Genomic DNA, 56,267 nt, shown 5'->3' with positions numbered 1-56,267 from the left:
GCTTACGACGATGACCGCCACGCCCTGTTTGGCAAGATTGACGATGATGTCGTAGATGCCCGCTCGGGCGCCGACGTCGATGCCCCTCGTCGGCTCGTCGAGCACAACGACCTTGGGATCGCGCATGAGCCACTTCGCGATCACGACCTTCTGCTGGTTGCCGCCGGACAGGTCCGAGGCGTGCTGTTCAGCACGGCCCTTTACGCCGAACTTGGCAACTGCCTTTTCTGCAAAGGAGCGCTTGACGCGCGGCGTGATCCAACCGCCGCCGAGTTTGTCGAGATTGGCATAGACAATGTTCTCGCTGATCCGGTGCCCGACGATCAGGCCCTGCTCCTTGCGGTCTTCCGGAACCATCACGATACCCTTGGCGATCGCGTCCGCTGGATCGCGCAGCCTGAGTTCCTCGCCTTCCAGCTTGATCGAACCAGCACTGATTGGATCTGCTCCCGAAATCGCACGCACCAGTTCGGTGCGGCCGGCACCGACCAATCCGGCGATGCCCAGAATTTCCCCGGCCCGGACCTCGAAGGTAACGTCACGGAACGAGTTGTCCGGCGAGCTCAGCCCGGACACCTGGAGTACCGGGCGATTTGTCGGAACCGGAAGGGTAGGGAACAAGCGGTCAAGCGGGCGCCCGACCATGCTCTCGACAATCGTTCGCACCGGGGTGGCGCTGTCGGAGAATTCCTGCACCCGCTCGCCGTCACGAAGAACGACGATCCGGTCGGTTATCTGCTTGATCTCTTCCATGCGGTGGGAAATATAGACGATGCCGACGCCTTCTGAGCGAAGCTTCCGAACCTGTTCGAAGAGAGCTTCCGTCTCCGCTCCGCCAAGGGCGGCTGTCGGCTCATCGAGGATCAGGAGTTTTGCGTTGAGAGCCAGCGCCTTGGCGATCTCGATGAGTTGCTGATTCGCCGTGGAAAGGCCGGCGACCGTCCGCGTTGCAGGAATGCGAAGGTTCAAGCGAGCGAGCTGGTCCTGGGCCCGGCGAACCATCTGGGCGCGGTCGACGACGCCGTTCTTCATCGGCCAGCGTCCGATGAAGACGTTTTCCGCGATCGACAGCTGCGGCAGTAGCTGCAGTTCCTGATGTATCAGGACAACGCCCTTGTCGATGGCTTCCCTTGGAGTGGCCGGGGCATAAGGCTGCCCCAGCCATGTCATTGATCCTTCGGAGGGCGAGCGTGACCCGGCAATAATGCCCGACAACGTCGACTTGCCCGCTCCGTTTTCACCGAGAAGTGCAACCACTTCGCCGGGGTAAACGTCCAAGCTGACATCCTTCAGAACCTGGAGTGGCCCATACCATTTGGATATGCCCCTCAGGGAAAGAACGGGATCAGTCATTGGCACACCTCCTCAAGACCTCGACTTCATTACGGATGGCTGGCGATGAAGCCTGCGACGTTTTCCTTGGTTGTCAGCGTGGCGTCCATAAGCTGCACCGGCGGTACTTTTTCTCCGGCGACAAGCTTGGCGGCATTTTCGACCGCATCGCGGCCCATCTTCTGCGTCTGCTGTGTCGCCGTTACGTTGAAGACGCCCTTGCTCAGCGCTTCGAGAGCCGCGGTGTCGCCATCGAAGCCGCCGACCACGATCTTCTGCGACGGATTGGCGACCTTGATCGCCTGCGCGGCGCCGAGGGCGAGGCCGTCGGCCTGTGCGAACACGATGGAAACGTCCGGATTTGCCTGCAGCATATTCTGCATGATCTGGAAGCCTTCGTCCTGGCTCCAGATGTTGGAGAACTGTTCGGCGACAACCTTGACGTCCGGATATGCCTTGAGAGATTCAGCGCAGCCCTTCGAACGATCGACTTCCGGCGTCGTGCCCTTCTGGCCGTGGATGATGACCATCTTCCCCTTGCCGCCGGCTTCCTTCAGGATGTAGTCGCAGACGGCCTTGGCAGACGCGACGGAATCCGTTGCAAGGAAGGTATCGCCGGGTGCTCCCTCGGCGTTCCGGTCGACGTTCACGACCGGGATGCCGGCGCTCTTCGCAAGCTTGACCGGAACGGTCGCAGCCGCCGCACCTGCCGGAATATAGATCAGCGCGTCGATTTTCTGGGTCAGAAGATCCTGGATCTGGTTGACCTGCGTCGGTCCGTCGCCCTTCGCGTCGACCGTGATGACTTCGATGCCGCGCTTCTTGGCCTCGGCTTCGACCGATTGCTTGATCTGGTTGAAGAAGTTTGCCTGAAGGTTGGCAACGGCCAAGCCGAGCTTCTTCAGTTCCGCCGCATGTACGGGGCCGAGCATGAGGCCGAGCAGTGCAGCGGACGCGAGCATGGTGCGCGCTATTTTCATTGTATTTTCCTCCGTTGTTTGATGGAACCCTCGGGTATGTCCTCCCCCTCGGGGTATTGATCCGCCCCAAATTTTGGGGCGGAATTCCGGGTCCGCCGACGCGGCGGACCCCGCTCGTCAGGCGCGACGCCGACGAATAGTCTCTGCGCCGACCGCGAGCACGATGACGATGCCGATGATCACCTGCTGCAGGAACGGCGAGACGTTGAGAAGGTTGAGACCGTTGCGAAGCACACCGATGATAAGAACGCCGATCAGCGTTCCACCGATGCCGCCCGCGCCGCCGGAGAGCGAAGTCCCGCCGATGACGACCGCAGCGATGGTGTCCAGTTCATAGCCCAGACCACTGGACGGCTGGACGGAATCCAGCCGTGCGGCGAGCACGATGCCTGCGAGCCCCGCAAGGACGGCACTGACGACATAGACGGCTATCGTCACGAGCGGGACGTTGATACCAGCCAGCCGCGCGACTTCGGCGTTTCCGCCCACCGCATAGAGCATGCGGCCTTCGGACCGGAAGTGCAGGAAAAGCCACGCGGCAAGAACAACCGCAAGCATGAGGAATACCGTGGCAGTCATGATGCCGAAATGGCGATCGATGGCCAGCATCATGAACCAGTCGGGGAATCCGACGATCTGCTGACCGTCCGTGATCATGTTTGCAACGCCGCGAGCGGCGGACATCATCGCAAGGGTGGCAATAAAGGCTGGAACCCGGAACTGCGTCACCAGAAGTCCGACGATCAGGCCTGATACCGCTGAGGCGATGAGCGCAAAAGCGATCCCGACGGGCAGCGGTAGGCCGGCGACGTTGGCGGTCCAGCCCATGACCATCATCGCCAGCGCGAGTGCCGAGCCGACGGAAAGATCGATGCCGCCGATCAGGATGACGAAGGTCATTCCTACCGCCATGATGCCGAGAACAGTGATCTGGTCGAGGATGTTGAGGCCGTTTCGAACTGAAAGAAACGTATCTGTGCTGAGGCTCAGAAAGACGCACAGTGCGAGCAGTCCGACGAGGGGGCCGGTAGCTCCCTTGAGCTTGCTCAGCCAGGCTCCGGACGAAAGCCTCTGTTCATTGATATCGAGCGCCACCATTGCTCCTCCCTATGCGTAGGCCTGTATCCGATATTCGTGCATGGTAGAATAATTATTCATGCCTGCTGGAAAATTCATTAACAACTTGCTATTCGGCTGTCAATAAGGTTTCTTCTGATAGGTGCCCTCGCGGGCCGTTTAGGGGGCTTGACTAATCGGCCTGTTATGCAAAAATATTGATGATTGAATATTTATGCACGGAGGAATTCATGGATCCGATAGACCTTGAGCGCATCGCCCGCCAGATCCGATTGCGCGATCTCCAGGCGGTCTTTGAAGCGGGCGCCGGCCATATTGGCGGCGAGATGTCGGTCATCGACATTTTGACGGCTCTCTATTTTCGTGTGCTGAATGTCTGGCCGGATCAGCCCAAACATCCCGACCGCGACCGGTTCGTTCTTTCAAAGGGGCATACGGCATGCGCGCTGTATGTAACGCTCGCAAAACGCGGCTTTATCCCGGAGGATGAGATTTCCACCTTCTTGAAGCCGCATTCGAGGCTGAACGGGCATCCAAATTGCAACAAGGTTCCTGGCGTCGAAACGAATACCGGGCCGCTCGGCCACGGTCTTCCGGTCGCAGTAGGAATGGCGATAGCAGCCAAGCTCTCAGGCGCCAAATATCGCACCTATGTCGTCACCGGCGACGGTGAGATGCAGGAGGGCTCAAACTGGGAAGCGATCATGGCGGCAGCTCAGTTCAAGCTCGATAACTTGACGTTGATCATCGATCACAACAGGTTTCAGCAGGGCGCTGCCCTCGCCGAAACCAATGATCTCGCCCCGCTTCGTCCGAAGCTTGAAGCGTTCGATTGGGAAGTCAGCGAAATCAACGGGAACAAGATGAGCGAAATCGTTCCGGCTCTCGAACACCGCGGGTCAAGACCACATTGCATCGTCGCCCATACCAACAAGGGCCATGGAATATCGTTCATGCAGGACCGGGTCGACTGGCACCACAAGGTACCGAGTAAGGAACAATACGAAATTGCATTGGCAGAATTGTCGGAGGCACTGTAATGAACGCGCCAATAAACCCACCCAAGCTCTACGATTGCCGCGACGCATTCGCTGCTACGCTTGAGCGGCTGGCAACCGAAAACGAGACGATCGTTGCCGTCTGCAACGACTCCGTCGGTTCGTCCAAGCTCGGCGGCTTCAAGGCGAAGTATGCAGAGCGCCTCGTCAATGTCGGCATCGCAGAGCAGAACATGGTGGGGGTTGGAGCAGGCCTCGCCAATGGCGGACGCCTTCCGTTCGTGTGCGCCGCCGCTCCGTTTCTCACGGGACGGTCGCTGGAGCAGATCAAGGCCGATATTTCGTATTCGAATGCCAACGTCAAGCTGGTCGGCATTTCTTCCGGAATGGCGTATGGCGAACTCGGCCCGACCCATCACTCGATCGAAGACTTCGCCTGGCTGCGGGTTCTGCCTAATCTTCCGGTCATTGCGCCTTGTGATCGCATCGAAACAGCTGCTGCGGTTGAGTGGGCCGCGGCCTACAACGGCCCCTGTTTTCTGCGTCTGTCTCGTGTGGGTGTGCCGGATCTCCTTCCGGAGGGTCACAAGTTCGAACTCGGCAAGGCAAATCTCCTTCGCCAGGGTTCCGACGTCACCCTTATCGCCAATGGCACTTTGACTCATCGCATCTTGAAGGCTGCCGAGATCCTCGCAGACCGCGGCATCAACGCCAGGGTGCTCAATCTTGCAACCGTTCGTCCGATCGACGAGGAGGCTATCATAGCAGCGGCGAAGGAAACCGGAGCGATCGTCACAGCCGAAGAGCATTCGATCTTTGGCGGGCTCGGTTCCGCGGTAGCCGAAGTGGTGGTCGACAATGCCCCGGTCCCGATGAAACGTCTCGGAGTTCCCGGGGTCTATGCCCCGACCGGTTCGGCAGAGTTTCTGCTCGACGAATTCGGAATGGCGCCGTCCGCAATCGCCGACGCCGCGCAGTCGTTGATCAGGCGCAAGTAAAATCGCGCGACTTTTGTTCTTATGCAATTCCGGACGGAAAACCGCTTGGCACTTTTCCTGGAATTGCTCTAGCCGGGACGCTTTTTGTCGCCTCGGCCGCCACCTGATCTGGGGAGGATAGAATGCGGGCAATTCTGGCAATCGACCAGGGTACGACCAATTCAAAGGCAGTTCTGGTTTCCGAAAACGGAGAAATCGTCGGCAGAGGTTCGGCTGCTGTCGGCATTTCCTATCCGAAGCCTGGTTGGGTCGAACAAGACCCACGCAGGCTCTACGCATCGGTCCGCGAAGCGATCGACGCCTGCCTGAAGGCCAGTCCCGATGTGGCTATCGAGGCGGTGGCCATTTCCAACCAGCGCGAATCTGTCACTGCCTGGGACGCCAAAACGGGAGACGCGCTTGGACCGGTGGTAAGCTGGCAGTGCCGTCGTACGGCACAGGATTGCGAGCGTCTCATTGCCGAAGGCCACCTTGACCGTGTGCAGGCGCTCACAGGCCTGCCATTGGATCCGATGTTTCCGGGTTCGAAATTCCGATGGCTGCTCGACCGTATTCCGGCCGGGCGATCGGTGCGGCTGGGAACGGTCGACAGTTGGCTCGTCCACTGCCTGACCGGCGGGCGTCGGCATGTTTGCGATGCTTCCAATGCCGCCAGGAGCCAGTTGTTCGATCTCCAGGAGCAGAGATGGAGCGATGAACTTGGCGAGATCTTCGGCGTCGATATCGCGCTCTTGCCCAAGGTGCTCGACAGTTCTGCCGATTTCGGCCGAACGCAAGGATTGCCTGGGGTGCCGGATGGCACTCCGATCATGGCGGCGATCGGAGACAGCCACGCAGCCCTGTTCGGTCATGGAGCATTCAAGCCGGGCGACGGAAAGGTGACCTTTGGAACCGGCTCTTCGGTCATGACGACGCTGCCGCGATTCATTCCCCCACGCAACGGCGTCACAACCACCGTCGCATGGCGTATCGAGGGAAGGCCGACTTTCGCTTTCGAAGGCAATATTCTCGTCTGCGCCGCCAGTCTTCCCTGGATGGCGGAGATTCTCGGCTTGGCGGATGTGGCGGCCCTTGTCGAACTTGCGGCGAGCGCTGAGCCGGGCGGACCTGGCTTCGTGCCGGCATTCGTGGGACTGGGCGCACCCTATTGGAAGTCCGACGCCCGTGCTCTGTTCTCCCAGATCAACTTCAATACGACACGTGCGCAAATGGCTCGGTCGGTCACAGACTCCATCGCTTTTCAGGTGCATGACGTGATCGCGGCCATGCGGGCACAGAGCGGCGGCGCGCTTGGCGCGCTCTATGTGGATGGCGGACCGAGCCAGAACCGCTTTCTGATGCAGTGTGTCTCGGACCTCATCGAACATCCGGTGATCCAATGCGAAGCACCCGAGGCGTCAGCTTTGGGCGCTGCTTACCTGGCGGGGCTTTCGCTCGGCTTGTGGAGCAATCTCCAGACCGTCGCGGAGTTGCCGCGAAACACTCAAATCATTGAGCCGCAACCCGTGGATCGCGCGGTGCTTCTCGATACCTGGAATGATGCGCTTGCCCGCTCGACGGTCCGCGAAACAAAGGCTAAAGGTGAATAAAAATTCACTCTGGGAATAGCGATGACTCGCCTTAACGAACTCCGTCTGATTTCAAGGGTCGCCCAGATGTACCATATGGAGGGACGGCGACAGGCGGAGATCGCACAGCACCTTCGCCTGTCGCAGGCGACGGTGTCGCGGATGCTCAAGCGTGCAGAGGCTGAAGATATCGTGCGAACCAGCGTGATCCCTCCCGCCGGCACCTACAGCGAGCTCGAGGGCGCGCTTCGCGAGAAATACGATCTGCCGGAGGCGATCGTCGTAGAGTGCACGGAAGATCGGGACGGAGCGATCATGGCCCGTATCGGCGAGGCAGCGGCTCATCTCTTGGAGGTGACACTTGCGCCGGGGGAGATCATCGGCGTTTCGAGTTGGAGCCAGACCATTTTCAAGATGGTCGAGAACATTCACCCTCAGAAGAGCGCTCAGGCGAAATACGTCGTCCAGACCCTTGGAGGCATGGGTGATCCTTCGGTGCAGACGCATGCGACGCAGCTTACCACGCGGCTTGCACGGCTGACCGGCGCCGAGCCGAAACTGCTCCCCGTGCAGGGCGTTACGTCATCCAGAGAGGCAAAGCTTTTGATGCAGGCCGACCCGTTCGTCCGCGAGACGATAGACCTGTTCGGCAGCATAACGCTTGCGATCGTCGGAATCGGAGCCGTCGAACCGTCGGAACTGCTCGCACGGTCCGGCAACATCTTTTCGTCTCGCGAACTGTCTGATCTCGCGGAAGCGGGAGCCGTCGGCGATATCTCTCTTCGCTTCTTCGATAAAAACGGCAAGCCGGTCAAGACGCCGCTGGACGACCGGGTCATAGGCCTTCCACTTGAAGATCTCGAACGAGTGGACCGGGTCATTGCTCTTGCCGGCGGGTCCAAAAAGACCGACGCTATCGCAGGGGCGCTCCGCGTGGGGGTGATCGACATGCTTGTTACGGACAAGTTTACCGCACAGCGATTGACCAACTGATAAGGCAGACGGTTACCAGCCTCAATGCGCCGTCCCATCCACGATCACATGATCGTATTCCATCGAGCATTTCTCGACCCGGGCCTCGACCCTGTAGATCTCGCGCAGCATCTCGGCGGTGACGACATCCCTTGGGGTGCCGCAGGCGTGCATGCGACCGTTGGCGATGACGAGGACCTTGTCGGCAAAGCGCAGCGCCTGGTTAAGATCGTGAATTGCGATAAGCACGATCATGCCCTTGGCGCGGGCCTGTCGGCGCATGAAGTCGAGGACCTCGACCTGGCGGTGGAGGTCGAGCGCGCTTGTGGGTTCGTCCATCAGCATGATCTCGGGTTCGCGGACCAGCGCCTGGGCGATCGAGACGAGCTGGCGCTGACCGCCGGAGAGCGCGCCGAGATCGCGGAAGGCGATGGCTGACATATCGAGCGCCTTCATGACCTCGTCGATGAAACACAGGTCGCTGTCGCTGACGGCCCAGGACTGACCCTGCTTGCGGGCGAGCAGGATGGATTCATAGACCGTCAGCACCGCGTTGGCCGAAGTATCCTGCGGCATGTAGCTGATGGCGTTTTTCGTTTTCGAGCCTTCGACGACGACATGGCCCGGCCCTTTGAGCAGACCGGTGATGCGCTTGAAGAGCGTCGATTTGCCGGCAGCGTTCGGGCCGATCACCGCGACGACCTCGCCCGATGTCATCATTGGCGTCGTCACGTCTTCGACGAAGAGCTTGCGGCCGTGATAGGCGCCGACCGATTGCAACTGAAGCGCTACCATGACCGGCTCCTGTTCGAGAGGATGAGCGAGAAGAAAAAGGGCACGCCGACCAGTGCGGTGATGATGCCGATCGGGAAGACGACACCGGGGATGATCGACTTGGAGACGATCGAGGTCAGCGACAGAAGCAGGGCGCCCGACAGCATCGAGCCCGGCAGGAAAAAGCGCTGATCCTCGCCGAGGATCATGCGTGATATATGCGGCCCGACCAGGCCGACGAAACCGATGGTGCCGACGAAGCTGACGGGGACTGCGGCAAGCAGCGAGACCACCAGCATGGTCTGCAGCCGGATGCGGCGGACATTGACGCCGAAGCTTGCGGCCTTGTCCTCGCCAAGCCGGATCGCCGTCAGCGCCCAGGCATTGCGAGCAAAGAGCGGCAGGGCGATCAACAGAACGGCGAGCGTCACCCAGATCTTCGGCCACGTGGCCTTGGTGAGGCTGCCCATCGTCCAGAAGACGACGGCCGACAGCGCCTGTTCGGAGGCGAGATATTGCAGGAAGGCGAGGGCCGCATTGAAGGTGAAAACGAGGGCAATGCCGAGCAGCACCACCGTCTGCACCGAGACGCCGCGGGCCTGCGAGACGAAATGGATGAAGAGCGTGGCGATCAGCGCCATGATGAAGGCATTGACCGGCACGAGCAGGCCGGCGGCCACCGGCAGAAGCGGAACGCTGGTGACGATCGCCAGAGCCGCGCCAAAGCTTGCCGCCGCCGAAATGCCAAGCGTGAAGGGGCTGGCGAGCGGATTGGCGAGGATCGTCTGCATCTGCGCGCCGGCGACGGAGAGCGACGCGCCCACCACGATCGCCATCACCGCAACCGGCATGCGGATGCCCCAGACGACAGCCCGCACCTGATCCGAAACGGAGGAGGGGTCGAGAAGAGCGGAGACGACCTCGGCAAGACTATAGCGGGCCGGGCCCCAGGCGAGATCGACGGCAACGGACAGGCAGAGTGCTGTCGTCATGGTGGCGAGGATCAGCAGCTTGCGCCGGGCGAGGGCGCGGTAGCGCTTCCTCCCAGCTTCGGCTTCGATCGATAGTGCGGCGATCTCTGCCATTTCGGATTACTGACCCGCCTTGGCGTCGACCCAGTAACCCGGCTGGTAGGCGACCGGCAGGAATTTTTCGTGGAATTCCTTGAAGGTGGCATCCGGATCGAGATCAGCAAAGAGGTTCGGATGGAACCACTTGGCCAGTTGCTGGACGGCGACGAACTGGTAGGGGCTGGTATAGAACTGGTGCCAGATCGCATGGACATTGCCGCCAGCAACCGCCCTGGAGTCGGTGAAAGCAGGGTTTTCCATCAGCGTGTTCAGCGACTTGCGGCTGTCGTCAAAGGTGGCGACGGCATTCGGGCCGACATTCACAAAGTCCTTGGCATTCTTGGTCTGGCTCCAGTTGGAGCCGGTGACGACGATGACATCAGGATTAGAGGCGACAACCTGCTCGGCATTGATCGAGCCGGTATAGCCCGGCAGGAAATCGGAGCCGAGATTGCGGCCGCCAGCCCAATCGACCATCAGGCCGAAATTGTCGGGACCGAAGGTGCCGCAGCATTCGACGAGGCCTGCGGCGCGATACATAAACACATTTGGCTTCGGCGGATTGGCCGCCTTCAGTCTGTCGGTGACGCGGGCCATCTGCTCTTTCCAGAAGCTGGCGACGGCTTCGGCGCGGCCCTCATGGCCGAAGATCTGGCCGAGGATCTTCAGGCTCGGCTCGGTGTTGGCGAGAATGTGCTCGCGGAAATCGATATAGACGATCTTCACGCCGATGCCGCTGAGCATCTCCTCGAGCTTCACCTCGTCGGCCGCCGTCTTGTTGCCGATCGGCAGCAGCAGCACATCGGGATGCAGCTTGACGACCGTCTCGGTCTGCAGCGTGCCGTCCGTCAGATTGCCGAGGAAGGGCAGGTCCTTGCCCTTGGGGAACTTCTCGACATAGGCGTTGAAACCGTCCTTGTCGGTGGTCCAGAGATCGTTGCGCCAGCCGACGATCTTGGCGAAGGGATCTTCCTTCTCGATGGGTGCTACGGCATAGAGCATGCGACCTTCCCCTAGGATCACACGCTCGACCGGCTTGTCGAAGGTCACTTCGCGGCCCGCGACATCCTTGACCGTGAAGGATTGCGCCCAGGCCGAAAGCGGCATCAAGCCGGCAATCGCAGCTGCGGAAACTGCGAGCATTTTCACGAAATTCATCTGGAAATTCCCCTGACGTCTGAATAATGTCCGCAGGCATAAGAAATATGACTTTGTGAATCAAGTTATATGTTTTAGAGCATTTCCAAACTGATCCGATGCCGGGGTGCCTCAGATGAAATCGATGAACACGAACTACTCCATCCGCGACGAAATCCGCGACTTTTGGTCGGAACGGGCGGCAACCTTCGACCAGAGCGTCGGCCATGAAATCTTTTCGGAAGCGGAGCGGAAGGGTTGGCAGCGGCTGATCCGAAAACATCTGGGCGAGGGCCAAGGGCGCGCTGCCCTCGATCTCGCTTGCGGCACCGCCGTCATCTCACATCTGATGCATGGTGCCGGCTTTGCGGTCACCGGCCTTGACTGGTCGGATGCGATGCTGGCGCAGGCACGCGCCAAGGCGAAGAAGCGCGGCACCGATATCCGCTTCGTCGCCGGCGACGCCGAAAACACCATGGAGCCCAAGGACAGCTACGACGTGATCACCAACCGCCATCTCGTGTGGACGCTGGTGGACCCGGCTTCGGCGTTTAAGGAATGGTTCTCGGTATTGAAGCCGGGCGGCAAGGTGCTGATCCTCGACGGCAATATGGGTAAGGAAACCTGGGTCAAGGGCCTGCAGAAGCTCTGGACGAAGGTGACCGGCAAGCCGCCGGCGAGCCACATGTCGTCGGAGATGATGGCGCGGCACCAGAAGATCCGCTCACGCGTGCATTTCTCCAGCCAGATGCCGGCCGAAGCAGTCGTCGATCTTTTGCGCCAAGCCGGTTTTACGGATATCGTCATCGACCGCAAACTCGTCGACATCCATTGGGCGCAGGCGCGCAAGATGCCGTTCCTGCGCGGACTGGAGCGCATGGTGCAGGACCGGTTTGCGATTTGTGCGCGTAAGCCTTGGTGATGGGGATGCGGGTTGGCTCCCTCTTCTCCCCAGCGGGGAGAAGATGCCCGTCAGGGCAGATGAGGGGGTGAGCGACGATAGGAGCGAATGCGCTGAGCGTAAGCGAAGGGCAATGAATGGCGTGCCGTGTGGCCCCCTCATCCGACCCTTCGGGCCACCTTCTCCCCGCAGGGGAGAAGAGGGAGCGAGTATCACCCCCCGGTGACACTCATATGCCTGGCCACTGCCGGGCGATTGTGTGTCCGGTCGATGATGAAGTCGTGGCCTTTGGGTTTGCGGGTGATGGCCTCGTCGATGGCGGCGTGGAGGAGGGCGTCGTCTTCGGTGGCGCGGAGTGCGGCGCGGAGATCGGCGGCGTCGTTCTGGCCGAGGCACATATAGAGCGTGCCGGTGCAGGTGAGGCGGACGCGGTTGCAGCTTTCGCAGAAATTATGGGTCATCGGGGTGATGAAGCCGAGGCGGCCGCCGGTTTCTTCGACCCTGACGTAACGCGCCGGGCCGCCGGTCTGGTAATTGATGTCCGTAAGGGTGAACTGCTCTTCGAGATCGGCGCGCAGCTTTGATAGCGGTAGATACTGGTCGGTGCGGTCTTCTTCGATCTCGCCCATCGGCATGGTTTCGATGACGGTCAGATCCATGCCGCGGCCATGGGCGAAGCGCAGCAGCTCCGGCATCTCGGCATCGTTGAAATCCTTCAGTGCCACGGCGTTGAGCTTGATCTTCAACCCTGCCTTTTGAGCCGCGTCGACGCCTTCCATGACCTTGGCGAAATCACCCCAGCGGGTGATCTTGCGGAACTTGTCGGGGTCGAGCGTATCCAGCGAGACGTTGATCCGGCGCACGCCGCAATCATAGAGCTCCTCGGCATGGCGCGAAAGCTGTGAGCCGTTGGTGGTCAGCGTCAATTCGTCGAGGCCGGCACCGATCTTCTGGCCGAGCTGGCGAACCAGATACATGATGTTCTTGCGCACCAGCGGCTCGCCGCCGGTCAGCCTGATCTTGCTGACACCTTTGGCGATGAAGGCGGAACAGAGCCGGTCGAGTTCTTCCAGCGTCAATAGATCCTTCTTTGGCAGGAAGGTCATATTCTCCGCCATGCAATAGGTGCAGCGGAAATCGCAGCGGTCGGTGACGGAGACACGGAGATAGGTGACCGCCCGCCCGAAGGGGTCGATCATCGGGTGCGCACCTGCCACCAGCGGCGATGCATTACCTACCGTTCCAACTCTGGTGTTCACCTGTATCTCCGTACTCTCATCAATGTGGGCATATGCTATTGTCGCGTCAAGGGAAACAGCCCGAGCGAGCATGCCAATTTCAGCTTGCGCCGAAAAAGATCAGCGCCTACTCCTCGCATGAGAAGAGGACAAAATGATGAGCGATATCTGGCCGACCGAACTTCGCGTCTCGAAAGACCGGCAGCGGCTGGTGGTAACCTTCGATGACGGTCAGAGCTTCGACCTGTCGGCGGAGCTCTTGCGCGTTCTGTCGCCCTCGGCCGAGGTGCAGGGCCATGGGCCAGGACAGAAGGTGACGGTGCCGGGCAAACGCAATGTCGCGATCATCTCGATGATGCCGACCGGCAATTACGCGGTCCGCATCGGCTTCGACGACATGCACGATACCGGCATCTACACCTGGACCTATCTGCGCGAACTCGGCGAGCGGGGCGATGAGCTGTTTTCCGCTTACGAGGACGAACTCCGCGAAAAAGGCATGAACCGCGACACGGCGGAAAAGCCGCGCTGATGCTCACCTGAGCGCCGCTACACTTTCAATCCACGCATAATCCAGCCATCGGGGGCCATATGGCGAAGACGAACGGAAAGAACTGGCTCCGCGCCAAGGGCAGCGCCAGCGGCAGCAAGGTGACCTTCCTCGAACTGTTCTTCGACCTGGTCTTCGTCTTTTCGATCTCGCAGCTCTCGCATGCGCTCGCCGCCCACTACACGCCGCTCGGTGCCGCCGAAGCGGCGCTGATGACCTTTGCCGTCTGGTGGGTGTGGATCTTCACGGCCTGGGTGACGAACTGGCTCGATCCGGACAAAATGCCGGTACGCGGCATGCTGGTGGCGCTGATGATGCTCGGGCTGCTGCTGTCTGCCTCCATCCCCGAGGCCTTCGGCGACAAGGGGCTGTTGTTTGCCGGCGCCTATGTGGCGATGCAGGTCGGGCGCTCGCTGTTTACCACCTACGCGATGACACGCGTCGACCGCCCCAACACGCTGAATTTTGTCCGTATCAGTACTTGGCTCGTGGTTGCCGGGGTCTTCTGGATTGCCGGCGGGCTGCTCGAGCATGAAGCCCGGCTGATCGCCTGGGTGATTGCGCTGGCGATCGAATATGCCGGGCCGGCCGCGGGCTTTGCCGTGCCGGGGCTCGGGCGCTCGACGGCGCGGGACTGGGATGTTTCCGGCGCGCATATGGCCGAACGCTGCGCGCTCTTCGTCATCATCTGCCTCGGCGAGGCGATCCTCGTTTCCGGCCGCACCTTTTCGGAGCTGCCGTTTTCGGGGCTGACCAACGTCGTCTTCGTCACCGGCTTCGTCGGCACGGTCGCCATGTGGTGGCTCTATTTCCGCTTCGGTCACGGGCGCGCCGCCCATCGCATCGAGCATGAAGAGACGCCGGGCAGCTTGGCGCGGCTGGCCTTTACCTATGGGCATATCCCGATTCTGGCCGGCATCATCGTCCATGCAGTGGCGGTCGAGTTCATGTTCTCGCATCCGCATGAAACCGGCAATCTCGGTATCGCCGCGGCCGTGCTCGGCGGCTCCGGCCTGTTCCTGATCGGCAATCTCTGGTTCAAGGGCGCGACCAGCGGCCAGCTGCCGCTATCGCATCTTGCCGGCCTGGTCCTTCTGATCCTGCTCGCCTTCGCCGCACCCTTCATCGAGGTCTATCTGATGGGCATCCTGGCGACGCTGGTGCTGATTATCGTCGCCGCTTGGGAATATCGCTCGCTGACCGGTACGGCGGCGGCGCCGACGCTGCATTGAACATCAGTCCTCGTCACGCAGATCTTTCAGCAGCAGGGTGATGATGCGCTCCATCGAATCGGCGGTCGCCATGCATTGTTCTATCGGTTCGTCCGATAGCACGCGGTCGATGAGGCCGGTCTGGATGGCCATGGCTTCCTCACTCAGCTTTCGACCGTCCGGCGTCAAATAGAGGCGCAGCACGCGCTTGTCGCGCTCGTCATCGCGGCGGAGGATCAGGCCACGCTTCTCCATCTGCGGCAGCAGCATGCTCATATTGGAGCGGCCGACCAGCAGCTTGCGCGCCAGCTCCTGCTGGGAGATGCCCTCGAAACGATAGAGATTGACCAGGATATCGAGGTGCGGCGGCTTGATGTCGAGATCGGCAAGCGAGCGGGCAAGAGATTGTTGCATCAGCTGGCAGGCGCGAGCCACCGCGATCCAGCTGCGAAAACGCGGATGATCCCAGGGAAGGGATTGATTTTTGTTCATCGTTGTACTTTATTGTTCAGTGTTGAACAGTCTTTTGGAATCCCACTATGGCAAACTTTGCGCTTGACGTCACCCGCCTCGGGTTTTCGGCTCTGCAGGCGATTTCGCCCGATCTGGCAGGCAGAGCGGCGTTCCGGCTGTTCTGCCGGACGCCATCGGCAAAGCCGAAGGGAGCAAAGGCGAAGGCAGCGCATGCGGCGGGTGCTGCCCGGCTTTCCGGCGCCGAACGCTTCACCCTCAGGCTTGTCGGCGGGCGCCAAGCGCATGCCTACCGGCTGAACGGCGGAGCGAGAGGCAAGCGCAAGCGCTATCTGGTGACCCATGGCTGGGGATCGAGCGCGGCATATATGGCCGAACTCGTCTCGATGCTTGCGGCAACGGGCGCGGAGGTCGTGGCACTCGATTTTCCCGGCCACGGCCGTTCCGGCGGGCGCTTCCTGCATATGGGGCTCGCGGTCGAGACGATCGCGGCGGCCGAGGAGCGCTTCGGCGCCTTCGATGCGACGATCGGTCATTCCTTCGGCGGCGCGGCGCTCATGGTCTCGGCAGCGGAGCTGCTGCCTCGCGTGGCGCCTGTCAGCGGTGAGCGCCTGGTGCTGATCGGTGCGCCGAGCGAGATGGGTTGGCTGTTTACCGACTTCGGCCGGATGGTCGGTCTTCGCTCTGCGGCGCAAGCGGCACTGGAGAACGAGGTCCATCGCGCCACCGGACGGAGGCTTGAAGACTTCGACGCCGGCGAAGCGGCGGGCGAGATCGGCCGCCCAGTGCTCGTCATCCATGCCGAGGACGACAAGGAGGTGTCGCCTCTCCATGCCAGGCGCTATGGCGCGGCGGGAAGGGGCGTTCGGCTGTTCTGGGCGAACGGCTTCGGCCACCGGCGCATCGTCGGCGCCGCGCCGGTTCTTGCCGCGATCGCGGCGTTTCTCGACGGCGATCGGGAAGCTGGTGAAGCGCCTGATGAAAACATCAAAAATGATGCGGAGATCATTCCGTTTTTTGAGCTTCCGGCAAGGCGCGCGGCATTGTAGCGTCCGTCGCGAAGATCAAGCCGCGGCGGGACGCCTCATGAAAATCATCAGCAGCATCGAAGAGCTCAATACGATCTATGGCGCCGGACTTTCGCCGGCCTCCGTCACCAAGGTGACGAAGCAATTGACCCCGCTCTATCGGGAGATGATCGCAATCTCGCCGTTCGCGGCGCTTGCGACCGTCGGGCCGGAAGGGCTCGATTGTTCGCCGCGCGGCGATCTTGGCGGCGTTGTGCGCGTCGCCGACGACGAGACGCTGCATTTGCCGGATTGGCGCGGCAACAACCGGGTCGATTCGCTCTCCAACATTGTGCGCGATCCGAGACTGGCGCTGATGTTCCTGATCCCCGGCTCGAACACGACGATGCGCATCAACGGCCGCGGCGTCGTCTCCGATGATGATGCGCTGCTTTCAAGTTTCGAGATGGACGGCAAACATCCGCGCACCGTCGTCGTGATTTCGATCGACGAGGTCTATTTCCAATGCGCGCGCGCCGTGATGCGGGCCGAGCTCTGGAATACCGAGCACTTCGCCGATCCGGCGAAGCTGCCGACGCCCGGGCAGATGCTGAAGGCTGCGACCGGCGATTTCGACCAGGAAACCTACGACCGGGAATGGCCGGGGCGGGCGGCAAAGACGATGTGGTAGAAAGCGTGCCGGTGGCTGCCGGCTTTTTACTCGGCGTCGCGGTGAACTCGTCCGTTTTCTCCCTCACGGATGAGCGAGGAATACGGCGCCGCCGCCCCAGCGGGGAGAAGTGCCGAGCGATAGCGAGGCGATGAGGGGGTGAGCGGCAAAGCCGCGAATGCGCTGAGCGCAAGCGAAGGCAACAATGAAGGGCATGCCGTGTGGCCCCCTCATCCGACCCTGCGGGCCACCTTCTCCCCGAGGGGAGAAGAGGGAGCAAGCCGCGCGAACTGGACAGCATCCCGCCGCCATTACCTTGCGGTGACAGTGTGCGTGCGGCGCTGGATCGCCGTCAGGTCTTGTAGATCAGCCAGCTCTTGGTGAAATCTTTCTGCATGCCATCCTGATAGAGGATGGTGCAGTTGCGGCCGGCATTCTTGGCGCCGTAAAGGGCGATGTCGGTCTTGCTGTAGAGTTCGCCGGCATCCTCGGCATTGGAGGCCATGCAGATGCCGATCGAGACGGTGACCGGACCGTAATTCACCCGCGTGCGGGAATTCTTGAAGGGCGTCGTCTCCAGTGTGCGACGAATGCGCTCGGCGATCGCGGTGACTTCCTCGGGCGTATTGCCATCGACAATGAGGGCGAATTCCTCGCCGCCGGTGCGGGCGACGAAGACGTCGCGGCGGACATTGCTGCGGATCACGGAGGCGACGGTGGCGAGCACCTTGTCGCCGACGGGATGCCCGTAGGTGTCGTTGATCTTCTTGAAATTGTCGATGTCGCAGAGCAGCAGCGCCGTCACCGGTCGCATGCTCGAATTGTCGAAGATGGCGGCGAGGCGGTCGTCGAAGGCGCGGCGGTTGGAAAGCCGCGTCAGCGAGTCGGTGTTGGCGATGCGCTTGTATTCGTCGAGTTCCTTGCGGACTTGATCCATCTCGTGCGAGCGCTGGACGACGTCCTCAACGGTACGTTCGCCATGCGCCATGGTGTCACCGGTCGCCTGGCTCAGGAGATCGATGGCGTTTTCGATCAGTTCGACGCTGGCATTGCTCTTGGAGGTGATGCGCTTGTGGGTTTCGCCGAGCAGCCTGGTATAGCTTTCGAGCGAGCTCTGCTCCTGCCTCAGGATCCGCAGCAGGCCGTCGAGTTCGCCTGATATGCGCGTATGGGCATCGTCGAAGACGCGGGCCGGGCTGTGGGTGAAGTACTGCGCGCCGAGAGCATCGAGTTCGGCCTGGCTCACCTGGCCGCCGAGGGCCGCGAGTTCGCGGGTGAGAGCTGGATTGGAGCCGATATAGGCCTCGTAGAAGAGTTCGTAATTGCGCGGTATCGGCGCAACGCCCATGGAGCGCATGGCATAGGTGATCTGACCCGCAACGTCGGGAATTTGCACCTTGGGCGCGACAGCCGTATTCATCCGGCGAACTCCTCATATATTCAAAGGCAATATTCTATTTGTTAGCTTAAATTTCTTGGGAAAAGATTAAAGCGATATATACCAAAGATTACATGCGATAAATGCCGCATGGGGAAATACTTCGATCAGGCCTATGATTCTCCACGGAAAAACGTCTCTTTATCGAGACAGTGCATACTCGTTGAGCGGGAGCGGTGTCTGAAAAACTTACAGTTCTTCTGTGCCGGAGAGCGTATTCATCTTGTCGACAGTTGGTTTTGGTCGCTTCGTATTGCAGCGGCGCAGAACATAAGCGCGTCGGATAAGGCGTCGGCTCGGTAAAGCAGGCGGCAACGCAGCCCGCCATTTACCCCAAATTCAGGTCCTGGAAAAAATCATTGCCCTTGTCGTCGATGACGATAAAGGCAGGGAAGTCTTCGACGTCGATCTTCCAGACGGCTTCCATGCCGAGCTCGGGATATTCGAACACTTCGACCTTGCGGATACAGTCCTGGGCAAGACGGGCGGCGGGGCCGCCGATCGAGCCGAGATAGAAGCCGCCATGTTTCTTGCAGGCCTCGCGCACGGCGCGCGAACGGTTGCCCTTGGCGAGCATTACCATCGAGCCGCCGAAGGACTGGAACTGGTCGACGTAGCTGTCCATGCGCCCGGCCGTCGTCGGGCCGAAGGAGCCGGAGGCGTAACCGGCCGGCGTCTTGGCGGGACCGGCATAATAGACCGGGTGGTTCTTCAGGTAATCCGGCATGCCTTCGCCCTTTTCCAGCCGCTCGCGGATCTTGGCATGAGCGAGGTCGCGGGCAACGATGATGGTGCCCGATAGCGACAGGCGCGTCTTGACGGGATGCCTGGAGAGCTCGGCGAGCACCTCGGCCATCGGCCGGTTGAGATCAATGCGCACCGTCGATTCCGACAGTTTGGCCTCATCGATCTCGGGCATGTATTTCGACGGGTCGGTTTCGAGCTGCTCGACGAAGATGCCGTCGCGGGTGATGCGGCCCTTGGCCTGACGGTCGGCGGAACAGGAGACTCCGAGGCCGATCGGCAGCGAGGCGCCGTGGCGGGGCAGGCGGATGACGCGCACGTCATGGCAGAAATACTTGCCGCCGAACTGGGCACCGACGCCCATCTGCTGCGTCAGCTTGTGGATTTCCTTCTCCATCTCGATGTCACGGAAGGCGTGGCCGCTCTCGGACCCTTCGGTCGGCAGCTCGTCGAGATAGCGGGTGGAGGCGAGCTTGACCGTTTTCAGGTTCATCTCGGCCGAGGTGCCGCCGATGACGATCGCGAGATGATAGGGCGGACAGGCCGCCGTCCCTAACGTCAGGATCTTCTCCTTGAGGAAGTCGATCATCCGGTCGTGCGTCAAGAGCGAGGGCGTGCCCTGGTAGAGAAAGGTCTTGTTGGCCGAGCCACCGCCTTTGGCGACGAAGAGGAATTCATAGGCGTCGGTGCCTTCCTCGTAGATGTCGATCTGGGCAGGCAGGTTGTTCCTGGTATTCTTCTCCTCGAACATTTTGACCGGCGCGAGCTGCGAGTAACGCAGGTTCTTCTTCTCATAGGCATCCATGACGCCGCGGGCGAGCGCTGCCGTATCCTCGCCTTCGGTCCACACCCTGCGGCCCTTCTTGCCCATGATGATCGCGGTGCCGGTGTCCTGGCACATGGGCAGCACGCCGCCAGCTGATATATTGGCGTTCTTCAGCAGGTCGTAGGCGACGAAACGGTCATTGTCCGTGGCCTCGGGGTCGTCAAGGATCGAGGCAAGCTGCTTCAGATGGCCGGGGCGCAGCAGGTGGTTGATATCGGCAAAGGCGGTTTCGGCAAGCAGGCGGATGCCTTCCGGCTCGACGGTCAGGATCTCCTGGCCTTTGAACGTATCGACCGAGACATGGTCGCCACTGATCTTGCGATAGGGGGTGGCATCCTTGCCGAGGGGGAAGAGATCGTCAGCCATCGAAGTGACCTTTCTGGTGGGGCGTCGCTAGATTGGAACCGGTCTAAATCCGCTGCGGAGCAAAAGCAATCGGGATGCGGGCTCGGGCGATTTCGGCGTCGCGGTAAGGGACGTGCCCTGCTGACCCTCGGACGCACTATATCGCGTCCTCGCAAGACCGGTTTGCGCGACAAGGATCAACTCTACGCCGTGTCCGGATATACCTCATGGTCGGCAGCAAAGCCTTGCCGCCTTTGATAGCGCACAGGGTTTTTCTTAAAAACTTAATTGAATTTGCAAATCCCTCGTGCAATGTTGCGGTGCACACAAGCGAGGTGGTTATGGTTTATTCCATACAGTATCTGCGAGCCATCGCAGCAATCGCCGTGACATTCTTTCATGTTGCGTTCATTTTTGGTTGGGATTTCGTTCCCATGGCGGCCGGAGTTGATCTGTTTTTTACAATCAGCGGCTTCATCATGTGGACCATATCGGATGCAAGGCCCACGACGTCCCTGCGATTCATCAAAAACCGTGTTCAGCGCGTTCTGCCCATTTACTGGATCTGCACGATTCTATTTTTGGTTGCGGCCACTGCCTCACCCAAGAACTACGACCATCTCACTTTCAATACCGTAGATATTATCCGGTCGTTGCTGTTTATTCCCTATTACGACAGCACCGGAATTGTTCAGCCAGTTCTCGTTCCGGGTTGGACACTGAATTTCGAGATGTTCTTTTATACGGCGTTTTGTCTTGCGCTGTTTTTGAAAGGACAGACTGCGCGTCTCCTGGCGATAGCGGGCTTTCTGATCGCTTGTGTTACGATCGGACTATTCACGCCAATGACTCCTTACTCCATCGTGTACGCCTCTCCGCTTCTGTTGGAGTTTCTAGCCGGCATTCTAATCGCGTTCGTTATGTGTAAGGCAGATATCAAATCGCCGACGCTGGCGGCAGCGTTGATTGTGGTGGGGCTCGCGGGTCTTGTCGCGTCTTCTGTCCTCGACAAGCCAACCGGCTTCATTCGGCTTCTTGCCTGGGGTGTGCCTTCGGCGTTTATTGTTTCAGGCGCCTTGATTGCAGAACGCGCGGCACTTGTCCCGAAGATCAAACGGTTGAAGATATTAGGTGACGCCTCTTATTCCCTCTATCTCACTCATATGATTACGATTGGCATCGCGAAGCTTGCAATCTATCTCATCGGCGCCGAGCGCTGGGCCGCGCCGCTTTCCGTGCGTATCTCATTGCTTATCGCGACGACAATATTCTGCGTCCTTGTTGGATTGGCTTTCTACTTCGCCGTTGAGAAGAAAATCGCGCAGTTCCTAAAAGCGCCGAGGAGAAGAAAGGTTGCGGCATATACGCCCGCCGAATAGGGTTTGAGGTGCGCATCGTGATAACGGCGAGATCTCAGGTTCCGGGCGATGCCGGCATTATTGGTTGGAATTGGAACCGATTGGCCATTCGTCCAGAGATTGACGCGGAGCGCGAAGGGAAATGAATGGTGTGCCGTGCGCGCCCACATCCGACCCTTCGGGCCACCTTCTCCCCGATGGGGAGAAGGTGGGAGCAAGATGAGGGGCATACGGCCCCATGGCCTTCTTATTTCGGCCCGATCATCGTCTCAGGCCGGACGATCGCGTCATATTCTTCCGACGTCACCAGGCCGCTGGCGAGGGCTTCTTCCTTCAGCGTCGTGCCGTTCTTGTGCGCTGTCTTGGCGATCTTGGCGGCTGCGTCGTAGCCGATCTTCGGGGCAAGTGCGGTCACCAGCATCAGCGAGCGTTCGAGGCCGGCCTTGATATTCTCTTCGCGTGCCTCGATGCCGACCACGCAATTGTCGGTGAAGGAGACGGCGGCGTCGGCGAGCAACTGCACCGACTGCAGGAAATTATAGGCCATCATCGGATTGTAGACGTTGAGCTCGAAATGGCCCTGGCTGTCAGCGAAGGTCAGCGCCGCGTTGTTGCCGAAGATATGGATGCAGACCTGCGTCAGCGCCTCACACTGGGTCGGATTGACCTTGCCGGGCATGATCGAGGAGCCGGGCTCGTTTTCCGGCAAGGCCAACTCGCCGAGGCCGGCGCGCGGGCCGGAACCGAGCAGGCGGATATCGTTGGCGATCTTGAAGAGGGCGGCAGCAGCCGCATTGATGGCGCCATGGGAAAAGACCATGCTGTCATGCGAGGCGAGCGCCTCGAACTTGTTCGGCGCGGTGACAAAGGGCATGCCTGTGATGGCAGCGATCTCTTCGGCGACCTTTTCGGCAAAACCGACCGGCGCGTTGAGGCCGGTGCCAACGGCAGTGCCGCCTTGGGCGAGTTCGCAGAGGTCGGGCAGGGTCATTTCGATGCGCTTGATGGCGGAGCCGACCTGAGCGGCATATCCCGAAAATTCCTGGCCGAGCGTCAACGGCGTCGCATCCTGGGTGTGGGTGCGGCCGATCTTGATGATGTGGCTGAACTCGGTGACCTTCATGTCGAGGGCGGCATGCAGGTGCTTCAGGGCTGGCAGCAGGTGATGGGCGATCTGCTCGGCGCAGGCGATGTGCATGGCCGTCGGATAGGTGTCGTTCGACGACTGGCTCATATTGACGTGGTCGTTCGGATGCACCGGCTTCTTGGAACCCATGACGCCGCCAAGCATTTCTATTGCACGATTGGAGATTACTTCGTTGGCATTCATATTGGACTGTGTGCCCGAACCGGTCTGCCAGACGACCAGCGGAAAGTGGTCGTTCAGCTTGCCGTCGATCACCTCCTGGGCGGCGTCGCCGATCGCTTTGCCGAGGGCAGGATCGAGTTGGCCGAGCGACATGTTGGCGCGGGCGGCTGCCTGTTTGACGATGCCGAGCGCACGCACGATCGACAGCGGCTGCTTTTCCCAGCCAATCTTGAAATTGCCGAGCGAACGCTCGGCCTGGGCGCCCCAATATCGGTCGGCCGCGACGTCAATCGGGCCAAAAGTATCGGTTTCAGTGCGGGTTGCGGTCATCGGCCTTGCCTTCCCTTTGGCTGCTGTTTTCGGGCATTTCCGAAAGATGAGGTCTTATAGGTTGGAAAGCCCGGTAAGAAAACTGCACGTCGTGCAAAATATTGAAAGCGGAAGTCATGTTTGCCCTGGCCTCGCGGCGTGCTTTTTCGGCCACTTTGGATATTTTATGCGCCGCGGCGTTTTTGCTGCACTGGTCTGCCGGGATAAATTCGGTAAAAAATTAACTAATAATTTCATAATTTTGTGTGAACTGCTGCGCGGCGCCGTGCAGGATCTCCGTCACATAGAATTGAGTCCGCCGGCGCTGGCGGCGCAGGCCGGTTTCTGATCAATGAGCCGGACGTTGCTTGAGTTTCGCGGGATTTGAGCTGAGAACAGCATGACACCGGGACTGGAATATATATATGACCTTCGTTTTTAAAAGCGCGGTATCCGCGTTGACAATTTCCTGCGGCGTGGCTGTGATGAGCGCCGCTCCCGCGCATGCTTACACACTGATGGATATGCTGCGCGGCGACAGGCAGCGGACCCAGAGCACCATCTTCATGGACCAAATGCCGCCCGGCCGTGTAGGCCAGCGCGGCGGCATCGGCGGATCGCTCGGCGGGCTCGACCCTGAGGCGCCGCTGCCGAAGGTGAGCGGTCCGCGTTATTATACCTACAAAACCGAGACGCTGCAGTTCGTCGATACGGGCAAGTTCGCCGATCCCGTCGTCACCGGCGCAGTCGCCGATGTTTCGGGCAGCGGCGATTCCAGCGCCGAACCCGCCGTACAGCGCCGCTTCCTGGCGCAGGCCAAGGTGCGCGCCAATGCCGACGTCGCAAAGGCCCTCGAAGCCTATTACGGCGACAGCCGCAATCCGCTCGTCTGGGTCGAGGGCAACCGGATCAACGACCGCGCCAAGTCGGCGATGTCAGTTCTTGCCGATGCGGCCGTCGTCGGCCTCGACCCAGAAGATTACGCCGTCCAGGCTCCTGATATCGACCCGGCCAATCCCGATCCCGCCTTCCGCGACCGGGCGCTGACACAGTTCGAACTCGAACTCTCCGCCAAAGTGCTTGCCTTTGTGCAGGATACGGTGCGCGGGCGGATCGATCCGAACAAGATCTCCGGCTATCACGACTTCCAGCGCAAGGTGGTCAATCTGGCCCCGGTGCTGAAGCTTGCCCGCATGAGCCCCGATGTCGGTGCCTACATCGCCAGTCGCTCTCCTGATAGCCCGCAGTTCCTGGCGCTCAAGGCGGAGCTTGCAAAGCTTCGCGCCATCGATGGCGGCAATGAGGAGCGAATCGTCGTTTCGCTGGACAATTTGCTGAGGCCTGGCGACAGCTCGCCCGAGATTGCCAATATCGTCAAGGCGATCGGCAAGCACGGCTCCGAAACGTTGAGGACCGATCATGCGGCAACGCTTGCTGCTTACGCAGGCAGCAGCGACTATTCGCCTGATATCGTTTCGCTGGTCGAGGACTTCCAGAAGGAGCGCGGGCTGAAGCCCGATGGCGTTATCGGCCAGGCGACCGTGCGCGCCATGACCGGCGGCGACAGCAATGCCTCGAAGATCGACAAGCTCGTCGTCGCCATGGAGCAGGCGCGCTGGCTGCCGGAAGATCTTGGTTCCCGCTACGTCATGATCAACCAGCCCGCCTACATGGTCTACTACCACAATGACGGCAAGGAACAGCTGTCGATGCGCGTGGTGGTCGGCGGCAAGAACAACCAGACCTATTTCTTCGACGACGAGATCGAGACGGTGGAATTCAACCCTTTCTGGGGCGTGCCGCAGTCGATCATCATCAACGAGATGCTGCCGAAGCTGCGCTCGGATCCGAATTATCTCGACCAACTCGGTTATGAAGTCGAGGTGAACGGCCATGCCGTCGCCTCTTCAAGCGTCGACTGGTACGGCTCGACCGATAACGTCTCGGTGCGCCAGCCGCCGAGCAGCGACAATGCGCTCGGCGAACTCAAGATCCTGTTCCCGAACAGCCACGCGATCTACATGCACGACACGCCGTCGAAGAGCTTCTTCAAGCGCGACATGCGGGCGCTGAGCCACGGTTGCGTGCGCCTTGCCGATCCGCGTGCGATGGCGGCTGCCGTGCTCAGCACGACGGTCGACGATGTCGCCAAGCAGATCGCCAGCGGGCAGAACCATGCGGTGCGCGTGCCGCAGAAGATCCCGGTCTACGTCTCCTACTTCACGGCTTGGCCGAATAAGGACGGCGTGGTGGAATATTTCGACGACGTCTACGGCCGCGACGCTTATGTCGACAAGGCCTTTGACGCGACGACGAAGGCGCGTGGGGCGCAGATCTGAAATCAGCTCTGATGATTGATGCTGGCGGGCGGCCTTGGGGCCGCTCGTTTTGTTTTGGGGTATCGGCGTGTAAGAAATAAGAGGAGAGGACGTGCCGTGTGGCCCGCTCATCTGCCTGCCGGCATCTTCTCCCCGCCGGGGAGAAGCGAAATCTTAGCGGCGTCTCGCCCTTCCTGAAAGCGCCATTTGTGGAAACGAGCGAAAGCAGCTTGTTCTCCCTCTTCTCCCCAGTGGGGAGAAGGTGGCCCAAAGGGTCAGATGAGGGGCCGCGATCGCAAAGACATATGGTTGATCGCCAAGCCTCAGACGGCAACCTTCTCGGCGTATTCCCGTAACAGCCTTTCCACCAGTTCCGATGTCAGCTCATCGAAATGGGTGATGATAACATCCGGATCGAGGCTCGAAACCGGCACGTCGGAATAACCGAACGGCACGGCAATCGAGGGCACGCCGGCATTCTTGGCCACGGCGATGTCGTTGATGCTGTCGCCAATCATCACCGTGCGCGCGATGTCGCCACCGGCGCGTTCGATGGTGCCAGTGAGGTGGCGGGCGTCGGGCTTGCGCACGGGAAAGGTGTCGCCGCCTGATATCGCGTCGAAATATTGGGTGAGGTCGAGCTTTTCGAGCAGGCCGAGCGCCAGGCTCTCCATCTTGTTGGTGCAGACGGCGAGGCGGTAACCCTTTGATTTCAGCCGGTCCATCGCGGCGACCAGGCCCGGATAGGGCTCGGTGCGGCCGGGCATGTTGCCGGCATAATGGGCGATGAAGCGCTCCATCAGTGCCGGCAGGGCGTCGCCTTCAAGCGGATGGCCGCGCAGCCGGCAGGCGCGCTCTATCATCACGCGCGCGCCCTGGCCGACGAGATGGGTGAGGTCGTCGTAGCTGACCGGTTCGAGGTCAAGGGCCGAGATCGTATGGTTCAGGCTCTCGACCAGGTCCACATGGGTATCGAGGAGGGTGCCGTCGAGATCGAAGACGACAAGCGCTGGGGGAGCGGGGGCAGGGGTCAAGGGCATGTCTCTTTGAGCGATGGTCGGCTTGAGGAGCGATGGATCGTCCTGGGGAACAATGGATCGTCCCTGGGAACGATGGATCGTCCCTGGGTAGGCGATCGCGCGGCGGAAAGCAACGTCCGGCGATGGCTGGGAAGGCCGCAGGCCTCTGTTTCGGCTTTTCATTTTCCGTGATGATTTTGACTTTCGTTTGCCAGGCGAGCCGTGTAAACAGCACATCCAACGCAATATCAGGAGCTGGCGGCGCATGGATGCCCGCGAAATGAAGATCAAGGCCGCCGAGGCCGCACTCGCCCATGTCGAAAGCGGGATGCGTCTCGGAATCGGCACCGGCAGCACGGCGGAAGAATTCGTTCGCCTGCTGGCGGAGAAGGTCGCGGGCGGCTTCAGGGTCGAAGGCGTCCCGACGTCCGAACGAACCGCGCGACTCTGCGTCGAACTCGGCGTGCCGCTGAAGTCGCTCGACGAACTGCCGGCGCTCGACCTGACGATCGATGGCGCCGACGAGGTCGATACGGGGCTCAGGCTGATCAAGGGCGGCGGCGGTGCGCTGCTGCGCGAAAAGATCGTCGCGGCCGCCTCCGAGCGAATGATCGTCATTGCCGACGAGAGCAAGCTTGTGGAAATGCTCGGCGCCTTCGCGCTGCCGATTGAGGTCAATCCGTTCGGGCTCGTCTCGACGCGCATCGCGATCGAAAAGGTCGCGGCCCGGCTCGGCCTCTCGGGTGAACTTAATCTGCGCCAGTCGGGTGACGGAGAGTTTACCACGGATGGCGGCCATCACATCATCGATGCATCTTTTGGCCGCATTCCTGATGCAGAGGCGCTTTCGAGCGAGCTGAATTCCATACCCGGCGTCGTCGAACACGGGCTCTTTATCAATATGGCGGCACTTGCGATCATTGCCGGTCCTGCGGGTGTGCGTACACTGCAGGCAAACAGATAACAGGAGCATATACTCATGATGAACATTGCAGGTCTTGGCCGTCTCGCCGCTGCGACCGTCGTTCTTTCCGGGCTTGCCTTCGGCTCCGCCGTTAAGGCGCAGGAAGTCTCCGAGGAGCAGTTGAAGGCGTCTCGCGCGGCGATCGACGCCATTGGCGCCACTGCCCAATTCGACAATATCCTGCCCGGTCTCGCCGAGCGCCTGAAGGCCGGCCTTATCCAGGATTCGCCGAATTACCAGGACATCATTTCGTCGACGGTCGACGCGCAGGCGCTGGCGCTGGCGCCGCGCCGCGGCGATCTGGAGAAGGAGGCTGCACTCACCTATGCCAAGACCTTCACCGTCGATGAGCTGAAGGCGATCGCTGACTTCTATAATTCCGACGTCGGCAAGAAGCTGCTGCGCGACGGTCCGGTCGCTTCGCGCGAGACGGCGAAGGCTGCCGACATCTGGGCGCAGGGCATTTCCCGCGACCTGGAAAAGCAGAGCAACGCCGAGCTTTCCAAGGTCATCAAGGCGCCGCCGCCGGCAACCGACAGCCCCGCCGCTCCGGCTCCCGCACCGGCTGCCCAGCAGTAAGGCTTGCCCATCAAATTTGCGAAAGCCCGGCATTGTCCGGGCTTTTTTGCTATGATGCGGCAAATGCTGCCGGCGAGGTTTCAGGTGATTGCAGATGTCCGATCATGACAAGACTGTCCGAGTGCGGATATCCGGCAAGGTCCAGGGTGTCGGTTTTCGCTATTGGACACGCGATGAGGCGGTACGGCTCGGTTTGACCGGCTGGGTTCGCAATGAAGAGGACGGCGCTGTCGTCGCTGTGATCGCAGGATCCGACAGCGCCATCTCGACGATGATCGAGCGTTTCAGGCGCGGGCCTTCGGGGGCGTCGGTTTCGGGCGTCGAGACGGGAGCAGCCCAGCTTGAAAAGATCCCGACGGATTTCCGCATTACCCGCTGACAGCAACAATCGCTAGAGCATGATGCCGAAAAGTGTGTGCGGTTTTCGGACGACATCGTGCTCTACTTCTTTGATGTAGATCAGGATACAGATTTCAGGCCGATCGGGCCTAAAATCATCCCGATCTAGGCATATGCAATTGGCATCGGATGTGCGCCGGAACTCAGTCCCTAGGCGTTCGGGTTCTTTGCAAGTTGCCACACACCCTCCTCATCCGGCTCCACGCGCTTGTTGCCGCGGTAGAAGATCGGCAGTCTCGTCTTCTTGTCGATCGAGAAACGGCTCGGCGTGTATTTTTCGTCCTCATGGCCCTGAATGGCAAGGCCAAGCGCTTCCTTGAATTTGCCAGCCCTGCACAGGTTGGCGAAGAGAGTTTGATCCATTTTTTGCTCCGGCATTCTTTTCCATCCCATGGATTGCCTGCCAGCCTTCGGCGACCGGTCAATCGCAGCCGTTTACAACGAAGATTCGGCGATGGGAACGGGATGACGCAGGAGCGGGCTTTTGTTTTCGTGATGATCGCCCCTATATCAGGGACATCCTTCCTACGATTCCCTTCCGGAGCTCCTCATGTCTTCCTACGACTACGACCTCTTCGTCATCGGCGGCGGCTCCGGAGGCGTGCGCGGCGCGCGTGTCGCCGCCTCGCTCGGCAAGAAGGTGGCGATCGCCGAAGAATACCGCTACGGCGGCACCTGCGTGATCCGTGGCTGCGTGCCGAAGAAGCTCTTCGTCTACGCCTCGCAGTTCCATGAGCATTTCGAGGATGCAGCGGGCTTCGGCTGGACGGTCGGCCAAAGCAGCTTCGACTGGAAGAAGCTGGTGGCAGCCAAGGATGTTGAAATCGCCCGTCTGGAAGGCCTCTACAAGAAAGGTCTCGCCGGCGCCAATGCCGAAATTCTGGAAACGCGCGCAGAGCTCGTCGATGCCCATACGATCCGGCTGCTGAAGACTGGACAGACGGTGACGGCCAAGACGATCGTGATCGCCACCGGCGGACGGCCGAACCCGCATGCAGCCCTTCCCGGTCACGAACTCTGCATCTCCTCCAATGAGGCCTTTCATCTCGAAGAGCTGCCGAAATCGATCGTCATCGCCGGCGGCGGCTATATTGCCGTCGAATTCGCCAATATTTTCCATGGCCTCGGCGTCGAGACGATGCTGATCTATCGCGGCGCCGAGATCCTGTCGCGCTTCGACGAGGATCTGAGACGCGGGCTGCACGAGGCTATGGTCGCCAAGGGCATCCGCATCCTCTGCCACGACACGCTGCAGAAGGTTTCGAAGGGTGAGGACGGGCTCATTCTGGAGACGCTGAACAACGGCACGCTGCAGGCCGGCGTCGTCATGCTGGCGCTCGGGCGCGATCCGAACACCGAAGGCCTCGGCCTCGAGGCGGCCGGCGTCGCCGTCAACGAACGCGGCGCCGTTATTGTCGATGAATATTCCCGCACCAATGTCGAAAACATCTATGCGCTCGGCGACGTCACCAACCGGGTACAGCTGACGCCAGTGGCGATCCACGAGGCGATGTGCTTCATCGAGACCGAATACAAGAACAATCCGACCCGGCCGGACTACGAGCTGATCCCGACCGCCGTCTTCTCGCAGCCGGAGATCGGCACTGTCGGCCTCTCGGAAGAAGATGCAGGCAAACGTTACGGCGAACTCGAGGTTTACCGCGCCCAGTTCCGGCCGCTGAAGGCAACGCTTTCCGGCCGGGCCGAGCGGATGATTATGAAGCTGATCGTCGATGCGGCGAGCCGCAAGGTGGTGGGCGCCCATATCCTCGGCCACGACGCCGGCGAGATGGCGCAGTTGCTCGGCATCACGCTGAAGGCCGGCTGCACTAAAGACGATTTCGACCATACCATGGCGCTGCATCCGACCGCCGCCGAAGAGCTCGTGACCATGTATGCGCCGAGCTATCGGATCCGCGACGGCAAGCGGCTTTGACTCGCGGCGGGCTTTAGCTCTTTGTTTTATGCATGTCGTTGACCCGAAACAGCAGCACACTTCCGGCGACATGCATTAGGTGCGCCGTGCGTCCTTTCGAACGCACAAAGGACGCTCTAACTTTCTGAATCTACGCATCGGCCCGAAAATCGATTTCGATTTTCGGGCCGATGCGCTAGCTGGTGATGCGCGGCGCTCGGATGACCTTCAGGAAAAGCGCCTTCATCGCATCGGCGATACCTTGGGTCGGCGTCACCTCGAAATAGAGGCCGGGCGAAGCGCATGCCTGCATCTTCGTCGGAATCTCGCTCTGGAAGGGGCTGATCCATTTGTTGTACCAATCGTTGCTCGGTAACGGCAGGTAGGTGGTGTAGAGCACGGCGATCTTGACACCGCGATCCTTCAACGGCTTGCAGAAGGAGGTGTCGATCGGTTCCTGACAGCGGCCGCCGGTCGTCTTCTTGGTGCATGTCGACGGCTTGTAACTGTCGCCGACGCCATCGGAAACGAAGAACAAGATCTTTTCGGGGCTGATATTCGACGTGCCGTCACCGGCCGGATCGATGATGGTATTCATCTGGGTCAGGGCGCTATCGAAGCTCGTGAGCTGGTCCTGGTTGTAGTTCTGGTAGGGAATGGTCATCAGATCGACGGCGTCGGTGTAGTTCTTCACCTTCGTCAGGTCGGATGTGGGGCTGGAGATCGTCGTCAGCTTGGCGTCTTCGGCCTTGGTGCCGAAAGTATAGACGCCCATGCGGAACTGGTCGCTGCTGACGCGTTCGGTCTTGGCCGTATCGGTCAACGCCTGAGTTGCCTGGCGCACGACGTCGATGCGCATGGCGACGCCGAGGCTCTTGGCGATAGTGTAGTTGTTGGTGCTCTGGTCCATCTGATGGCAGGCAAAGGCGCAGCCTGTTTTGGCCTGCAGCTTGGAAACATCGGTCGCGGTTGCGCCGACGCCCATGGAAGGCGTGTTATCGAGCAGGATGTAGAAATCCATGAAGGCGGCGGTTTGATATTCGGCCGTCGCAACGCCCGAGATCGTGATCGAGTCCCGGCCGAGGATGCGCATGAAGGTGGTGGGCACCGTCGCGCTGAAGGAAACCTGCGAGTTCAGCTTGTTGGCAGTCTTGATGACGTCGATGCCGAGATCGACATGAACGTCGGTCAGCTCGCCGGACATTTGAGACATGAAAATGCTACGGGCGTCGTCTTTGCCGAGCGAGATCGTGCCGTTGCCGCTCATGGTCATGGCGGCTGCGACCGCGCCGGATTTCTCGGCGATCGAACCGACGGCTGCGGCATCGGCGGCGGTATAAAGCTGTGTCCTCAGGCTGAGCGCATGGGCGAAATCCACGGCCATGCCGGCCGCGCCGAAGAGCGGCACCACCAGCAGCGCCGTCATGATGCCAAAATTGCCCGAGCGGTCCGATATGAACCCGGGCGGAAGGATCGCCATGCCATGTCCCCGATGTTGAAACTCTTTGCGGTTCTACATTGAAAGTCTAAAATATGGGGAAATCGACATGGTATATGCGGGTTTAACCAGACAGCGGCGAGCGGCGGCGGTGAGGCGACAACTGTCGGCGATTGGTCTTTGCAAGCCGGATCTAAAGGTCTATAAGCCGCCGCATATTGAGGGCATCCTGAGGTATGGATGTGAGAACAGGTGAGTGAGATGGCAGACAATTGGACCCCGAGCAGCTGGCGGCAAAAACCGATCCTGCAGGTTCCCGACTATCCCGACGCGGCCGCCTTGGCGGCAACGGAAGCCACGCTCGCCAGCTATCCGCCACTTGTCTTTGCAGGTGAAGCGCGCCGCCTGAAAAAGCATCTCGCCAATGTCGCCGAAGGCAACGGCTTCCTGCTGCAGGGCGGCGACTGTGCCGAGAGCTTCGCCGAGCACGGTGCCGACAATATTCGCGATTTCTTCCGGGCTTTCCTGCAGATGGCGGTCGTGCTGACCTTCGGCGCGCAACTGCCGGTCGTCAAGGTCGGCCGCATCGCCGGCCAGTTCGCCAAGCCGCGTTCGTCGAATGTCGAGAAGCAGGGCGACGTCACGCTGCCGGCCTATCGCGGTGACATCATCAACGGCATCGAATTCACCGAGGAGTCGCGCATTCCGAACCCGGAGCGCCAGGCCATGGCTTATCGCCAGTCGGCGGCGACGCTGAACTTGCTGCGCGCCTTTGCGATGGGCGGTTACGCCAACCTCGAAAACGTGCACCAGTGGATGCTCGGCTTCGTCAAGGACAGCCCGCAGGGCGAGCGCTACCGCAAGCTTGCCGACCGCATCAGCGAAACCATGGATTTCATGAAGGCGATCGGCATCACCTCGGAAAACCATCCGGCTCTGCGCGAGACCGATTTCTTCACCAGCCACGAGGCGCTGCTGCTCGGCTACGAAGAAGCGCTGACCCGCGTCGATTCCACATCGGGCGACTGGTATGCAACGTCCGGCCACATGATCTGGATCGGTGACCGCACGCGCCAGGCCGATCATGCACACGTCGAATATTGCCGCGGCATCAAGAACCCGATCGGCCTGAAATGCGGCCCGTCGCTGCAGGCCGACGACCTGCTGCAACTGATCGACATCCTGAATCCTGCCAACGAGGCCGGGCGCTTGACGTTGATCTGCCGCTTCGGCCATGAGAAGGTCGCCGACAGCTTGCCGAAGCTCATTCGCGCCGTCGAGCGCGAGGGCCGCAAGGTTGTCTGGTCCTGCGATCCGATGCACGGCAACACGATCACTCTCAACAACTACAAGACCCGTCCCTTCGAGCGGATCCTGTCGGAAGTCGAAAGCTTCTTCCAGATCCACCGCGCCGAAGGCTCGCATCCGGGCGGCATCCATATCGAGATGACCGGCAAGGACGTGACCGAGTGCACCGGCGGCGCCCGCGCGGTCTCCGCAGAAGACCTGCAGGACCGCTACCACACCCATTGCGATCCGCGCCTCAACGCCGACCAGGCGCTCGAGCTTGCCTTCCTGCTTGCCGAGCGCATGAAGGGCGGGCGCGACGAAAAGCGCATGGTCGCCAACGGCTGAGATCAGTCTGAAATGAATGACAAAAAACCCGGCGCGATGCCGGGTTTTTTGTTGATAGCTGCCCCTCTAGCCCTCTCCCCGTAAACGGGGCGAGGGGACGTGCCAAACGCAGCGTCGAGTTTGGGGGAAACGGGTGCGGCATGTCCCTTCGCCCCGTTTACGGGGGTCCGAAGGACGGGTCGAGAGCCGTGGCTCGACCCTGGTCGGTGCCGGCAGGCGGATGAGGGGCTGACACAGACGCTCATATACTCGCCTGGACGCTGTGCAGGTTGGCGTAGACGCCGTCTTGCGCCATCAGCTCGTCATGGGTGCCCTGTTCGACGATGCCATCAGCCGTCAGGACCAGGATGCGGTCGGCGTGGCGGACGGTCGACAGGCGGTGAGCGATGACCAGGGTGGTTCGCCCGCTTGCCAGGCTGAGCAGTGCCTGCTGCACCGCCCGTTCGCTTTCGTTGTCGAGCGCGCTGGTCGCCTCGTCGAAGATCAGAATCTGGGGATTCTTGAGGAAGGCACGGGCAATGGTGAGGCGCTGTCGCTGACCGCCCGAGAGCTTGACGCCGCGCTGGCCGATATCGGTGTCATAGCCCTGAGGCAGGGCGATGATGAAGTCGTGCGCATTGGCCGCGCGCGCGGCCGCTTCCAGTTCGGCATCGATGGCCTCCGGCCGGCCGTAGCGCAGGTTTTCCGCTACCGTGCCGGCAAAGAGGTAGACATCCTGCTGCACTACGCCGACATGGCGGCGGAGCGAAGTCAGCGTCACGTCGCGGATATCGGTGCCATCGATACGGATCGCGCCAGCCTCGACATCGTAGAAGCGCGGTATCAGCGCGCAAAGCGTGCTCTTGCCGACCCCCGAGGGGCCGACCAGGGCGACGAACTCCCCGGGGGCGATGGTGAGCGATAGCTGCTCGAGCACCCGCGGGCCATCGCCCTCGTAGCCGAAGGCGACATCGGTAAAACGGATCTCGCCCGTTGGCGCCGGCATCGGACGGGCGGCCGGCCGGTCTGTGATATCGGGGGCGATCTCCAGGATCTCCATGGCCCTGATGAAACCGGTGTAGCCCTCCTGCCAGAGGCGCACGAAATTGGCGAGCCGCTGCACCGGATCGACCAGCACGGCGACACAGAGCAGAAAGGTCAGCATATCGGAGACGGTTAGTTCCGCCGTCAGGATGCGCAGGCCACCGATGACGATAACGATTATGGTGATGAGCTGGGCGAAGGTTTCGGTGCCGACCGAAAACCAGGCCTCGCTGCGATAGCCCTCGGCGCGGCTTTGCAGGAAGCGCCGGTTCTGCTCGGCGAAACGTTCCTTCTCCAGCGCCTCGTTGGCAAAGGACTGGACGACGCGAATTCCCGAAAGAGCATCCTCGACGCGCTCGTTGACGGCGGCGACCTGCCGTTTGCTGGCTTCGAGCGCGCGGTTCATCCGCCGGTTGAAATAGAGCGCGTAGGCCACCGCCACCGGGGTGAGCAACAGGATCAGGGCTGCCAATGGCGGATCGATGAAGAAAAGCACCAGCATGGCGCCACCATATTTGAGCACGGCAATGGAAAGATCCTCGGGGCCGTGGTGAAAGAGCTCGCCCAGCCACAGGCTGTCATTGGTGATGCGGCTCATCAACTGGCCGGTGCGCTGCTGGTCGTAAAAGCTGAACGAGAGCTTCTGGCAGTGCTCGAAGAGTTCCTGCCGCACCGTGGCCTCGATGCGGGCGCCCATCACGTGGCCGCGATAGTCGACGAAGAAGATGGCAACGATCTGGACCGCCAGAACGGCCAACATGATGCCGCCCATCGCAAGGATTTGTGCGAAGGCCTGCGGCGCATCGGGCAGAGCGAGAAGACGGCTCGTGACGATGTTGGCGCAGAGCGGCAAGGCAACCGCCGTGCCAGCGACGAGGATGGCACAAAGCAGATCCGCCAGCAGCAAAGGCAGATGCGGGCGATAGTAAGAGAGGAATTTGCGCATGCGCGACCAGCGCCGCTTGCGGTCTGCGGCATTCGCGTCGTCGCGGAAGAGTTTCGGGAAGCGATTATGAGGTCGCGAGCTTTTCCTCGCGCGAGAGAACGAAATGTTCATGAAGCTGAATGTCCTTGTGGGGGATGTTTCCTTTCTGTTCGGACAGGGTCGCTCTCATGTCAGTCTCCCGAGGGTTCGGATTAATTGCTCCATAAGTATCGCCGACAATGATGGTCGATTCAATGCTGTGATGCGAAGAGCTCTGCGGGTGTTGTCGATAAGCAACAGGGGTGATCGCTCCGGCCAAGTATGCACAAGGTCGACGACCCTCAAGATTTTTGATGATTTTGTTAAACGGAATGGATTTGACGCCGGAGAAGATCGGCGGCAACGTTTCTTTCAGGAACAGGGGACTGATATGACCGAGCGACATGCAGGCGGCTGCCTTTGCGGCGCCGTGCGATTTTCAACGGCGGCGAAGCCTGGGCCTGTCGTCGGCTGTCATTGCTCGCAATGCCGCCGGCAGACGGGGTTTTATTACGCTGCGGTCAACCTGCCGCGGGCGGCTCTTTCGGTTGATGGCACTGAGGCGGTCCGCTGGTACCGGTCGAGCGAAGAGGCGCAGCGCGGCTTCTGCTCCAATTGCGGCTCCGCGCTGTTCTGGCAGGCGGACGGATCGGCGGAAGTTTCGGTCATGGCAGGCGCGTTCGACACGCCGAGCGGCCTGGCCTTCGGCCATCATATCTACTGTGCCGACAAGGGCGATTTCTACGAGATAACAGATGGCCTGCCGCAATATGCGGTGAATCCGGTTTAGCCTTTGGCAGCGAGTGCGGCGCTGAGGCGGGCCACGTCCTCGCGCAGCCCCGTCAGCTCGGTCAGTACGTGCATGTCGATCTTCTGGTGCAGGGAGAGTACTTCGAGCTCGGCCTTGAGATTGACCTCGTAATCCTTGGCGGCCTCGAAGCGGTCGCGCTCGGCCTGGCGGTTCTGCGACATCATGATGATCGGCGCCTGGATGGCGGCGAGCATCGACAGGATCAGGTTCAGGAAGACGAAGGGATAGGGATCGAAGGCGCCGGTCATCAGAATGATGGTGTTGATCACCGTCCAGGCGATGAGGAAGACGAAGAAGGCGATGATGAAGGACCAGGAGCCGCCGATGCGGGCGATGCTGTCGGCGATACGCTCGCCGAAGGAGGCTTCGGCTGAAAAGGCGGCGTTGACGTCGGTCGAGATGACCTTGCGTTGGTGCGCTTTCGCCAGCACGCGCTTTTCGACGTCGCCGAGTTCGTCGGCCGGTTTGTCGAAATGATGGTGCACGAAGTCCGAGAGATTAGACATGGCCTGTTTCCGATACCGTTATCGATGCGGTCGCTTCCGGCGCCAGTATTCCGCTCCGGAGGTAAATTGCAATGCGCATCAATGCCGCGTGACGCCATGCGTGATCCGTTCGTAAAAATTTCGTCGTCGCGAGGCTCCGCTTTTGGCGCCAACATGTTGCGGTCGCGAAAGGCGCAGGCTAAATAAATGACATGACACAGGAAAACGCCCTTTCTGATATTTTCCGCATCGCCATCGGCCAGCTCAATCCGACGGTCGGCGATGTCGCCGGCAATCTCGCCAAGGCGCGCGAGGCGCGTATCGACGCGGGACGGGAGGGCGCGCATCTGCTCGTCCTGACCGAGCTTTTCATCTCCGGCTATCCGCCTGAAGATCTGGTGCTGAAGCCCGCCTTCATTCGCGCCTGCTGGAAGGCGGTCGAGACTCTCGCGGCCGATACCGCCGATGGCGGGCCGGGCGTCATCATCGGCTTTCCCCGGCAGGACGAGACCGGCCGCTACAATTCCGTCGCCGTACTCGACGCCGGCAAAGTGATCGCGGTGCGCGACAAGATCGACCTGCCGAATTACGGCGAGTTCGACGAGAAGCGCGTCTTCGACCAGGGCGCCATGCCGGGGCCGGTGAATTTCCGCGGCGTACGCATCGGCATTCCGATCTGCGAGGATATCTGGGGCGATCTCGGCGTCTGCGAGACGCTGGCCGAAAGCGGGGCCGAGATCCTGCTGTCGCCGAACGGTTCTCCCTATTATCGCGGCAAGGTCGATATCCGCCATCAGGTGGTGCTGAAGCAGGTGATCGAGACCGGACTGCCGCTGATCTATGCCGCCCAGCTCGGCGGCCAGGACGAACTCGTCTTCGACGGGGCAAGCTTCGCCTTCAATGCCGACAAGTCGCTTGCCTTCCAGATGAGCCAGTTCGAGACGGCGCTTGCGGTGACGACATGGAAGCGCGGCGAAAACGGCTGGCATTGCGCGGAAGGGCCGATGGCGCATATCCCTGAAAGCGAGGAGGCCGATTACCGCGCCTGCCTGCTCGGCTTTCGCGACTACGTCAACAAGAACGGCTTCAAAACCGTGGTGCTCGGCCTTTCCGGCGGCATCGACTCGGCGATCTGTGCGGCAATCGCCGTCGATGCGCTGGGCGAGGAGCGGGTGCGCACCGTCATGCTGCCCTATCGCTATACTTCCGAGGATTCGCTGAAGGATGCGGCCGATTGCGCCAAGGCGCTCGGCTGCCGCTACGACATCGTGCCGATCGAACAGCCGGTGACGGGTTTCAGCAGTGCGCTCGCCAGCCTTTTCGAAGGCACGGGCAGCGGCATCACCGAGGAGAACCTGCAGAGCCGGGCGCGCGGCGTCATCCTGATGGCGATCTCCAACAAGTTCGGCTCGATGGTGGTGACGACGGGCAACAAGTCGGAAATGTCGGTCGGCTACGCCACCCTTTACGGCGACATGAACGGTGGCTTCAACCCGATCAAGGACCTCTACAAGATGCAGGTCTATGCGCTTTCCCGCTGGCGTAACGAAAACGTGCCGCCGGATGCGCTGGGGCCGTCGGGCGAGGTAATCCCGCAGAATATCATCGACAAGGCGCCGTCGGCCGAGCTGCGTCCCGACCAGAAGGACCAGGATTCGCTGCCGCCCTATCCTGTGCTCGACGATATCCTCGAATGCCTTGTCGAGAAGGAGATGGCGGTCGAAGAGATCGTCGCCCGCGGCCATGACGTGGCGACCGTCCACCGGGTCGAGCACCTGCTCTATCTCGCCGAATACAAGCGCCGGCAGTCGGCGCCGGGCGTTAAGATTACCAAAAAGAATTTCGGCCGGGACCGGCGTTATCCGATCACCAACCGTTTCCGGGATCGCTAGCGCAATCGAGATCGCTGACGGCGGCAATTCAAAGTGTTCCAGCGTCCTTTACGCGTCTGAACGACGCGCGGCGCTGTAGGATTTTCGGGAGGAAACATGCGCAGCTCGGTTGAGATCTACAATGTCAGGACGGGCAGGGCCCGCGAGGTCTGGCAGACGGACAGGCTGGTCGAGGCGCCGAACTTCTCGCCGGATGGTTCCTACCTGCTCATGAACGGCGACGGGCTGCTCTTCCGGCTGCCGCTCGATGGCGGCGACGTGGTCAAGGTCGATACCGGCTTTGCTGTCAACTGCAACAACGACCACGGCATTTCGCCCGATGGGACTGAGATTGTCATCTCCGACAAGACCGAATTCGGCAAGTCGGCGATCTATATCCTGCCGATCGAAGGCGGCACGCCGCGGCTCATCACGCAGAACCTGCCATCCTACTGGCATGGCTGGTCGCCGGACGGGCGCCAGCTTGCCTATTGCGGCATCCGCGACGACCTCTTCGATATCTACACCATTTCCGTCGATGGCGGCGCCGAAACGCGGCTGACGCATGGCGAGGGACGCAATGACGGGCCGGACTGGTCGGTTGACGGCCAATGGATCTACTTCAATTCCAGCCGCACCGGGCTGATGCAGATCTGGCGCATCCATCCCGATGGCACCGGGCTCGAGCAGGTGACATCGGACAATCAGGGCAATTGGTTCGCCCATCCATCGCCTGCCAATGACAAGGTGCTGATCCTGTCCTACGACCCTTCGGTGTTCGACCATCCGCGCGACCTCGATGTGCGGCTGCGGCTGATGGACATGGACGGCGGCAATCTGAAGACGCTGTTCGAACTCTTCGGGGGGCAGGGCACGATCAATGTGCCCTGTTGGTCTCCTGATGGCGAGGAATTCGCCTATGTCAGGTATTTTCCGGTGAGATCTTGAGACTGGCGCACCGCCATTTTATGATGGGGTGGTGGGTATCTGATGATATCGCGAGACCGCCTACTCGAACACTTTGCTTGGAATCGTTTCAGAAACGGGCTGTCTTTTAACGCCAGCGGCGGCCACCAGCCAGAACAGTCCACCAGCAGCAAAGCCGAATACAGCTGTCACTGCGAGCGATTTGACGGTCTCTAGCAATCCCCACCATGTCATCATGCCGTTTTGGTAAGTGATGTGGTCACCAGCATAGGCCTCGTCAGGGCCGAAAAATGCAACTCTAGGCACATCGCCTGAAGTAGAATAGCAATGGAATCCCCAACACAGCAGTTGGCGGATACGCACCAATGAGCGCGACGGCCTGAGTTGATCGGATAACGCGCTCGGTCATATCCGGCAGGCCCTGATACAGTGGGCTGTAAACAGCGTATGCGAAGGACGCGATTTAGGGAACTACGATCAACGCAATCGCTACTCTCCACCAAGGTGGAGATGGAAGAGTTTTTACAGGCATGCGTCCCCTATCGAAAAAGTTTATTCGGCAGGATTGCACGTCACAGTGTGAGTAACAACGTCGCGCCCGGCCTCATCTTCGAATTGCTGATGCGCACGCTTTTGAGGGGTGGGTGATTGGGGCTCCCAAGTTTGATTGCAGTAGCTACCTCTAGCTCCGTGTAACTTGCCGAAGCGGACGGGGTATTCTATTTCAAGATGAGCTGTGGCATTTATTCATCTTCCTATTGTGGGGGAAATATTGTGACCTGAATATCAGTGCTATTCTGGCTGGTAACGACGCCCACTGCTCCAACCCGCTCTTTTGGCATCCGCGAACATGAGGAAGAACCTGGGGGTATAGACTTGCTGGCTGTCTTGAGATGCGCGTGGACGCTGCGTGGTTTCACGGTCGCCGGCTCCTTGGTGGCAATGGGTTTCACGCTCGCAGGTTGTTCATATCTTTTTGTCCGTGGCGTCGAGGGAAGCTACCTCGCAACGGGTACTCCGGTGCTCGGAAAGGTGACTGCGGGGGACGAGAGTGAGGAGATGGGGGGGACGATTGAGATCGGCTCGGCCGAAAGGCAGCAATGCAAGGGTCGCTACAGCGTATCGCAGGTGAAGACGAATTTCTGGAAGCTTGAGACCGGCGAGCGAACCTACCGCGGGAAGATCTACTGTCTGGATGGTCGAGCAGGGGCGTTTGAACTCATATCGAAGGATAAGGGGAAAACCGGCTCGATTACCGGCGAAATCAATGGCGAGGCATTTCAACTCGATATGTTCGGATCGAAGAGCCGTGAGTGCATGACGGAAGAATGCAGATGGGGCTTGAAGTGGACTTACGAAAAAGAGCGCGACGACATGCGTACCTATTACAGGGTCGCGACTGAACACGAGCCCGATTCAATGCATCCATGGCTCTATTAAATCTACTCCTATTCCGCGTGCCGGTGATCCGGTCCCGAGCTCCGCCCATGATGGCGGGGCGGTGGGTTAGTAATCTCACGCTGCTTGGGGATCGGCGACTTCGCGGATGATTGGACGAGAAATCTGATGTCGGCCTTGGTTCCAACCAGCCCACCGGTACCAACAGCAGCGCCATAGTAATTGTTATAGCCGACCTCGCTGTTGGCAATTGCGGCGAACTTAGCGCCCATCGCGAGCGGCATTGCGGCCAGCGCCACGAATGCGACGACAGGCCCGAGCACCGGCGTAGTGGTGACGATCGATTGAGCACCGTTGATAGCCGTCTCCACAAGACGAAGGTATTTTCCGACCAAGCCGGCTCCGACGACAAATGACGTGCCCGCGAAATATGCGCCTGTGTCGGCCCATCTGGTTCGCTCCATCATCAGACGCCTGCATTTGGCGGCTGTGGCTCGTTGGGATGAATGGGCATGAACTGGCGGTCACAGCCAACGGCAGTGTCGCCATCGGCGTACCCGTGAGATAACCGGGTTGCCCCCACCGCCCTGTAATGGGCGGCGGGTTTCTGCCCGCTGCGTTTAATGCTGACTATCAGGCTGCGACGGCTGCCTTGCGCCGGGCGCGGGCGGATTTTGCCAAGTCCTCCAGCACCGCGACCGACATATCCCAGTCGATGCAGCCGTCGGTGATGGACTGGCCGTAAACCAGCGGCTTGCCGGGAACGAGGTCCTGGCGGCCGGCGACGAGGTTGCTTTCGATCATCATGCCCTTGATGTCGCCGTTTCCGGCGGCAATCTGGGCAGCAACGGATCTGACGACGAGCGGCTGGTTCATCGGGTCCTTGCCACTGTTGGCATGGCTGGCATCGATGAGGATGCGCGGGGCGACGCCGAGCTTGACGGCGTCGCTCGTGACGGCTTCGACATCGGCCGTCTCATAGTTCGGCCGCTTGCCGCCGCGCAGGATGATGTGGCAATCCTCATTGCCTGTCGTCGAGGCGATTGCCGCCTGTCCGTCCTTGGTCACCGCCGGGAAGTGATGCGGCTGCGAGGCGGCGAGGATGGCATCGAGCGCGACGCGCACGCCGCCGTCGGTGCCGTTCTTGAAGCCGATCGGGCAGGAGAGGCCGGAGGCGAGCTGGCGGTGGATCTGGCTTTCGGTCGTGCGTGCGCCGATCGCGCCCCAGCTGACGAGATCGGTGATGTATTGCGGCGTGATCGTGTCGAGGAATTCGCAGCCGGCCGGAAGGCCCATGGCATTGATGTCGAGCAGCAGGCGCCTGGCAATGCGCAGCCCTTCTTCGATACGGTAGCTGCCGTCGAGATGCGGGTCGTTCATCAGGCCCTTCCAGCCGACGGTCGTGCGGGGCTTTTCGAAGTAGACGCGCATGACGATCTCGAGATCGCTGGCGAAGAGGCGGTGCTGTTCCGCCAGCCGTTCGGCATATTCCCTGGCGGCAACGGGGTCATGGATGGAGCAGGGGCCGATAACGACGATCAGGCGATCATCTTCGCCGTGGAGGATCTTATGGATCGCAGCACGGTTGCTGGTCACGGTCTCGGTGACCTCGGCATTGCGGGGAATTTCCGCGATGATATCGGCTGGTTTGGTCAGCGGGGTGATCTCGACGATGCGCAGATCGTCAATGGTATCAGACACGGTATGGCTCCTGTTTGGTCATACCGGCGGAACAAAAAAAGCCGCCAGGTAGACTAGCGGCTGTTCGGGTTGTCGTCGCGTCGAATTCAGTTACGCATGGACCCGCATCCGCTGAGAGTAGCGGTACCAATAAAATCGCGAGGCGTAGATTGATGTGATCGACATGAGGCGTATGTAGTGTCACGGCCACGCGTTGTCACGCAGAATTTTCTGGCTGAAAATCCGGCGTTCCCCGAGATGGCAACGGCTTCTGCGGAAGGGGCACCCCCGGCGAGGCAAGAAGCGCGTCGCACTCGATCTCGTGCAGGCGACGCGCTCTAAGCTTTGTTTAAACCTGGCGCCCTAAAGATGCTTCCGGGCGACGGTCATTCGAACTGTTCCAGAAAACTGAGTTCCTGAGATCAGAGAGCGTCGACGTTCACGCCGACGGTGATGGCGCCGATCGGTGTTCCCTTGTCGTCTGATATCGTGACGCTTGCCTGCGACTGCAGTGTCTGGGTCGATTCATCCTTTTCGATCTCGTCGACGAAGACGGCGTCCTTGCCGGCTCCGAAGGACTTCTGGAACTTGGCCTCGTCGCCCTGCCAGTAATCCGATGTGGTGTCGCTTTGACCGACATTCAGGCCTTTTGTATCCATGACGAAGATTTCCGTGATCTTGCCGCCGGAAGCCTCCTTCTTCCCCTGAAGGAATTTCGACAGTGCGTTGTTGAGCACATCATCGATCATCGAGTGGTCTGAGCCATCGACCTCGGCACGCCACTTCTTGTCAAGGGCGTCGACATCAGCAGCGCTGAGATTGGCGTTGGCAGCGTTCTGCGCCTTGATAGCCTCGATGATGGCGGGGTCGTTAAGCCAGGGCTTTACATCGCTTGTCACGTAGTCGGAGATCGGGGCAAGCTTGGCATCCTGTGCCATGGATACGTCCACGGGCATGGCAAATGCGGTGCAGGCCAAAAGAAATGCGGGCACGATTTTCTTCATAGGCGTTTCCTTCCTGGTTATAGGTTGCTGAGATCTAAGGCTTATCGGATGCAGACGACGTCAGAACTCCTCCCAGGCACCGGGAGCAGCGGCAACGGCGGCATTGCCTGCATGACGCTGCGTGAAGGCTCTGGGCTCGGGACGAGCTTGGCGGGCGGCTTGAACGGGTTTGGGCTGGCTGGCGGTAGACCCACCGACCACGAACCTGCCGGCCGAGTCCTGCAGCAGGCGTCCTTGCGACAGCAGTTCGTGGCAAGCCGCGTTGGTTTCCTCGACCATTGCCGCGTTCTGCTGTGTCGTCTGATCCATCTGGTTGATTGCGCTGTTGATTTCCTGCAAGCCCGTCGCCTGTTCGCGATAGGATTGGACGATGGAAGCGATGCTATCGCTGATGCGGTTGATCTGCTCCTCGATCTTCAGCAGGGCGTCACCGGTTTCGTTCACCAGCCCGACGCCCGCGGCAACTTCCTGGCCGGATACGTTGATCAGGTTCTTGATTTCCTTTGCGGCATTTGCCGACCGCTGAGCGAGTTCACGCACTTCCTGCGCGACGACCGCAAAACCCTTGCCGGCCTCGCCGGCGCGCGCCGCCTCGACACCGGCGTTCAGCGCCAGCAGGTTCGTCTGGAAGGCGATTTCGTCGATGACGCCGATAATGCGGCCGATCTGGCTCGATGAGGTTTGAATCCGGTCCATCGCGCCGATTGCATCGCGCACCACCGTCGCCGAGACATGAGCGCTCCGCTTTGTCTCCTCGACCAACTGCCCGGCATTTTCAGCCCGTTGCGACGATGTTCTGACCGTGGTGGTCACCTCATCCAGTGCCGCAGCGGTCTGTTCCAATGCTGCTGCCTGTTGCTCGGTCCGCCTGGCGAGTTGATCCGCGGAGTTCGCCAGCTCGCTGGAGCCGGTTTCAACCGCCACGGAAGCGGTCTTGATCTCTGTCAGAGCGGCCGCGACCGCATCGACCATGTTGTTGAAATCCTGCCGCAATTTATCGAATTCTGGACCGACATCGGCCAGATGTATCGAGAAATCACCGGCGGCGAGCCCTTCCAATGCATTTGCGAGAGCGTTCATGACCAGCCGCTGGGTATTGCTGGCATCTTCCGTCAACAATGCGTTGCGCGCCCGTTCGGCGTCGAGCGAAGCGCTCTGCTCGGCCGCGGCCTGCTCTCTCTCGACCTTCGCAATCGCCTCGTGACGGAAAACTTCCAATGCGCGCGCCAGAAAGCCGATCTCGTCGCCATTTTCCCTGTAGGTGACGGGAGAGACCAGATCGCCTTTCTGCAACGCGCTGATTCGTTCGCTGATCACCCTGATGGGCCGACCGACGAGGCTGCGCATGGCGAGAAGGAAAGCAACGACGGCCATGGCGGTGATCGCGGACTGCGTAAGCAGCGAAATGAGAACTTTCTGCCTGACTTCGGAAGCGATTTTTTCGACGGACCAGTTCGTGACGACGTAACCGGTGGCCTTGCCCGACTTATCCAGCGGGAGCGGCGCGATGATCGTCACGACGCCGGCAGATATTCTACCGTCATCGATGGTCGTCTTTTCCGGTTTCGCGCTGAGGCTCTTTGCCAGATCGGCTGGTGCCGGCAAACCATCGACGCCATCGCGCGCCCAAGTATCGACGGCGGCAGGTTCGGCGTTGAATGCGGCAAACTGCACGAGATCGAGCGAGGGGTCGTCGCGATAGAGCGAATAAGCCTCTCGAACGGCGTTCGCCTTCCCCCATTTGACGCCGCCCGCCGCCAGAGATGCAAATTGCTCGGCATCCTTGGACCAGTTCGCCTTGGCGCCATCGATCAAGGCCCGGGTTTCGTACATCCAGGTATAGGTGGCGAAAGCGGAAATGCCGCAGAGGTTCACGGCAACGATAATCGCCGCCAGCTTGGCGGTCAGAGGCATCGTTTTCAAAAATTGGAACATTCCGCGGCGGCCTAGAATTGCGGCTCAGTCGGACATGTTCCCGACTGGCGTATCAATACGGGCATCGACGCCGACGGTCACATCACGAGCCCTCATGCCCATGTCCTGATAGCAACCCAAAACGCGCAAACGCAGTGTGTATTTGATGTGTGAATAAATCATAAAGTAGAATGGGGTGCTGGGTACATGCGGGTCGTTTCACCCTGGCGCCTGCCGGCGCCAAGCCCAGCCAACCGGCGGGTACTGCCGTATCGCGCTGGACGGTGGAGGAATGGAGATACGCTGGGCAACGGCATTGATCGCGGTTGCCTGGCTGCTGTCGGCGTCATCGACATCGCCGAAGGCCAATGCAGCGTGTCGGCGGCGTGCGGGCCGCCTTGCCGCCGCCGCGCTTTCCTGAAATAGATGCGCCGTCAGGTGCCCGCCGGTAAGGCGGGAGAATCGGGAATCCGGTGCAAAGCCGGAACGTGCCCAACGCTGTAAGGCCGACGTTTGCCGCTTATCACGCCACTGGCTTCTTGCCGGGAAGGCTGCGGCAGACGGATGACGCCCAGTCAGAAGACCGGCCTGGCTAGATAGACCGATCCGCGCGGACGGCGGGGCGGTTGCGTTGTTGGGGATTTGACGATGCGACCCTTTGATGAGGATGCCCTTTCGGCGGCGTCCGGTTTTTCCTTGGCCGAACGCGAGGCCGTCTATCATGCGATCATGACGCGGCGCGACGTTCGCAGCCAGTTCCTGCCCGATCCCTTGCCAGACGATGTCGTGGAGCGTCTGTTGACGGCCGCCCATCACGCGCCGTCGGTTGGTTTCATGCAGCCGTGGAATTTCATTCTGGTGAAAAGCCCGACTGTGCGGGCGCGCGTCCGGGATGCCTTTGCCAGCGCCAACGAGGAGGCGGCGCTGATGTTCGAAGGCGAACGGCGGCAGGCATATCGTTCGCTTAAGCTCGAAGGCATTACGGAGGCGCCGCTCGGGATCTGCGTGACCTGCGATCCCACCCGCGGCGGCAGCGTGGTGCTGGGGCGTACGCACAATCCGAGGATGGATAGCTATTCCACAGTCTGCGCCATCCAGAACCTCTGGCTTGCCGCGCGGGCGGAAGGGGTCGGCGTCGGCTGGGTCAGCATCTTTCATGAAGGCGACCTGAAGAGCATTCTCGGCATACCCGAGCATATCGAGGTGGTCGCCTGGCTCTGTGCCGGTTTCGTCGATCGGCTCTATGACGAGCCGGAACTCTCCGTCAAAGGCTGGCGGCAGCGGCTGCCGCTCGAGGAACTCGTCTTTCATGATGGATGGGGACGAAGCGAGCCCTAAATAAAGTGCGTCGCATCGAAGATGCATGTCGTAGTCCCAAAACCGCCGCGCGGTTTGGGTGGCTTGATTGATATCACTGCTGTTGTTGTGGTTGCGGGCCCGGCGTTGCCGGATTGGTGAGGTCGATCGAGCCCTGATCGCCGGCCAGAAACTGCGGGCCGACCTGACGGACGCGGTTCTGCGTCGGATCGTAGGGGCGCTCGGGAACGGATGATTGCGGCGCAGCTGCGGCATCCTTCGCCGGGGGATTGGTGCGGATGGTGGTGATGGAGCTCTGCTGCGGCGGTTCGCTCACCACCTGCTTGCCGCGCATCTCCTCATAATAGGCGGTGAGATTGCAGGCGCAGGAGGACTTTTCCCCGGGCGTGCGGTTCTTGTAGGCAAAGGCATTTTTCATGGCGCTGTAGGGCGTGCCCGTTGCGACCGAGATCATGTTCGAGGCTTCGGTGCTCGTCACGTCACGATAGAACAGTTCGGTCTCGATGCCCGGGCACATCTTGGCGCAGGTCTGGGCGTCGCGGCCGAAATCGACCGATGTGGCGTTCGAGCTGATCGGGAAGAAGCCGCCGTCGCAACTGCGCACGCACATGGTGCTGACCGGAGATAGCATCTCGGCCCGCGGCACGCCGTAACGCGGATCGACCTCGTCACCACCGCCGAGCGGAATGAAGGTATCGGTGCGCATCGCCTGTTCCTCGACGCTTGGAGCCGGTTCGTCGGCGCTGCGATCGCTCGGGGCATAGACGTTTTCGCTGTTGCAGCCATTGCGGTCGAGAGCGGCGGTCAGCTCGCGGCGCGCGTCGTCATTGCCGTCGGTCTGGTTGCGCAGCTCCTCACGGCGGTCCTGGAGATAGCGGATGTTGTCGATCATGCGGGCTTCGGACTGCGAGAGCTCGGCGCAATAATCGGCATTCTCGCCGCCGATGACGACCATGCTTCCCGAGGTGCAGCCGTTGCCGCGCAGCTCGTTGCGGACCTTGCGCAGCTCGAGGTTCTGCTCGGCCATGGCGCCGGCATATTGGCGCGCTTCCGAGCCGTTGTTATTGCCGATCGACCGCGGCAGGTCGGCGAGGCGGCCACGCAGATCCTCACAGATAGTAATGGTCTGCGCGGCAGCGGGCGCTGCGAAGACAAGGAAGACGGCAAGAGACAGGTTTCGGCGTTTCACGGCGTCGTCCCGGAATGAGCAAAGAATCGATCGGTCACTGTCGGCGTCCATCCGCCGCGCGTTGTCTCTTAGCTTGTTTCTCTTAATAAGCTTGGAGATATTCCTAGCGTATTTTCGGGATTTTATCCAGCGGACAGCCAAAGACCCAGTGTTCGATTATGAAGAAGCTGTCGATGGTAATCAACGAGGCCAAGTGCCCACTCCAATCTCCTGGGGCGCTTGAGATACGTACTCATATCCGGACGCTGAAAATGACAGGAATTGCCAATGAACTCAGCTCCCCCGCAACGATAGTCGGGCTGCCGGAAACCCAACACGGCTTCCACGTCTTCGTGGACGGCTGTTATGAACCCGGTTCTGGGCACGGAGGTTGGGCATTCGTCGTTTATTGCGATGCCGCGGAAATTGCGTCCGGCTTCGGTGGCGCGGAAGATTCCGCCAATAATTCGATGGAAGTGATGGCCGTCCTCAAGGCTGTGGTTTGGATCAACAGCGAGGCAAGCGGCGAGCCCGCGACCATCTGGTCGGATTCCATCTACGCCATCAAAGGCTGCAACAGCTGGCGACATATCTGGAAGAACAACGGCTGGAAGAAAAGCGGCCCGAATGGGAATGCGCGAAGGCGAACGATCGCCAATGCGGAACTCTGGAAGGCGGTCGATCTTGAACTTTGCCAGAATGGTCTGGTGACCATCGCCTGGTGCAAAGGCCATTCCGGCATTGCCGGCAACGAGCGCGCGGATGCGCTCGCAGATAAGGGGCGCCTGTCGATACGGAGTGCCTGAGACGGCATCAGGGCATGGATTTTATCCAGGGCCCCGGGCCTCATATCTGCTTGATATCAACCGGCTGCAGATGCTCGGGACAAGCCCGAACATGACGAAAAGGCTGGCCGACTTTGTCACAAGTCTGAGCCGGCTCAAGCCGGTTGCGATGCCTCGACGACGGCGAGTGCCGCCATGTTGACGACGCCGCGGGAGGTGACCGAGGGGGCGAGAATGTGGGCGGGCAGGGCGGTGCCGAGCAGGATCGGGCCGACATGCAGGCCGTCCGTCATCGACTTGACCACACCGAGGGTGATGTTGGCGGCGTCGAGGTTCGGGAAGACCAGGAGGTTCGCCTCGTCGTGCAGGGTCGTGTCCGGCATGACGCGCTTGCGCAGCGCTTCGGTGATGGCGCTTTCGCCGTGCATCTCGCCGTCGACCTCGAGGTCGGGCGCGGCTTCGCGCACGAGCTGCAGGGCGTTGCGCATCTTCGTGGCGCTTTCGGACTCACGCGAGCCGAAGTTGGAATGCGAGACTAGCGCGGCGCGCGGCGTGAGGCCGAAACGGCGGATTTCCTCGGCCGCCAGCACCGTTGCCTCGGCAACCTCCTCGGCAGTCGGATTGAAGGTGACGTAGGTGTCGGTGAAGAAGGTGGCGCCGCGCTGCGAAATCATCAGGCTGAGGGCGGAGAAATCGCGGACATTCTTGCGCTTGCCGATGATCTGGCGGACGTCGCGCAGGTGCTTCTCGTAGCGGCCTTCGAGGCCGCAGATCAGCGCATCGGCCTCGCCGCGCCTCAGCGCCAGCGCGCCGATGACGGTGGTGTTGGTGCGTACGATCGTGCGGGCCGCTTCCGGAATGACGCCGCGGCGGCCGACGAGGGAGAAATAGAGATCCACATATTCGCGGAAGCGCGGATCGTCTTCCGGGTTGATGACCTCGAAATCCGACAGCGGCCGGATGCGCAAGCCGTAGCGCTTCAGGCGCGTCTCGATGACTTGCGGGCGGCCAATCAGGATCGGTTCGGCAAGGCCTTCCTCAAGCAGCACCTGGGCGGCGCGCAATACGCGCTCGTCCTCGCCTTCGGAAAAGATGACACGCTTGCGCTCGGCAGCCTTGGCCGCGGTGAAGATCGGCTTCATGACGAAGCCGGAGCGGAAGACGAAGCGGTTCAACTGGTCGAGATAGGCGTCGAAATCCTGGATCGGGCGGCGTGCGACGCCGCTCTGTTCGGCGGCCTTGGCAACGGCAGGCGCGATGCGCAGGATCAGGCGCGGATCGAAGGGCGATGGGATGAGGTAATCGGGGCCGAAGACCGGTGTCTCGCCGGAATAGGCGCGGGCGGCAACATCCGACGGCTCTTCGCGGGCAAGGGCTGCGATGGCGCGCACGGCCGCCATCTTCATTTCCTCGTTGATCGTTTCGGCGCCGCAATCGAGCGCGCCGCGGAAGATATAGGGAAAGCAGAGGACGTTGTTGACCTGGTTGGCGAAATCCGAGCGGCCGGTGCAGATCATTGCGTCGGGACGGGCGGCACGGGCGAGATCGGGCATGATCTCCGGCGTCGGATTGGCGAGCGCCATGATCAGCGGTTTATCGGCCATCTGCGCCAGCAGTTCCGGCTTCAGAACACCGGCAGCGGACAGGCCGAGGAAGACGTCGGCGCCGCCGATATTTTCGGCGAGCGTGCGCGTATCGCTCTTCTGGGCATAGATGGATTTCCATTCGTCCATCAGCTCGACCCGGCCCTCATAGACGAGGCCTTCGAGATCGTGGACCCAGATGTTTTCGCGTTTTGCCCCGAGAATGACCAGCAGGTTGAGGCAGGCAAGCGCGGCGGCACCCGCGCCGGAAGCGACGATCTTGACGTCCTCGATGGCCTTGCCGGCGAGTTCCAGCCCGTTCAGGATCGCGGCGGCAACGATGATCGCCGTGCCGTGCTGGTCGTCGTGGAAGACCGGGATTTTCATCTTCTCGCGCAGGCGCCGCTCGACCTCGAAACATTCCGGCGCCTTGATGTCCTCAAGGTTGATGCCGCCGAAAGTCGGCTCCAGCGAGGCGATGGTCGAAACCATCTGGTCGACGGCTGCCGCGTCGATCTCGATATCGAAGACGTCGATGCCGGCGAATTTTTTGAACAGCACCGCCTTGCCCTCCATGACCGGCTTAGAGGCAAGCGGGCCGATATTACCGAGGCCGAGCACGGCGGTGCCGTTGGAGATGACGGCGACGAGATTGGCGCGCGAGGTATATTCGGCCGCCATTTCGGGATTGTCGCGGATGGCAAGGCAAGGGGCGGCAACCCCCGGCGAATAGGCGAGCGCCAGGTCGCGCTGGTTGCCGAGCGGCTTGGTTGCCTGGATTTCCAGCTTGCCGGGGCGGGGATAGCGGTGGAAGAAAAGCGCCTGCTCGTCGAGATCGCCGCTCGTCAGGTTCTTTTCGGTCTTCGATTTTTCCAGGTGATCCATCGCCGCCTCCGTGCACGTCTTTTTGAGCTCCCTCCATACATCAATCGGCAACGGGCGACAGTATGGAAATGGGGGGTGGGCGAAGTTTTCGTGAGGTGATGGTGCGTCGTGGGCAACCCCTTCTGTCCGGCAGGCAGAGGGGTATCCTCATGGTACGATAATTCGCTCTGTACGCGCGGCGTGTGGTCGTGCCGGCCCCGGTACTAATCCTTTTGGAAACTTGTTTGGCCGCGGCAGCAAGCGCAGAATGCCGGGCGCGACGGTGCGGGGCGCCGGTCGCATGGAGGAAACCATGGACAATTTGAACCTGACGACCCTGCAAAAGGGTCAGACGATGGTCAATGACGTGGCCATCGATGCCTTTGCCGCCGGATTTCGCGGCAGTCTTCTGACCAGTAAGGACGTGGATTACAACGAGGCGCGGGCGATCTGGAATGCGATGATCGATCGCCGGCCCGGGCTTATCGCGCGCTGCGCCGGTGCTGCCGATGTCGTGCGCGCAGTGCGGTTTGCACGCGACAATAGTCTGCTCCTTTCGGTGCGTGGCGGCGGCCACGGCATTGCAGGCAATGCCGTCTGCGAGGGTGGCGTCGTCATCGACCTGTCGGCGATGAAATCGGTGCGGGTCGATCCGCAAACGCGGCGCGCCAGGATCGAGCCGGGCGCAACGCTTGCCGATGTCGACAAGGAAACGCTGGCCTTCGGGCTGGCGCTGCCGACGGGCATCAATTCCACCACCGGCATCGCCGGGTTGACGTTGGGCGGTGGCTTCGGCTGGCTGACCCGCAAATTCGGGCTGACGATCGACAATCTGCTGTCGGTTGATGTGGTGACGGCCGACGGCGAGTTGGTCAAGGCGAGCGAGACGGAAAAACCCGACCTCTTCTGGGCGCTACGCGGCGGCGGCGGCAATTTCGGCGTCGTCACCTCGTTCGAGTTCAAGCTTAACCCTCTCAACACGGAGGTTCTCGCCGGGCTGGTCGTACATCCCTTCGCCGATGCGGAAATGGTGCTCAAGGAGTACCGGCAGGCGCTGGAGGTGGCACCTGACGAACTGACCTGCTGGGTGGTGATGCGCCAGGCGCCGCCGCTGCCGTTCCTTCCCGCCGAATGGCACGGCAAGGAAATCGTCGTGCTCGCCATGTGTTATTGCGGAGACATCGCAGCGGGAGAAAAGGCGACGGCCAGATTACGTGCGATCGGAAATCCGATTGCCGACGTCGTCGGCCCGGTGCCGTTCACCGGCTGGCAGCAGGCGTTCGACCCGTTGCTCACGCCAGGTGCGCGCAATTACTGGAAGAGCCAGGATTTCGCCTCGCTTTCGGATCCGGCGATCGACGTCCTGCTCAATGCCGTGCGCAAGCTGCCCGGCCCGGAATGCGAGATCTTCATCGGCCATGTCGGCGGTGCAGCCGGCCGTGTTCCGACCGAAGCCACCGCGTTTCCGCAGCGCAGCTCGCATTTCGTCATGAATGTACATGCGCGCTGGCGGGAAGCCGGGATGGACGGAAGCTGCACCGGCTGGGCGCGCGAGCTTTTCGAGGCAACCAAGCCGCATTCGGTCGGCACCGCCTATATCAACTTCATGCCGGAAGACGAAACCGATCGGGTCGAAATGGCATACGGGACCAACTACCACCGCCTTGCCGAAATCAAGCTGCGCTACGATCCGAACAACCTGTTTCGCATGAACCAGAACGTCAAACCCGTGGCGGCCGTACGCGCTGCCTGACGGGATGGCGTGAAATCAAGGCGTTGGAGCCTTCGCTGCGCGTTCGCTTAACACGCGGCGGGACGATGATGCTGGCGCTCGAAGCATAATGTCCTTGGCTGGTGACATGCCGTTCGTTTCGGTCCGGCGTCGCTATCCGCCGGGCTTCGGCGTGATCGTCACGTCAGCGCCATAGGCATCGCGCAGTTCGCCTTGCTGTCCCGGCTGCCGGTCGGCGGCCTGATGCAGCAGGATCGACTCATATCCTTGCGAGCGCGTCCCCTCGATCAGGGTGATATCGGCGTTTCCGGGATTGTCGGAGCGCTCGAACCACTCGACGGGGCGGTGCAGGAAATTCATTTCAACCGCCCGGTTGGTGACGCCATGGCCGACGATCACGACGTTGTGGTCGCTATTTTCGGCATCGTGCATGACGGTCTGCAGGAACAGGCGCACCCGCTGGGCCACATCCGCCCGGCTTTCGCCATCCGGCGGCCGTGCATAGAACTTGCCGCTGTTGCTGCGCAGCCTCGCCCATTTTTCGAACTCCTCGGGAAACTTCTGCTTCTGTTCGGCGTGGTCGTAGATTTCGGTGAAGAGACCGAAATCCTGCTCGCGCAGCAGATAATCTTCCCTGATATCGCCAATGAATCTTTCCGGCAGGGCTTCGAGCAGCGCATCCTTGCTCTGCCGCGTCCTCAGAAAGGGCGAATACCAGATATGCAGCTTGCCGAAACCCGCGCTCGACAATGCTTGCAGATAGGAGGCGATCACGCCGCCTGCTTCGAGAGCCTGCCGATGGCCCCACTGCGTCAGCGGCACATTGTGATCGCCGAATTGGCGGTAGGCCTGTTCGTTGATGTTGCCGAGGGATTCGCCGTGGCGAACGAGAAAAAGACGCATCAGCCATCCCGCATTGTCAGATATGAATCGCCGCCATCATGAACGCCCTGAATGCGCAGGGCAACATGGTCGGCGGGCCTGCGCGGCGACGGCCAAGTGGCCGCGCGGAATGGACAGGTTTGCAGGGCTTTTCCCCAGCTTGTCATCTTCCTGAAACACGAGTCTGGTTTTGGAAGGCTAGATGAAAGATGGGACATGAGCGGCAGCTCATGAAAGACATGATGGAACCCAGACATTTCCGCACGCTCTTCATTTCCGATGTCCATCTCGGCTCGAAGGCCGCGAAGGCCGACTTCCTGCTGGATTTCCTGCGCCACCACGAGGCCGATACGATCGTGCTCGTCGGCGACATCGTCGACGGCTGGCGCCTGAAGCGCAGCTGGTACTGGCCGCAGGTCTGTAACGATGTCGTCCAGAAGCTGTTGCGCAAGGCGCGCAAGGGCACGCGCGTCGTCTATATTCCCGGCAATCACGACGAATTCCTGCGTGCCTTTCCGGGCATGCATTTCGGCGGCATCGAAGTCGTCGAGCGGATGATGCATGAGGGCGCCGACGGCAAGAAATACCTGATCCTGCACGGCGATGAGTTTGACGTCGTCGTCCGCAACGCCCGACTGCTGGCTTATCTCGGCGACTGGGCCTATGACACGGCAATCCGCATCAACATCTTCCTGGCGGCGGTGCGCCGCCGGCTTGGCATGCCCTACTGGTCGTTTTCGGCCTGGGCGAAGCTGCAGGTCAAGCATGCCGTCAATTTCATCGGCGAATTCGAGCGCGTCGTGGCCGAGGAAGCCCGCAAAAACGGCGCCGATGGGGTGATCTGCGGACATATCCATCATGCCATCATCCAGGACATGGACGGTATCCGCTACATCAACACCGGCGATTGGGTGGAAAGCTGCACGGCGGTCGCCGAGCACGAGGATGGCACGTTCGAACTGATCACCTGGCGGGCGCTTGCCAGTAGCGTGCCGGCGCTTGCCGCCATCGAAATGCATGATGAGGGCGAACTGGCCCCTCAGGCCGCTTGATACTGGCGGCGGCGCATCCGCGTCTGCGCTTTAGGAAGTGTGGACACTTATCTGATCCATAGGACGATTGCTGCGATAGTGACGACTGCGAGGTAGTTTTCGGCGGTTTTTTCGAAGCGCGTGGCGACCCTGCGGAACTGCTTGAGTCTCGAGAAGCAGCATTCGATCAGGTGGCGCTGGGCGTAGAGATGCTTGTCCAGCGGGTATTTTTGCGCGCGGGAAGGATTGTTGGGGATCACCGCCACAGCGCCTTTATCAGCGATGGCATTGCGCAGGCGATCGCTGTCATAAGCGGTGTCGGCCATGACGATGTCGGCGGGTAGGCCCTCGATCAGGGCATCGGCTTGCGGCGCATCGCCCTTTTGGCCTGCGGTCAGTGTGAAGCGGACCGGGCAGCCGAGACCACGCACGGCCATGTGGATTTTGGTGCTCAGGCCGCCGCGAGAACGGCCAAGGGCTTGATCTTCAGCCCCTTTTTTGCGCCGGCAGCGTGCTGATGGGCGCGGATGATGGTGGAATCAACGATCAGGTATTCGAAGTCCGGATCGTCCGACATCGCGGCGAACATGCGCCACCAGATGCCCTTCCGGCTCCAGCGGCTGAAACGGCGGAAGACACTGTTCCACTCGCCGAACACCTCTGGCAGGTCTCGCCAGGGCGAGCCGGTGCGCACAATCCAAAGCACGGCTTCCACAAACATGCGGTTGTCGCGGCCAGACGAGCCGCGCGTGCGCTCGTCACCAATGATGTGATGCGCTATCCGCGCCCACTGCTCGTCCCGAAGGATCAGACGATCCAAAACACCCATGACTGCCTCCAAAAGACAGTCTTGAATCTGATTTGCTCAGCCTTGGAAACCCAAGAGTCCACACTTCCTAGATGTTTAGTCCCGGCATTTGATGGTGCATTATTTTCCTTAGAATGGAGGGAGGCACTATGGGCCAGGTTCTACACGGGAGCGCCACAACGACAGAGGCAATCCGTCGAGCAATACAAAATAGTGAAGAGAGCCTGAGAGCGCTTTCAAAGCGGTATGGGGTCAATCAGAAGACGATAGCCAAATGGAAGAGACGGACATCATTGGCCGATCTTCCGACAGGCCCGAAGGACCCGCATTCGACAATCCTCTCCCTTGAAGAAGAAGCCGTCATCGTCGCCTTTCGCAGGCATACATTGCTGCCTCTTGATGACTGCCTCTATGCCCTTCAACCGACGATCCCGCATCTGACGCGTTCGTCCCTGCACAGGTGTCTGCAG

At 60.7% G+C, this 56,267-nt stretch carries 51 protein-coding genes, 2 pseudogenes and 1 riboswitch (1 of these 54 running past the window's edge); of the genes and pseudogenes, 26 read left to right on the top strand and 27 right to left on the bottom strand.

The annotated features are described in order from the left end of the window. From ACIPSK_RS10680 to ACIPSK_RS10670, 3 genes are all read right to left on the bottom strand, one after another. A protein-coding gene (locus ACIPSK_RS10680) for a sugar ABC transporter ATP-binding protein (RefSeq protein WP_017964583.1) crosses the window boundary here: on the bottom strand, positions 1–1,353 show its 5' portion. The gene continues 126 nt to the left of window position 1, outside the view; 1,353 of the gene's 1,479 nt are visible here — the first part of the coding sequence; it begins with the start codon at positions 1,351–1,353; its stop codon lies off the left edge, out of view. Between the two features lie 29 nt (positions 1,354–1,382). Next, positions 1,383–2,312 carry a sugar ABC transporter substrate-binding protein gene (locus tag ACIPSK_RS10675; protein WP_017964582.1) on the bottom strand — a complete coding sequence of 310 codons (930 nt, stop codon included), beginning with the start codon at positions 2,310–2,312 and terminating at the stop codon, positions 1,383–1,385. Positions 2,313–2,429: 117 nt separating this feature from the next. Continuing rightward, positions 2,430–3,410: an ABC transporter permease gene (locus tag ACIPSK_RS10670; protein WP_017964581.1), complete on the bottom strand. Its 981-nt coding sequence runs from the start codon at positions 3,408–3,410 to the stop codon at positions 2,430–2,432. A 209-nt stretch (positions 3,411–3,619) separates the two neighbouring features. Between ACIPSK_RS10670 and ACIPSK_RS10665 the strand changes: the two genes are divergently transcribed. The 4 genes from ACIPSK_RS10665 (at position 3,620) to ACIPSK_RS10650 (ending at position 7,946) form a co-directional block, all read left to right on the top strand. Beyond that, positions 3,620–4,429, top strand: coding sequence for a transketolase (locus ACIPSK_RS10665; protein ID WP_017964580.1), 810 nt, complete (start codon positions 3,620–3,622; stop codon positions 4,427–4,429). Beyond that, positions 4,429–5,385 (top strand): transketolase family protein, encoded by a 957-nt coding sequence (locus tag ACIPSK_RS10660; RefSeq protein WP_017964579.1) that lies wholly within the window; start codon positions 4,429–4,431, stop codon positions 5,383–5,385. The genes ACIPSK_RS10665 and ACIPSK_RS10660 overlap by 1 nt, the downstream gene beginning before the upstream one ends. Positions 5,386–5,507: 122 nt before the next feature. Further along, positions 5,508–6,974 (top strand): FGGY family carbohydrate kinase, encoded by a 1,467-nt coding sequence (locus tag ACIPSK_RS10655; protein ID WP_162117738.1) that lies wholly within the window; start codon positions 5,508–5,510, stop codon positions 6,972–6,974. A gap of 21 nt (positions 6,975–6,995) precedes the next feature. Further along, entirely contained in the window at positions 6,996–7,946 is a 951-nt protein-coding gene (locus ACIPSK_RS10650; RefSeq protein WP_162117739.1) for a sugar-binding transcriptional regulator, read from the top strand. A 21-nt stretch (positions 7,947–7,967) separates the two neighbouring features. Here ACIPSK_RS10650 and ACIPSK_RS10645 read toward each other — a convergent pair whose 3' ends face one another. Genes ACIPSK_RS10645 through ACIPSK_RS10635 form a run of 3 tightly spaced genes read right to left on the bottom strand, consistent with a single transcriptional unit; the run spans position 7,968 to position 10,927 of the window. After that, positions 7,968–8,720, bottom strand: coding sequence for an ABC transporter ATP-binding protein (locus ACIPSK_RS10645; protein WP_162117740.1), 753 nt, complete (start codon positions 8,718–8,720; stop codon positions 7,968–7,970). Further along, entirely contained in the window at positions 8,714–9,784 is a 1,071-nt protein-coding gene (locus ACIPSK_RS10640) for a FecCD family ABC transporter permease (protein ID WP_162117741.1), read from the bottom strand. The genes ACIPSK_RS10645 and ACIPSK_RS10640 overlap by 7 nt, the downstream gene beginning before the upstream one ends. A gap of 6 nt (positions 9,785–9,790) precedes the next feature. Then, a complete protein-coding gene (locus ACIPSK_RS10635) occupies positions 9,791–10,927 on the bottom strand; it encodes an ABC transporter substrate-binding protein (protein WP_162117742.1) in 1,137 nt (378 codons plus the stop codon). A 115-nt stretch (positions 10,928–11,042) separates the two neighbouring features. Here ACIPSK_RS10635 and ACIPSK_RS10630 point away from each other — a divergent pair, with 115 nt between their 5' ends. Then, entirely contained in the window at positions 11,043–11,828 is a 786-nt protein-coding gene (locus ACIPSK_RS10630; RefSeq protein ID WP_162117743.1) for a class I SAM-dependent methyltransferase, read from the top strand. Between the two features lie 191 nt (positions 11,829–12,019). Here the strand turns inward: ACIPSK_RS10630 and moaA are convergent, their stop codons facing one another. Beyond that, positions 12,020–13,066, bottom strand: coding sequence for a GTP 3',8-cyclase MoaA (moaA, locus tag ACIPSK_RS10625; RefSeq protein WP_162117744.1), 1,047 nt, complete (start codon positions 13,064–13,066; stop codon positions 12,020–12,022). Positions 13,067–13,202: 136 nt separating this feature from the next. Between moaA and ACIPSK_RS10620 the strand changes: the two genes are divergently transcribed. Then, on the top strand, positions 13,203–13,577 hold the full coding sequence (locus tag ACIPSK_RS10620; protein ID WP_032985293.1) for a gamma-butyrobetaine hydroxylase-like domain-containing protein: 375 nt from the start codon (positions 13,203–13,205) through the stop codon (positions 13,575–13,577). 59 nt (positions 13,578–13,636) lie between these two features. Continuing rightward, the gene (locus ACIPSK_RS10615) at positions 13,637–14,827 is read left to right on the top strand and encodes a low temperature requirement protein A (protein WP_162117745.1); all 1,191 of its coding nucleotides are present in this window, start codon (positions 13,637–13,639) and stop codon (positions 14,825–14,827) included. A 3-nt stretch (positions 14,828–14,830) separates the two neighbouring features. Here ACIPSK_RS10615 and ACIPSK_RS10610 read toward each other — a convergent pair whose 3' ends face one another. Then, the gene (locus ACIPSK_RS10610) at positions 14,831–15,298 is read right to left on the bottom strand and encodes a MarR family winged helix-turn-helix transcriptional regulator (RefSeq protein WP_162117746.1); all 468 of its coding nucleotides are present in this window, start codon (positions 15,296–15,298) and stop codon (positions 14,831–14,833) included. A 47-nt stretch (positions 15,299–15,345) separates the two neighbouring features. Between ACIPSK_RS10610 and ACIPSK_RS10605 the strand changes: the two genes are divergently transcribed. Beyond that, positions 15,346–16,326, top strand: coding sequence for an alpha/beta hydrolase (locus ACIPSK_RS10605; protein ID WP_162117747.1), 981 nt, complete (start codon positions 15,346–15,348; stop codon positions 16,324–16,326). A 37-nt stretch (positions 16,327–16,363) separates the two neighbouring features. Next, positions 16,364–16,975: a pyridoxamine 5'-phosphate oxidase family protein gene (locus tag ACIPSK_RS10600; protein ID WP_162117748.1), complete on the top strand. Its 612-nt coding sequence runs from the start codon at positions 16,364–16,366 to the stop codon at positions 16,973–16,975. 63 nt (positions 16,976–17,038) lie between these two features. Here ACIPSK_RS10600 and ACIPSK_RS10595 read toward each other — a convergent pair whose 3' ends face one another. From ACIPSK_RS10595 to ACIPSK_RS10585, 3 genes are all read right to left on the bottom strand, one after another. Then, entirely contained in the window at positions 17,039–17,170 is a 132-nt protein-coding gene (locus ACIPSK_RS10595; protein ID WP_281410325.1) for a hypothetical protein, read from the bottom strand. A 136-nt stretch (positions 17,171–17,306) separates the two neighbouring features. Further along, positions 17,307–18,374: a GGDEF domain-containing protein gene (locus tag ACIPSK_RS10590; protein ID WP_162117749.1), complete on the bottom strand. Its 1,068-nt coding sequence runs from the start codon at positions 18,372–18,374 to the stop codon at positions 17,307–17,309. A gap of 346 nt (positions 18,375–18,720) precedes the next feature. After that, on the bottom strand, positions 18,721–20,328 hold the full coding sequence (locus tag ACIPSK_RS10585; RefSeq protein ID WP_162117750.1) for a fumarate hydratase: 1,608 nt from the start codon (positions 20,326–20,328) through the stop codon (positions 18,721–18,723). Between the two features lie 206 nt (positions 20,329–20,534). Here ACIPSK_RS10585 and ACIPSK_RS10580 point away from each other — a divergent pair, with 206 nt between their 5' ends. Next, positions 20,535–21,686 (top strand): acyltransferase family protein, encoded by a 1,152-nt coding sequence (locus ACIPSK_RS10580; RefSeq protein ID WP_246709786.1) that lies wholly within the window; start codon positions 20,535–20,537, stop codon positions 21,684–21,686. Positions 21,687–21,912: 226 nt separating this feature from the next. Here the strand turns inward: ACIPSK_RS10580 and fumC are convergent, their stop codons facing one another. Beyond that, positions 21,913–23,304 (bottom strand): class II fumarate hydratase, encoded by a 1,392-nt coding sequence (fumC, locus tag ACIPSK_RS10575; RefSeq protein WP_162117751.1) that lies wholly within the window; start codon positions 23,302–23,304, stop codon positions 21,913–21,915. A gap of 61 nt (positions 23,305–23,365) precedes the next feature. Here fumC and ACIPSK_RS10570 point away from each other — a divergent pair, with 61 nt between their 5' ends. After that, complete coding sequence (locus ACIPSK_RS10570) at positions 23,366–23,632, top strand: hypothetical protein (RefSeq protein ID WP_170281214.1); 267 nt, start codon at positions 23,366–23,368, stop codon at positions 23,630–23,632. Between the two features lie 76 nt (positions 23,633–23,708). Continuing rightward, entirely contained in the window at positions 23,709–25,622 is a 1,914-nt protein-coding gene (locus ACIPSK_RS10565; RefSeq protein WP_162117752.1) for a L,D-transpeptidase family protein, read from the top strand. A 302-nt stretch (positions 25,623–25,924) separates the two neighbouring features. On the opposite strand, the gene ACIPSK_RS10560 is transcribed toward ACIPSK_RS10565, so the two are convergent. Further along, entirely contained in the window at positions 25,925–26,641 is a 717-nt protein-coding gene (locus ACIPSK_RS10560) for an HAD family hydrolase (RefSeq protein WP_210254191.1), read from the bottom strand. 244 nt (positions 26,642–26,885) lie between these two features. On the opposite strand from ACIPSK_RS10560, the gene rpiA reads away from it, so the two are divergent. The 3 genes from rpiA to ACIPSK_RS10545 all read left to right on the top strand — a co-directional run bounded on the left by rpiA (position 26,886) and on the right by ACIPSK_RS10545 (position 28,542). Beyond that, positions 26,886–27,584 carry a ribose-5-phosphate isomerase RpiA gene (gene rpiA / locus ACIPSK_RS10555; RefSeq protein ID WP_162117754.1) on the top strand — a complete coding sequence of 233 codons (699 nt, stop codon included), beginning with the start codon at positions 26,886–26,888 and terminating at the stop codon, positions 27,582–27,584. Positions 27,585–27,599: 15 nt separating this feature from the next. Continuing rightward, positions 27,600–28,163, top strand: a complete 564-nt coding sequence (locus ACIPSK_RS10550) for a DUF2059 domain-containing protein (RefSeq protein WP_017964559.1) — start codon at positions 27,600–27,602, stop codon at positions 28,161–28,163. A 94-nt stretch (positions 28,164–28,257) separates the two neighbouring features. Next, positions 28,258–28,542 carry an acylphosphatase gene (locus ACIPSK_RS10545; protein ID WP_162117755.1) on the top strand — a complete coding sequence of 95 codons (285 nt, stop codon included), beginning with the start codon at positions 28,258–28,260 and terminating at the stop codon, positions 28,540–28,542. A 170-nt stretch (positions 28,543–28,712) separates the two neighbouring features. On the opposite strand, the gene ACIPSK_RS10540 is transcribed toward ACIPSK_RS10545, so the two are convergent. After that, the gene (locus tag ACIPSK_RS10540) at positions 28,713–28,925 is read right to left on the bottom strand and encodes a hypothetical protein (protein ID WP_026154177.1); all 213 of its coding nucleotides are present in this window, start codon (positions 28,923–28,925) and stop codon (positions 28,713–28,715) included. Between the two features lie 187 nt (positions 28,926–29,112). On the opposite strand from ACIPSK_RS10540, the gene gor reads away from it, so the two are divergent. Beyond that, positions 29,113–30,498, top strand: coding sequence for a glutathione-disulfide reductase (gor, locus tag ACIPSK_RS10535; RefSeq protein ID WP_162117756.1), 1,386 nt, complete (start codon positions 29,113–29,115; stop codon positions 30,496–30,498). A 175-nt stretch (positions 30,499–30,673) separates the two neighbouring features. On the opposite strand, the gene ACIPSK_RS10530 is transcribed toward gor, so the two are convergent. Further along, complete coding sequence (locus tag ACIPSK_RS10530) at positions 30,674–31,957, bottom strand: TadE/TadG family type IV pilus assembly protein (protein WP_170255752.1); 1,284 nt, start codon at positions 31,955–31,957, stop codon at positions 30,674–30,676. A gap of 219 nt (positions 31,958–32,176) precedes the next feature. On the opposite strand from ACIPSK_RS10530, the gene ACIPSK_RS10525 reads away from it, so the two are divergent. Further along, complete coding sequence (locus ACIPSK_RS10525; protein ID WP_017964553.1) at positions 32,177–33,550, top strand: class II 3-deoxy-7-phosphoheptulonate synthase; 1,374 nt, start codon at positions 32,177–32,179, stop codon at positions 33,548–33,550. 241 nt (positions 33,551–33,791) lie between these two features. Here ACIPSK_RS10525 and ACIPSK_RS10520 read toward each other — a convergent pair whose 3' ends face one another. Beyond that, entirely contained in the window at positions 33,792–35,630 is a 1,839-nt protein-coding gene (locus ACIPSK_RS10520) for an ABC transporter ATP-binding protein (RefSeq protein ID WP_162117758.1), read from the bottom strand. Next, the gene (locus tag ACIPSK_RS10515) at positions 35,584–35,943 is read right to left on the bottom strand and encodes a hypothetical protein (protein WP_162117673.1); all 360 of its coding nucleotides are present in this window, start codon (positions 35,941–35,943) and stop codon (positions 35,584–35,586) included. The genes ACIPSK_RS10520 and ACIPSK_RS10515 overlap by 47 nt, the downstream gene beginning before the upstream one ends. Between ACIPSK_RS10515 and ACIPSK_RS10510 the strand changes: the two genes are divergently transcribed. Continuing rightward, positions 35,929–36,327, top strand: a complete 399-nt coding sequence (locus ACIPSK_RS10510) for a GFA family protein (protein ID WP_162117759.1) — start codon at positions 35,929–35,931, stop codon at positions 36,325–36,327. The two genes, ACIPSK_RS10515 and ACIPSK_RS10510, sit on opposite strands and share 15 nt — an antisense overlap. Here the strand turns inward: ACIPSK_RS10510 and ACIPSK_RS10505 are convergent. Then, positions 36,324–36,854, bottom strand: coding sequence for a DUF1003 domain-containing protein (locus ACIPSK_RS10505; protein ID WP_162117760.1), 531 nt, complete (start codon positions 36,852–36,854; stop codon positions 36,324–36,326). The genes ACIPSK_RS10510 and ACIPSK_RS10505 overlap by 4 nt on opposite strands. A 191-nt stretch (positions 36,855–37,045) precedes the next feature. On the opposite strand from ACIPSK_RS10505, the gene ACIPSK_RS10500 reads away from it, so the two are divergent. Beyond that, complete coding sequence (locus ACIPSK_RS10500; RefSeq protein WP_162117761.1) at positions 37,046–38,725, top strand: NAD+ synthase; 1,680 nt, start codon at positions 37,046–37,048, stop codon at positions 38,723–38,725. A gap of 96 nt (positions 38,726–38,821) precedes the next feature. Then, positions 38,822–39,652: a TolB family protein gene (locus ACIPSK_RS10495; protein ID WP_162117762.1), complete on the top strand. Its 831-nt coding sequence runs from the start codon at positions 38,822–38,824 to the stop codon at positions 39,650–39,652. A 60-nt stretch (positions 39,653–39,712) separates the two neighbouring features. Here the strand turns inward: ACIPSK_RS10495 and ACIPSK_RS10490 are convergent, their stop codons facing one another. Continuing rightward, a complete protein-coding gene (locus ACIPSK_RS10490) occupies positions 39,713–39,997 on the bottom strand; it encodes a hypothetical protein (RefSeq protein WP_246709787.1) in 285 nt (94 codons plus the stop codon). Between the two features lie 510 nt (positions 39,998–40,507). Between ACIPSK_RS10490 and ACIPSK_RS10485 the strand changes: the two genes are divergently transcribed. After that, on the top strand, positions 40,508–41,071 hold the full coding sequence (locus tag ACIPSK_RS10485; RefSeq protein ID WP_162117763.1) for a hypothetical protein: 564 nt from the start codon (positions 40,508–40,510) through the stop codon (positions 41,069–41,071). 8 nt (positions 41,072–41,079) lie between these two features. On the opposite strand, the gene ACIPSK_RS10480 is transcribed toward ACIPSK_RS10485, so the two are convergent. From ACIPSK_RS10480 to ACIPSK_RS10465, 4 genes are all read right to left on the bottom strand, one after another. Then, positions 41,080–41,496 carry a hypothetical protein gene (locus ACIPSK_RS10480; protein ID WP_162117764.1) on the bottom strand — a complete coding sequence of 139 codons (417 nt, stop codon included), beginning with the start codon at positions 41,494–41,496 and terminating at the stop codon, positions 41,080–41,082. Between the two features lie 166 nt (positions 41,497–41,662). Next, positions 41,663–42,730: a 3-deoxy-7-phosphoheptulonate synthase gene (locus ACIPSK_RS10475; protein ID WP_162117765.1), complete on the bottom strand. Its 1,068-nt coding sequence runs from the start codon at positions 42,728–42,730 to the stop codon at positions 41,663–41,665. 401 nt (positions 42,731–43,131) lie between these two features. Next, the gene (locus ACIPSK_RS10470; protein WP_162117766.1) at positions 43,132–43,713 is read right to left on the bottom strand and encodes a hypothetical protein; all 582 of its coding nucleotides are present in this window, start codon (positions 43,711–43,713) and stop codon (positions 43,132–43,134) included. A gap of 60 nt (positions 43,714–43,773) precedes the next feature. After that, entirely contained in the window at positions 43,774–45,648 is a 1,875-nt protein-coding gene (locus tag ACIPSK_RS10465) for a methyl-accepting chemotaxis protein (protein WP_162117767.1), read from the bottom strand. A 398-nt stretch (positions 45,649–46,046) separates the two neighbouring features. Continuing rightward, positions 46,047–46,233: riboswitch (cobalamin riboswitch) on the top strand. Positions 46,234–46,275: 42 nt separating this feature from the next. Between ACIPSK_RS10465 and bluB the strand changes: the two genes are divergently transcribed. Then, positions 46,276–46,965, top strand: coding sequence for a 5,6-dimethylbenzimidazole synthase (gene bluB, locus ACIPSK_RS10460; RefSeq protein ID WP_162117768.1), 690 nt, complete (start codon positions 46,276–46,278; stop codon positions 46,963–46,965). A 73-nt stretch (positions 46,966–47,038) separates the two neighbouring features. On the opposite strand, the gene ACIPSK_RS10455 is transcribed toward bluB, so the two are convergent. Beyond that, positions 47,039–48,133, bottom strand: coding sequence for a DUF2865 domain-containing protein (locus tag ACIPSK_RS10455; protein WP_162117769.1), 1,095 nt, complete (start codon positions 48,131–48,133; stop codon positions 47,039–47,041). A gap of 251 nt (positions 48,134–48,384) precedes the next feature. Here ACIPSK_RS10455 and ACIPSK_RS10450 point away from each other — a divergent pair, with 251 nt between their 5' ends. Next, entirely contained in the window at positions 48,385–48,918 is a 534-nt protein-coding gene (locus ACIPSK_RS10450) for a ribonuclease H family protein (protein WP_162117790.1), read from the top strand. Between the two features lie 134 nt (positions 48,919–49,052). Here ACIPSK_RS10450 and ACIPSK_RS10445 read toward each other — a convergent pair whose 3' ends face one another. Further along, entirely contained in the window at positions 49,053–51,365 is a 2,313-nt protein-coding gene (locus ACIPSK_RS10445) for an NADP-dependent malic enzyme (protein WP_162117770.1), read from the bottom strand. Positions 51,366–51,657: 292 nt separating this feature from the next. Here ACIPSK_RS10445 and ACIPSK_RS10440 point away from each other — a divergent pair, with 292 nt between their 5' ends. Then, complete coding sequence (locus ACIPSK_RS10440; protein WP_162117771.1) at positions 51,658–53,097, top strand: FAD-binding oxidoreductase; 1,440 nt, start codon at positions 51,658–51,660, stop codon at positions 53,095–53,097. A 132-nt stretch (positions 53,098–53,229) separates the two neighbouring features. Here the strand turns inward: ACIPSK_RS10440 and ACIPSK_RS10435 are convergent, their stop codons facing one another. Further along, positions 53,230–53,979, bottom strand: a complete 750-nt coding sequence (locus tag ACIPSK_RS10435) for a histidine phosphatase family protein (protein ID WP_162117772.1) — start codon at positions 53,977–53,979, stop codon at positions 53,230–53,232. A 188-nt stretch (positions 53,980–54,167) separates the two neighbouring features. On the opposite strand from ACIPSK_RS10435, the gene ACIPSK_RS10430 reads away from it, so the two are divergent. Further along, positions 54,168–55,010, top strand: a complete 843-nt coding sequence (locus ACIPSK_RS10430) for a UDP-2,3-diacylglucosamine diphosphatase (protein ID WP_162117773.1) — start codon at positions 54,168–54,170, stop codon at positions 55,008–55,010. A 47-nt stretch (positions 55,011–55,057) separates the two neighbouring features. Here the strand turns inward: ACIPSK_RS10430 and ACIPSK_RS10425 are convergent. Further along, positions 55,058–55,818: pseudogene (locus ACIPSK_RS10425) on the bottom strand (IS5 family transposase). Positions 55,819–55,946: 128 nt separating this feature from the next. Here ACIPSK_RS10425 and ACIPSK_RS10420 point away from each other — a divergent pair. Further along, a pseudogene (locus ACIPSK_RS10420) lies at positions 55,947–56,267 on the top strand (IS481 family transposase); the annotation flags it as partial.

It is taken from the genome of Rhizobium sp. LARHSG275, from assembly GCF_052871115.1.
Note: the sequence above shows the minus strand (reverse complement) of the source record. Positions and strands in the feature narration are given on the sequence as shown.

Coding starts and splice junctions, on each gene's coding strand:
- ACIPSK_RS10675 (WP_017964582.1), bottom strand. CDS start 2,312: ATGAAAATAGCGCGCACCATGCTCGCGTCCGCTGCACTGCTCGGCCTC.
- ACIPSK_RS10670 (WP_017964581.1), bottom strand. CDS start 3,410: ATGGTGGCGCTCGATATCAATGAACAGAGGCTTTCGTCCGGAGCCTGG.
- ACIPSK_RS10665 (WP_017964580.1), top strand. CDS start 3,620: ATGGATCCGATAGACCTTGAGCGCATCGCCCGCCAGATCCGATTGCGC.
- ACIPSK_RS10660 (WP_017964579.1), top strand. CDS start 4,429: ATGAACGCGCCAATAAACCCACCCAAGCTCTACGATTGCCGCGACGCA.
- ACIPSK_RS10655 (WP_162117738.1), top strand. CDS start 5,508: ATGCGGGCAATTCTGGCAATCGACCAGGGTACGACCAATTCAAAGGCA.
- ACIPSK_RS10650 (WP_162117739.1), top strand. CDS start 6,996: ATGACTCGCCTTAACGAACTCCGTCTGATTTCAAGGGTCGCCCAGATG.
- ACIPSK_RS10645 (WP_162117740.1), bottom strand. CDS start 8,720: ATGGTAGCGCTTCAGTTGCAATCGGTCGGCGCCTATCACGGCCGCAAG.
- ACIPSK_RS10640 (WP_162117741.1), bottom strand. CDS start 9,784: ATGGCAGAGATCGCCGCACTATCGATCGAAGCCGAAGCTGGGAGGAAG.
- ACIPSK_RS10635 (WP_162117742.1), bottom strand. CDS start 10,927: ATGAATTTCGTGAAAATGCTCGCAGTTTCCGCAGCTGCGATTGCCGGC.
- ACIPSK_RS10630 (WP_162117743.1), top strand. CDS start 11,043: ATGAAATCGATGAACACGAACTACTCCATCCGCGACGAAATCCGCGAC.
- ACIPSK_RS10620 (WP_032985293.1), top strand. CDS start 13,203: ATGAGCGATATCTGGCCGACCGAACTTCGCGTCTCGAAAGACCGGCAG.
- ACIPSK_RS10615 (WP_162117745.1), top strand. CDS start 13,637: ATGGCGAAGACGAACGGAAAGAACTGGCTCCGCGCCAAGGGCAGCGCC.
- ACIPSK_RS10610 (WP_162117746.1), bottom strand. CDS start 15,298: ATGAACAAAAATCAATCCCTTCCCTGGGATCATCCGCGTTTTCGCAGC.
- ACIPSK_RS10605 (WP_162117747.1), top strand. CDS start 15,346: ATGGCAAACTTTGCGCTTGACGTCACCCGCCTCGGGTTTTCGGCTCTG.
- ACIPSK_RS10600 (WP_162117748.1), top strand. CDS start 16,364: ATGAAAATCATCAGCAGCATCGAAGAGCTCAATACGATCTATGGCGCC.
- ACIPSK_RS10595 (WP_281410325.1), bottom strand. CDS start 17,170: ATGCCCTTCATTGTTGCCTTCGCTTGCGCTCAGCGCATTCGCGGCTTT.
- ACIPSK_RS10590 (WP_162117749.1), bottom strand. CDS start 18,374: ATGAATACGGCTGTCGCGCCCAAGGTGCAAATTCCCGACGTTGCGGGT.
- ACIPSK_RS10585 (WP_162117750.1), bottom strand. CDS start 20,328: ATGGCTGACGATCTCTTCCCCCTCGGCAAGGATGCCACCCCCTATCGC.
- ACIPSK_RS10580 (WP_246709786.1), top strand. CDS start 20,535: ATGGTCGGCAGCAAAGCCTTGCCGCCTTTGATAGCGCACAGGGTTTTT.
- fumC (WP_162117751.1), bottom strand. CDS start 23,304: ATGACCGCAACCCGCACTGAAACCGATACTTTTGGCCCGATTGACGTC.
- ACIPSK_RS10565 (WP_162117752.1), top strand. CDS start 23,709: ATGACCTTCGTTTTTAAAAGCGCGGTATCCGCGTTGACAATTTCCTGC.
- ACIPSK_RS10560 (WP_210254191.1), bottom strand. CDS start 26,641: ATGCCCTTGACCCCTGCCCCCGCTCCCCCAGCGCTTGTCGTCTTCGAT.
- rpiA (WP_162117754.1), top strand. CDS start 26,886: ATGGATGCCCGCGAAATGAAGATCAAGGCCGCCGAGGCCGCACTCGCC.
- ACIPSK_RS10550 (WP_017964559.1), top strand. CDS start 27,600: ATGATGAACATTGCAGGTCTTGGCCGTCTCGCCGCTGCGACCGTCGTT.
- ACIPSK_RS10545 (WP_162117755.1), top strand. CDS start 28,258: ATGTCCGATCATGACAAGACTGTCCGAGTGCGGATATCCGGCAAGGTC.
- ACIPSK_RS10540 (WP_026154177.1), bottom strand. CDS start 28,925: ATGGATCAAACTCTCTTCGCCAACCTGTGCAGGGCTGGCAAATTCAAG.
- gor (WP_162117756.1), top strand. CDS start 29,113: ATGTCTTCCTACGACTACGACCTCTTCGTCATCGGCGGCGGCTCCGGA.
- ACIPSK_RS10530 (WP_170255752.1), bottom strand. CDS start 31,957: ATGGCGATCCTTCCGCCCGGGTTCATATCGGACCGCTCGGGCAATTTT.
- ACIPSK_RS10525 (WP_017964553.1), top strand. CDS start 32,177: ATGGCAGACAATTGGACCCCGAGCAGCTGGCGGCAAAAACCGATCCTG.
- ACIPSK_RS10520 (WP_162117758.1), bottom strand. CDS start 35,630: ATGAACATTTCGTTCTCTCGCGCGAGGAAAAGCTCGCGACCTCATAAT.
- ACIPSK_RS10510 (WP_162117759.1), top strand. CDS start 35,929: ATGACCGAGCGACATGCAGGCGGCTGCCTTTGCGGCGCCGTGCGATTT.
- ACIPSK_RS10515 (WP_162117673.1), bottom strand. CDS start 35,943: ATGTCGCTCGGTCATATCAGTCCCCTGTTCCTGAAAGAAACGTTGCCG.
- ACIPSK_RS10505 (WP_162117760.1), bottom strand. CDS start 36,854: ATGTCTAATCTCTCGGACTTCGTGCACCATCATTTCGACAAACCGGCC.
- ACIPSK_RS10500 (WP_162117761.1), top strand. CDS start 37,046: ATGACACAGGAAAACGCCCTTTCTGATATTTTCCGCATCGCCATCGGC.
- ACIPSK_RS10495 (WP_162117762.1), top strand. CDS start 38,822: ATGCGCAGCTCGGTTGAGATCTACAATGTCAGGACGGGCAGGGCCCGC.
- ACIPSK_RS10480 (WP_162117764.1), bottom strand. CDS start 41,496: ATGATGGAGCGAACCAGATGGGCCGACACAGGCGCATATTTCGCGGGC.
- ACIPSK_RS10470 (WP_162117766.1), bottom strand. CDS start 43,713: ATGAAGAAAATCGTGCCCGCATTTCTTTTGGCCTGCACCGCATTTGCC.
- ACIPSK_RS10465 (WP_162117767.1), bottom strand. CDS start 45,648: ATGTTCCAATTTTTGAAAACGATGCCTCTGACCGCCAAGCTGGCGGCG.
- bluB (WP_162117768.1), top strand. CDS start 46,276: ATGCGACCCTTTGATGAGGATGCCCTTTCGGCGGCGTCCGGTTTTTCC.
- ACIPSK_RS10450 (WP_162117790.1), top strand. CDS start 48,385: ATGACAGGAATTGCCAATGAACTCAGCTCCCCCGCAACGATAGTCGGG.
- ACIPSK_RS10445 (WP_162117770.1), bottom strand. CDS start 51,365: ATGGATCACCTGGAAAAATCGAAGACCGAAAAGAACCTGACGAGCGGC.
- ACIPSK_RS10440 (WP_162117771.1), top strand. CDS start 51,658: ATGGACAATTTGAACCTGACGACCCTGCAAAAGGGTCAGACGATGGTC.
- ACIPSK_RS10435 (WP_162117772.1), bottom strand. CDS start 53,979: ATGCGTCTTTTTCTCGTTCGCCACGGCGAATCCCTCGGCAACATCAAC.
- ACIPSK_RS10430 (WP_162117773.1), top strand. CDS start 54,168: ATGGGACATGAGCGGCAGCTCATGAAAGACATGATGGAACCCAGACAT.